The organism is Pseudomonas sp. C 49-2 (assembly GCF_003970195.1).
In the GTDB taxonomy this organism is placed as follows: Bacteria; Pseudomonadota; Gammaproteobacteria; order Pseudomonadales; family Pseudomonadaceae; genus Aquipseudomonas; species Aquipseudomonas canadensis.
This window is the reverse complement of sequence record NZ_RXYG01000026.1, coordinates 1-50,422: the sequence shown is the minus strand read 5'-3', so window position 1 is coordinate 50,422 and position 50,422 is coordinate 1. Positions and strand designations below refer to the sequence as shown.

General features: G+C 61.1%; 46 protein-coding genes. 15 read left to right on the top strand and 31 right to left on the bottom strand.

Translation table 11 applies throughout. The features are described from left to right. Positions 1-1,890: RHS repeat domain-containing protein (locus tag EJ576_RS28945; protein ID WP_148106699.1), on the top strand; the 1,890-nt coding region annotated here is incomplete at its 5' end. After that, entirely contained in the window at positions 1,887-2,219 is a 333-nt protein-coding gene (locus EJ576_RS28940) for a hypothetical protein (RefSeq protein ID WP_123476741.1), read from the top strand. The genes EJ576_RS28945 and EJ576_RS28940, both read left to right, overlap by 4 nt. Before the next feature lie 28 nt (positions 2,220-2,247). Here EJ576_RS28940 and EJ576_RS28935 read toward each other — a convergent pair whose 3' ends face one another. After that, positions 2,248-2,685 carry a DUF3995 domain-containing protein gene (locus EJ576_RS28935; protein ID WP_126571704.1) on the bottom strand — a complete coding sequence of 146 codons (438 nt, stop codon included), beginning with the start codon at positions 2,683-2,685 and terminating at the stop codon, positions 2,248-2,250. Positions 2,686-2,778: 93 nt separating this feature from the next. On the opposite strand from EJ576_RS28935, the gene EJ576_RS28930 reads away from it, so the two are divergent. Both EJ576_RS28930 and EJ576_RS28925 read left to right on the top strand, forming a co-directional pair. Then, positions 2,779-3,168, top strand: a complete 390-nt coding sequence (locus EJ576_RS28930) for a DUF2946 domain-containing protein (protein WP_123476737.1) — start codon at positions 2,779-2,781, stop codon at positions 3,166-3,168. Positions 3,169-3,263: 95 nt separating this feature from the next. Further along, complete coding sequence (locus tag EJ576_RS28925) at positions 3,264-5,390, top strand: TonB-dependent siderophore receptor (protein ID WP_126571703.1); 2,127 nt, start codon at positions 3,264-3,266, stop codon at positions 5,388-5,390. A 92-nt stretch (positions 5,391-5,482) separates the two neighbouring features. Here EJ576_RS28925 and EJ576_RS28920 read toward each other — a convergent pair whose 3' ends face one another. After that, a complete protein-coding gene (locus EJ576_RS28920; RefSeq protein WP_122727622.1) occupies positions 5,483-6,499 on the bottom strand; it encodes an ABC transporter substrate-binding protein in 1,017 nt (338 codons plus the stop codon). Positions 6,500-6,632: 133 nt separating this feature from the next. After that, positions 6,633-7,082: a hypothetical protein gene (locus tag EJ576_RS28915; RefSeq protein WP_174890956.1), complete on the bottom strand. Its 450-nt coding sequence runs from the start codon at positions 7,080-7,082 to the stop codon at positions 6,633-6,635. Positions 7,083-7,499: 417 nt separating this feature from the next. Between EJ576_RS28915 and EJ576_RS28910 the strand changes: the two genes are divergently transcribed. The 3 genes from EJ576_RS28910 (at position 7,500) to EJ576_RS28900 (ending at position 8,421) form a co-directional block, all read left to right on the top strand. Next, positions 7,500-7,775: a hypothetical protein gene (locus tag EJ576_RS28910; protein ID WP_028615871.1), complete on the top strand. Its 276-nt coding sequence runs from the start codon at positions 7,500-7,502 to the stop codon at positions 7,773-7,775. 110 nt (positions 7,776-7,885) lie between these two features. After that, positions 7,886-8,116: a hypothetical protein gene (locus tag EJ576_RS28905; RefSeq protein ID WP_122727619.1), complete on the top strand. Its 231-nt coding sequence runs from the start codon at positions 7,886-7,888 to the stop codon at positions 8,114-8,116. 68 nt (positions 8,117-8,184) lie between these two features. Further along, the gene (locus tag EJ576_RS28900; RefSeq protein WP_122727617.1) at positions 8,185-8,421 is read left to right on the top strand and encodes a DUF2789 domain-containing protein; all 237 of its coding nucleotides are present in this window, start codon (positions 8,185-8,187) and stop codon (positions 8,419-8,421) included. A 7-nt stretch (positions 8,422-8,428) separates the two neighbouring features. Here EJ576_RS28900 and EJ576_RS28895 read toward each other — a convergent pair whose 3' ends face one another. From EJ576_RS28895 to iolC, 14 genes are all read right to left on the bottom strand, one after another. Next, complete coding sequence (locus EJ576_RS28895; protein WP_010211013.1) at positions 8,429-8,632, bottom strand: hypothetical protein; 204 nt, start codon at positions 8,630-8,632, stop codon at positions 8,429-8,431. A gap of 115 nt (positions 8,633-8,747) precedes the next feature. Next, positions 8,748-9,980 (bottom strand): methyl-accepting chemotaxis protein, encoded by a 1,233-nt coding sequence (locus EJ576_RS28890; RefSeq protein ID WP_371923963.1) that lies wholly within the window; start codon positions 9,978-9,980, stop codon positions 8,748-8,750. 543 nt (positions 9,981-10,523) lie between these two features. Continuing rightward, the gene (locus EJ576_RS28885; RefSeq protein WP_010564800.1) at positions 10,524-10,928 is read right to left on the bottom strand and encodes a TraR/DksA C4-type zinc finger protein; all 405 of its coding nucleotides are present in this window, start codon (positions 10,926-10,928) and stop codon (positions 10,524-10,526) included. 381 nt (positions 10,929-11,309) lie between these two features. Next, positions 11,310-12,332, bottom strand: coding sequence for an ABC transporter permease (locus tag EJ576_RS28880; RefSeq protein ID WP_016975559.1), 1,023 nt, complete (start codon positions 12,330-12,332; stop codon positions 11,310-11,312). Between the two features lie 26 nt (positions 12,333-12,358). Next, on the bottom strand, positions 12,359-13,912 hold the full coding sequence (locus tag EJ576_RS28875) for a sugar ABC transporter ATP-binding protein (protein ID WP_028615866.1): 1,554 nt from the start codon (positions 13,910-13,912) through the stop codon (positions 12,359-12,361). 64 nt (positions 13,913-13,976) lie between these two features. Beyond that, complete coding sequence (locus tag EJ576_RS28870) at positions 13,977-14,906, bottom strand: sugar ABC transporter substrate-binding protein (protein ID WP_122727614.1); 930 nt, start codon at positions 14,904-14,906, stop codon at positions 13,977-13,979. Between the two features lie 48 nt (positions 14,907-14,954). Further along, a complete protein-coding gene (locus tag EJ576_RS29855; protein ID WP_164393756.1) occupies positions 14,955-15,131 on the bottom strand; it encodes a hypothetical protein in 177 nt (58 codons plus the stop codon). A 127-nt stretch (positions 15,132-15,258) separates the two neighbouring features. Continuing rightward, complete coding sequence (locus tag EJ576_RS28865) at positions 15,259-16,287, bottom strand: Gfo/Idh/MocA family oxidoreductase (RefSeq protein ID WP_126571702.1); 1,029 nt, start codon at positions 16,285-16,287, stop codon at positions 15,259-15,261. A 151-nt stretch (positions 16,288-16,438) separates the two neighbouring features. Continuing rightward, positions 16,439-17,449 carry a Gfo/Idh/MocA family protein gene (locus EJ576_RS28860; RefSeq protein WP_126571701.1) on the bottom strand — a complete coding sequence of 337 codons (1,011 nt, stop codon included), beginning with the start codon at positions 17,447-17,449 and terminating at the stop codon, positions 16,439-16,441. 18 nt (positions 17,450-17,467) lie between these two features. Then, positions 17,468-19,399 carry a 3D-(3,5/4)-trihydroxycyclohexane-1,2-dione acylhydrolase (decyclizing) gene (gene iolD, locus EJ576_RS28855; RefSeq protein ID WP_126571700.1) on the bottom strand — a complete coding sequence of 644 codons (1,932 nt, stop codon included), beginning with the start codon at positions 19,397-19,399 and terminating at the stop codon, positions 17,468-17,470. A 10-nt stretch (positions 19,400-19,409) separates the two neighbouring features. Further along, complete coding sequence (locus tag EJ576_RS28850) at positions 19,410-20,225, bottom strand: TIM barrel protein (protein ID WP_028615861.1); 816 nt, start codon at positions 20,223-20,225, stop codon at positions 19,410-19,412. Positions 20,226-20,253: 28 nt separating this feature from the next. Continuing rightward, on the bottom strand, positions 20,254-21,042 hold the full coding sequence (gene iolB / locus EJ576_RS28845; RefSeq protein WP_068934195.1) for a 5-deoxy-glucuronate isomerase: 789 nt from the start codon (positions 21,040-21,042) through the stop codon (positions 20,254-20,256). A gap of 3 nt (positions 21,043-21,045) precedes the next feature. Further along, a complete protein-coding gene (iolE, locus tag EJ576_RS28840; protein WP_122727608.1) occupies positions 21,046-21,933 on the bottom strand; it encodes a myo-inosose-2 dehydratase in 888 nt (295 codons plus the stop codon). A 163-nt stretch (positions 21,934-22,096) separates the two neighbouring features. Further along, the gene (gene iolC, locus EJ576_RS28835) at positions 22,097-24,034 is read right to left on the bottom strand and encodes a 5-dehydro-2-deoxygluconokinase (RefSeq protein WP_126571699.1); all 1,938 of its coding nucleotides are present in this window, start codon (positions 24,032-24,034) and stop codon (positions 22,097-22,099) included. A gap of 284 nt (positions 24,035-24,318) precedes the next feature. On the opposite strand from iolC, the gene EJ576_RS28830 reads away from it, so the two are divergent. Then, positions 24,319-25,227 carry a MurR/RpiR family transcriptional regulator gene (locus EJ576_RS28830; RefSeq protein WP_010211026.1) on the top strand — a complete coding sequence of 303 codons (909 nt, stop codon included), beginning with the start codon at positions 24,319-24,321 and terminating at the stop codon, positions 25,225-25,227. Here EJ576_RS28830 and EJ576_RS28825 read toward each other — a convergent pair. The 5 genes from EJ576_RS28825 to EJ576_RS28805 all read right to left on the bottom strand — a co-directional run bounded on the left by EJ576_RS28825 (position 25,157) and on the right by EJ576_RS28805 (position 32,592). After that, a complete protein-coding gene (locus EJ576_RS28825; RefSeq protein ID WP_126571698.1) occupies positions 25,157-28,315 on the bottom strand; it encodes an efflux RND transporter permease subunit in 3,159 nt (1,052 codons plus the stop codon). The two genes, EJ576_RS28830 and EJ576_RS28825, sit on opposite strands and share 71 nt — an antisense overlap. Next, complete coding sequence (locus EJ576_RS28820; protein WP_126571697.1) at positions 28,312-29,487, bottom strand: efflux RND transporter periplasmic adaptor subunit; 1,176 nt, start codon at positions 29,485-29,487, stop codon at positions 28,312-28,314. Before EJ576_RS28820 ends, EJ576_RS28825 begins: the two co-directional genes overlap by 4 nt. Continuing rightward, positions 29,480-30,709 carry a TolC family protein gene (locus tag EJ576_RS28815; protein WP_126571696.1) on the bottom strand — a complete coding sequence of 410 codons (1,230 nt, stop codon included), beginning with the start codon at positions 30,707-30,709 and terminating at the stop codon, positions 29,480-29,482. The genes EJ576_RS28820 and EJ576_RS28815 overlap by 8 nt, the downstream gene beginning before the upstream one ends. A 96-nt stretch (positions 30,710-30,805) precedes the next feature. Further along, entirely contained in the window at positions 30,806-31,144 is a 339-nt protein-coding gene (locus tag EJ576_RS28810; protein ID WP_126571695.1) for a hypothetical protein, read from the bottom strand. Between the two features lie 26 nt (positions 31,145-31,170). Continuing rightward, positions 31,171-32,592, bottom strand: a complete 1,422-nt coding sequence (locus tag EJ576_RS28805; protein ID WP_126571694.1) for a PLP-dependent aminotransferase family protein — start codon at positions 32,590-32,592, stop codon at positions 31,171-31,173. A 92-nt stretch (positions 32,593-32,684) separates the two neighbouring features. Between EJ576_RS28805 and EJ576_RS28800 the strand changes: the two genes are divergently transcribed. Next, entirely contained in the window at positions 32,685-33,896 is a 1,212-nt protein-coding gene (locus EJ576_RS28800; protein WP_126571693.1) for a multidrug effflux MFS transporter, read from the top strand. Positions 33,897-33,994: 98 nt separating this feature from the next. On the opposite strand, the gene EJ576_RS28795 is transcribed toward EJ576_RS28800, so the two are convergent. Then, on the bottom strand, positions 33,995-34,900 hold the full coding sequence (locus tag EJ576_RS28795; RefSeq protein ID WP_126571692.1) for a hypothetical protein: 906 nt from the start codon (positions 34,898-34,900) through the stop codon (positions 33,995-33,997). 315 nt (positions 34,901-35,215) lie between these two features. Between EJ576_RS28795 and EJ576_RS28790 the strand changes: the two genes are divergently transcribed. Together EJ576_RS28790 and EJ576_RS28785 are read left to right on the top strand one after the other, a co-directional pair. Then, positions 35,216-35,899, top strand: a complete 684-nt coding sequence (locus EJ576_RS28790) for a response regulator transcription factor (protein WP_010211030.1) — start codon at positions 35,216-35,218, stop codon at positions 35,897-35,899. After that, complete coding sequence (locus tag EJ576_RS28785) at positions 35,877-37,268, top strand: HAMP domain-containing sensor histidine kinase (RefSeq protein WP_028615849.1); 1,392 nt, start codon at positions 35,877-35,879, stop codon at positions 37,266-37,268. The genes EJ576_RS28790 and EJ576_RS28785 overlap by 23 nt, the downstream gene beginning before the upstream one ends. Before the next feature lie 161 nt (positions 37,269-37,429). On the opposite strand, the gene EJ576_RS28780 is transcribed toward EJ576_RS28785, so the two are convergent. The 3 genes from EJ576_RS28780 to EJ576_RS28770 are packed head-to-tail and all read right to left on the bottom strand — an operon-like array spanning position 37,430 to position 39,695. After that, positions 37,430-37,846, bottom strand: a complete 417-nt coding sequence (locus EJ576_RS28780; protein ID WP_126571691.1) for an SRPBCC family protein — start codon at positions 37,844-37,846, stop codon at positions 37,430-37,432. 29 nt (positions 37,847-37,875) lie between these two features. Continuing rightward, complete coding sequence (locus tag EJ576_RS28775; protein ID WP_016975578.1) at positions 37,876-38,673, bottom strand: SDR family NAD(P)-dependent oxidoreductase; 798 nt, start codon at positions 38,671-38,673, stop codon at positions 37,876-37,878. A 17-nt stretch (positions 38,674-38,690) separates the two neighbouring features. Next, on the bottom strand, positions 38,691-39,695 hold the full coding sequence (locus tag EJ576_RS28770; protein ID WP_122727584.1) for an aldo/keto reductase: 1,005 nt from the start codon (positions 39,693-39,695) through the stop codon (positions 38,691-38,693). 113 nt (positions 39,696-39,808) lie between these two features. Here EJ576_RS28770 and EJ576_RS28765 point away from each other — a divergent pair, with 113 nt between their 5' ends. Beyond that, complete coding sequence (locus EJ576_RS28765; RefSeq protein ID WP_126571690.1) at positions 39,809-40,702, top strand: LysR substrate-binding domain-containing protein; 894 nt, start codon at positions 39,809-39,811, stop codon at positions 40,700-40,702. A 24-nt stretch (positions 40,703-40,726) separates the two neighbouring features. Here the strand turns inward: EJ576_RS28765 and EJ576_RS28760 are convergent, their stop codons facing one another. From EJ576_RS28760 to EJ576_RS28750, 3 genes are read right to left on the bottom strand one after another with little or no spacing between them, the layout of a single operon-like run. Further along, positions 40,727-42,019: an FAD-binding oxidoreductase gene (locus tag EJ576_RS28760; RefSeq protein ID WP_126571689.1), complete on the bottom strand. Its 1,293-nt coding sequence runs from the start codon at positions 42,017-42,019 to the stop codon at positions 40,727-40,729. Next, entirely contained in the window at positions 42,016-43,104 is a 1,089-nt protein-coding gene (locus EJ576_RS28755; protein WP_028615843.1) for a polyamine ABC transporter substrate-binding protein, read from the bottom strand. Before EJ576_RS28755 ends, EJ576_RS28760 begins: the two co-directional genes overlap by 4 nt. A 24-nt stretch (positions 43,105-43,128) precedes the next feature. Further along, positions 43,129-44,487: a glutamine synthetase family protein gene (locus tag EJ576_RS28750; protein WP_126571688.1), complete on the bottom strand. Its 1,359-nt coding sequence runs from the start codon at positions 44,485-44,487 to the stop codon at positions 43,129-43,131. A gap of 139 nt (positions 44,488-44,626) precedes the next feature. On the opposite strand from EJ576_RS28750, the gene EJ576_RS28745 reads away from it, so the two are divergent. Together EJ576_RS28745 and EJ576_RS28740 are read left to right on the top strand one after the other, a co-directional pair. Continuing rightward, on the top strand, positions 44,627-45,529 hold the full coding sequence (locus EJ576_RS28745) for a helix-turn-helix domain-containing protein (RefSeq protein ID WP_122727574.1): 903 nt from the start codon (positions 44,627-44,629) through the stop codon (positions 45,527-45,529). A 72-nt stretch (positions 45,530-45,601) separates the two neighbouring features. Next, a complete protein-coding gene (locus EJ576_RS28740) occupies positions 45,602-47,752 on the top strand; it encodes a TonB-dependent siderophore receptor (protein WP_126571687.1) in 2,151 nt (716 codons plus the stop codon). On the opposite strand, the gene EJ576_RS28735 is transcribed toward EJ576_RS28740, so the two are convergent. Further along, complete coding sequence (locus EJ576_RS28735) at positions 47,742-48,872, bottom strand: MFS transporter (RefSeq protein WP_126571686.1); 1,131 nt, start codon at positions 48,870-48,872, stop codon at positions 47,742-47,744. The genes EJ576_RS28740 and EJ576_RS28735 overlap by 11 nt on opposite strands. Before the next feature lie 100 nt (positions 48,873-48,972). Here EJ576_RS28735 and EJ576_RS28730 point away from each other — a divergent pair, with 100 nt between their 5' ends. Beyond that, positions 48,973-49,743, top strand: a complete 771-nt coding sequence (locus EJ576_RS28730; protein ID WP_126571685.1) for a helix-turn-helix domain-containing protein — start codon at positions 48,973-48,975, stop codon at positions 49,741-49,743. Positions 49,744-49,746: 3 nt separating this feature from the next. On the opposite strand, the gene EJ576_RS28725 is transcribed toward EJ576_RS28730, so the two are convergent. Then, entirely contained in the window at positions 49,747-50,184 is a 438-nt protein-coding gene (locus EJ576_RS28725; RefSeq protein WP_028615837.1) for a carboxymuconolactone decarboxylase family protein, read from the bottom strand. Positions 50,185-50,422: the final 238 nt, after the last annotated feature.

The following is a 50,422-nucleotide window of genomic DNA, read 5'->3' as shown; positions in this document are numbered from 1 at the left end:
GTGGGCGAAACCTACCGACTCCAGTATCACGCCAATGGATTGATCCAGCAGGAAACCGGCTTTGACGGCCAGCGCACGGCTTACCTCTACGACCTCAACGGAAACCTGCAGGAAAAGACCGAACACGGAGACGATGGCAGCCAACTGGTTACCGGCTACGAGCGCGACCACGCCGGACGCCTCGTAAGAAAAACCCTGCCCGATGGCAACCTGGTCGATTACGCCTACGACCGTCAGGGCAATCTCCTAAGCGTCGAGGATGACCACTGGGCGTTGGCCTACGAGTACGACAGCCAAAACCGTCTTACGGCCGAACACCAAGGCTGGGGCACGCTGCGCTACGACTACGACGCCTGCGGTCAACTGCAAAACATGCGCCTGCCCGACAACAACCGCGTGGTGTTCAACCACACCAAAGGTGACCACCTCGCCACCGTCGAACTGAACGGCGCGGTACTGACCTCTCACCTGTTCAAGGCCGGCCAAGAATACCAACGCCAACAAGGCCAACTGATCAGCCACTACCACTACGACGATCAACAACGCCTGCACGCCCACGCCGTCACCCAAGAGCAACATACGCTTTACCAACGCCACTACGACTACGACAAATCCGGCAACCTCACCCGCCTGCTCGACACTCGTAAAGGCGAACACCACTACCACTACGACCCGCTAAACCGCCTCACCCGCGCCGACCACTCCCAAGGCGAGCAAGAACGCTTCGGCCATGACCCCGCCGGCAACCTGCTCATGCAAAACCGCCCCGGCCCGGACATCGTGGCGGGCAATCGGCTGATGATCCAAGGCGACCATCACTACGACTACGACGCCTTCGGCAACCTCATCCGCGAACGACGCGGCAAAGGTCATCAACTCGTTACTGAATACAGCTACGACTGCCAGCATCGCCTGATCGGCATTAAAAAATCCAACGGCCAGACCGCCAGCTATCGCTACGATCCGTTTGGTCGGCGGATCAGCAAAACCGTGGACGGGATAACCACCGAGTTCTTCTGGCAAGGCGACAAACTGATCGCCGAGCACCACGCGGAGCGCCATCGCAGTTACCTTTATGAACCCGACAGCTTCCGGCCATTGGCGCTTCTGGAAGGCTTTGGTCCAAAGGAGACCAAGCCCTATCACTACCAACTCGACCACCTCGGTACGCCGCAGGAACTTACCGATACCAAAGGCGAAATCGTCTGGTCCGCCCATTACCGCGCCTACGGCGAAATCACCCGTCTCGACATAGGAAAAGTCGACAATCCACTGCGCTTCCAGGGCCAATACTTCGACCTGGAAAGCGGGCTGCACTACAACCGTCATCGCTACTACAATCCGGATATTGGTCGCTACCTGACCCCGGACCCGGTGAAGTTGGCCGGTGGGATCAATGCGTACCAGTACGTACCGAACCCAACAGGATGGATTGATCCGTCGGGGTTGAATAACTGCCCTGGAGAAAACGGGTGCAGGGCAGATGTAAGTGCTAAGGATCCGGCTAAGTCGGCACAAGTTCACCCAGGAGAAGCTGAACTACCTAAAACTGGGGGAGCTGAACGAGCAGCCAAGTATTCCTCAAAGTGGGAGGTAGCAAGCTTAGATGAGAACATCGTCAAGTTTACCGGCACTCACCCAATCGTGACGACGACAGACAAAGGGAAGAAGATCTACAAGAACCCTGCAAATGGGATTGAAATTGTAGAGGACCTCAACGGCGACTACTTCAGAATCTATGACCCATCACAGCCGGGTAAAAGGCGCTATTTGAGCCTTGAAGGAGTGGTTCCTAACAACAAGATTTCTCCTTCAGGAAAGCAAATCGGTAGAACGCAAAGCGAATACAATGAAGCGACGCACTTTAATAAAAAGGCACACAAAAAATGAAAGTAATCTGTACCCCACTCACCTTAGAGGCCATGCGTTTATTAGACGTAGACGACTGCCCAGAATCTTTACTCGAAAGTGTTACCCTCAACCCTGAAGAGTACAAAAAACTTCTTCAATCAGGCGCGCTAGAAGCGATAAACACCACGCTTGGAAAAATAATCGACGATTACGAAGACGAAGCCATTTACAACCTTGTGGAGCTCACAAAAACCGTAGAGATCCTCAACAACCATTTGACGCCCGAAAACTCATCTACCATGAGAAAAATAATCGATCTAAACACCCTTGCGATCAAAAACCGAACAGGCCTGTTTTTCTTCTTCTAGCTTTTGACAAACCCGGTATTAGTCCCCCTCACCCCCACGCCACCACCAACAACCCCACCCCCAACACCAGACACAACGGCGAATAAAAATACGTATCCAACCTCGCAAACCGCGAACCACCGACCTTCTTGAAAAACCCCACCAACTCCGAATCCCCAATCGCCCTGGCAAACATCACCAACGCAATCGCGCTGATCCCCCATTGCAAGGCCCCGTGGGACACCGCCGAGAAATACAGCCCGGCCCGCAAACACACCATCAGCGCAATGCCCACCAACCCCAGGGCAACCAGAAACGTAGCCAGAGCCGAGGGTTTGAACGCAGGTTTCGGCCCACGCGCGAATTCGCCGGGCAGTTGGGGGATAGCGGCCTGGAAGCCGAGTTTTCCGCCGGCAGCCCAGTACAAATGCACCATGCTGATGAAGGTGAAAATGCCGACAATCCATCGTGCGACAACAAAGCTCATGGCTGGCTCTCCCGTAAAAGGTGCGAAAGAGGATAGTCGCCTGGTGATTTTTTGCAGGCATTTCGTCGGCGGCTGATGGTAAAGTGCCGCCCCATGAAAATCGCCCGTGCCGACCGCTCGCTCATTGCCTGGATGCTCTATTGCTGCGTCCTGTTCAATGTGTTCGCCTGCAGTATCGGTCATGGGCAGATGGTCGGGATGCAGCTCAATGGCATCGGCGGTCAGTTTTGTACAGTGGACCCGCGCACCCAGGCGCCCAAGCCGTCCAACTCCACTGAAGAGAACCTGCCAACGCTGTCCAAGGCGTTTGGTTGCCCGCTGTGTTCCACAGGCGGCATGGGCCCAGCGCTGAGTTCCAGCCTGAATGTGGCGGTGTTGCCACAGCCCCATGCGCCACCGCCGGCTATTGTCCTGGCTGCTGACATCCCTGCCCGCTTCACCTGGCCTGCGGCTAATCCGCGCGCACCGCCTGTTTTCGCCTGATCCCTTCGCTTTCCAATCTGCACTGACCACCGTTTCCGCAAGGAAGTACGGGCGGCTGTGCGTTGTTTTCAAGCCAAGTTTTTCAGGATTCAACCATGAAACATCTACCCCTGTTGGCGGGCCTGTTCGGCTGCCTGCCCGTCTGCGCCTGGGCCCTTGAGTTGGCTCCGACCACCATTGATGGCGAACAAATCGCCGAGCCTGGCATGGCCCTGGATCAATCCAGCGGCATAGCCTCGCGCTTGGGCTTGAGTGTGCGCGAAACCCCGGCGTCGGTGGCTATCGCCAACCGCAATGACATCGAGCGCCACGGCGCCAAGACCTTCCGCGACGCCGCCAACACCTTGCCTGGCGTCAATGCCAGCCCCCCGCCAGGATTTGGCGGGTTTGTCTCCTACCGTGGCTTTACCAGCAGCCAGATCACCCAGATGTTCAACGGGATCAATGTGGCGACCGGCCTGGCCCGGCCGGTAGATGCATGGATCTATGACCGGGTGGAGCTGGTAGGCGGCCCCTCCTCCTTGATCAACGGCGCCGGCTCCGTGGGCGGTTCGCTCAACTACGTGACCAAACTGGCTACCCGCGAGGAACAGGCCGCCGAAGGCCAGCTCACCTATGGCAGCTATGACACCGCCGGCATGGCGTTTGGTGTCAATCACGCCCTGACCGAACCCGGCGCCGATGTGCAGCACTACGCGCGCCTGGATGTAAGCCGCAACACCAATCACAGCTACATCGACCGCGACCAGCGCGAGGCCTGGAGCCTGGCGTTTTCCCTGCTCAGCGACCTCACGCCCAACCTGTCTCACACCCTGGCGCTGGAATACCAGGATGAGCATGAAGACAGCCCCTACTGGGGCACGCCGGTGCTCAACCCCAAGGTGGGCGAGCTGAAGATCGACAAGCACAACCGCTTCAACAACTACAACGTTGCTGACGGTCGCTACGAACAGCGCACGATCTGGGCGCGCTCGATCATCGACTACCGCCTCAACGACAGCACCAGCCTGAAAAACACCCTCTACCACCTGGACAGCCAACGCGATTACCGCAACCTGGAAACCTATCAGTACAACGCCGACAACAGCGCGGTGAACCGCTCGACGGCCTATCAGGTACGCCATCAAGGCGAACAGAACGGCAACCAGTTCGAACTGCGCCACGATGACAGTATGTTCGGATTGTCGACCACGTGGTCTGGCGGTTTCGAATACAAGGTCAACAGCACCACCAATACCCCATGGAATGTGCCAGGCAACAGTACAGTGAATCCAGACAACTTCGATCCCGGGCACTTCTACGACATCCCGCGAACCCGTGAGAAGTTCGGCAAGGACAAGACCAACGAGGTCACCACCAAAGCTGTGTTCGTGGAGAACCGCCTGGGGCTCACCGACAAACTTTCGCTGCTTACCGGCCTGCGTTACGACGCTATCGACCTGGACGTCACCAACCACCGTGCGATCACCGCCACCAACCCCCGCCACTTCAAGCGCAGCTGGGAGCCGGTAACCGGCCGCGTCGGCCTGACTTACCAGTTCATCCCGTCGGCCAATGTGTATGTGCAATACAGCACCGCCGCCGAGCAGCCGAACACCACCACGCAAGTGTTTGATGTTTCGACGGGCAAACAGTGGGAAGTGGGCAGCAAGTTCGATTACCTGGACGGCCGTGGCTCGGCCACCGTGGCCGCGTACAAGATCGAGCGTAAGGATTTTGCCGTGACCGATCCGCAGGACCCGACCAACAGTATTCCGGTCGGCGCACAGTCATCCAAAGGCATCGAGTTGGCCAGTTCGTTACGCATCACGCCAAGGTTGCTGGCGGAGGGTAACTTCGCCTGGGTCGACGCCGAGTACGACGACTTCAACGAGAAAATCGCCAGTGGCGCGGTGGTCTCACGCAAAGGCAATACGCCAACCAACGTGCCCAAGCGCGTGGGGAACCTGTGGCTGACCTATGATTTTGCCGAGGATTGGCAAGGGGGCGTGGATGCGCGTTATGTGGCCGAGGTGTACGCAGATAACGCCAACACCCAGACGGTGCCGGCCTACACGCTATTCGGCACTTTCCTGCGCTATAAAGTGGACTCGCACACCTCGGTGACGGGCCGGGTACGCAACTTGACGAATGAGGTGTATGCCGAGTTTGCGCATGTGTCGCCTGCTTACTACCTGGGTGCGCCAAGGACATTCGAGCTGGCAGTACAAACCAGGTTCTAAACACCTGAACGCAGGAGCCCGGCTTACCGGGCGATGGCGTCCGATAGAACGCCATCGCCGGCAAGCCGGGCTCCTACAGTACATGCGCACTGTTATTTCAGGCTGGCTTCAACCTTCTGCGCCACATCCTCGGTCAACCAAGCCTTCCACACCTGCGGATGTTCCTTCAGAAACACCTGGGCCACCTCCCGTGGCGCCGTGTGATTTTCACTCATGGTCGCCAAGGCTTTGTTCAGCGGCTCAATCGGAAACTCGACCTTCTCAAAGAACTGTGCAATCTGCGGATGCTCCTTCTGGAACGGCGTCGACACCCCGATGCTCAACTTGGACGCCAACGAGCGTGTTGGTTTTGGATCAGGATTATCCGCATCCGTTAGCGTCTTCCACGCCTCGGCATCAAACGGTGGCTCTTCCAGCTGGATCAACTTGTAGCGCCCCATCAACGGCGTCGGCGACCAGTAGTAGAACAGCACCGGTTTGCCCCGGCGGATCGACGAAGCGATCTCGGCATCCAGTGCCGCGCCCGAGCCACTGCGGAAGTTCACATAGCTGTCGTCCAACCCATAGGCCTTGAGCTTCTGCTTGTTGACCACTTCCGAGGTCCAGCCGATAGGGCTGTTGAGAAAGCGCCCCTTGCCCGGGGATTCCGGGTCCTTGAACACGTCCTTGTAGCGCGCCAGGTCCTTCACGCTCTTGAGTTCCGGCGCGAGAGGCTTGATGCCTTTGGCAGGGTCGCCCTTGACCACGTATTCCGGCACCCACCAACCTTCGGTTGCGCCTTTGACCGTATCGCCCAGGCCGACCACTTTACCTTCGGCTTCAGCCTTGACCCACACCGGGCTGCGGCCGGCCCACTCTTCGCCGATCACTTGGATGTCGTTCTTCGCCAGGGCGGTTTCCAGGGTGATGGTGGTGCCCGGTAAGGTATCGGTCGGTAAGTCGTAGCCCTTTTCGACAATCACCCGAAGTACCTCGGTGATCAGGCTGCCGCTTTCCCAATTCAAATCGGCAAAGTGTATCGGCGTCTCGGCGGCCGAAACCGGCAATGCGGCCACGGACAGACTCAAGGCCGTCACGGATGCAGCCAACAGCGTTCTCAATCCTTTCATGCCCTTGCACCTCGCGATATCGCAGCAGACAGCGGACGGCTTTGCTGCGTAAGCGCGAAGCCTCTGAATAGTTAAGTCAACTCAACTGTAGTAGAGGTTCCGGGAGATAACGGGTGTTCGTGGAATTTGCTGGTTATTCGCTGGCCTTGAAAGTCACCAGTTCACCCTTGCGCCATTTGGCGGCCTTGCCGGTCACGGCTTTCAGGGTCTTGGTCAGGCCTTCCTGCAGTTGCTCGTTGGCGGCAAACACCAGCATCACGCTGTGGCCTTCCTTGAACACGATGCCCTGGCCTTCGGCCGAGGAGACAAAGGCGTAGTCACCCAGGCCATAGACGGTCAACTTGATATCGCGGAACTTCAGTTCGAATTTGCCACCTTCACGGCTGGGCAATACCGCTGCGCGGAAGTGATCGCCAACTTTGAGTTCCAGGCGGGGCTTGTCGTCCACGACCAACGCCGCCTCGGTGTCGATCTCGGCGATGTAGATACCTTCCGGCGTCTGCTCAGTGATGTAAACGAAACGGGATTGAAACTGTTTGACCAACTTTGCGCGCAAATCACCCAGCACGAACAACGCGTGCATATCCAGATTACTGACTGCCAAGGAAACGCCCCCACATCAAAAAGAGCGCTGTCCGCCAGAGCGGGCAGCACAAAAAAACGGCCATTACGGCACGATCACATCACTCATTCTTTGAAAAAAACTGAAGAAGAACCCACTGCCGCGCCATAAGACCAGTACAGACGTACGCGATGGACCTTGTGCAAGGTCATCAAGCACCACAGGAGATCACAGGTTCAACGGCCAGAGAATACGGACCGACCCACTTCAGAGAATAACCCAGTTAAAAATGCAGTTTTCCGACACGCAAGCGCAAATAAACACGCTGTCATGGAACCAGGCGCAGATCGCCGACGACAATACTAAAACAGCAGCACCAATCAAAACCACCCAAAACGTTGCAATCAAGTCAACCGGATCGATCGAAAGGAGCAGGCCATGCAACGATCAACCTACAATGCAATGTCTTCGCACACCCGTTCATCATGCCAGGGCGAGGCTCAATACTACCGCTTGGGCGGCTTCGAGGGGTACTCGGATCCGGTTCTTTACCAGGTTGTACCTGCCGGTAAAAACTTCTTCCACATCCGTGAAGTGCTCAGCGGCCAAATAAAAGGCTTTCGCAGCGGCCATGTCAAGGCTTGTGAACTGGCCAAGAAACTAGAAGCCCAGTTGCAAGCACACCATGGAGCGGTCGTTTCGTCCGCCCGATAACTTAACTGCGCCGCCGACCCGCAACAACTGCCATACTGGCCCGTCCACTGAAGTTTGTGCCCTGCGGGCCAGGTTTCTCCAGTGCAGTTATCTCCAAGGGAAGGCTCTACGTGACGGAATTTGATATCGGCGAATTTTTCATCCATGGCGACGCAAGGGAAGTAGACGGTGAGTTCCAAGCAGTGATCATTATGCGGGCCAAGCCTCCGCTGACCACTGTCACCACCCACCAGGTGGAAAAAGACCGCTGGTTCAAAACCGTCGACGCGGCGGCCATCGCCGCAAAAGAGTCGGCCAAGGCCTTGAAGGCCGCCGTGGATTCCGGGGCGCTGAAGTCCTGACAATCCGATAGAACTCTGCTGCGCCACAACCCTCCCATGCATAACGACCACCCTGCATGGAGAACGATATGAACGCGCCAATCCCTACCCTTGAAACCTTGTTTGAACAATTGGGCCTGGACTCGACCCCGGACGCCATCGACGCCTTTATCGTCGCGCATCCTTTACCTGAGGACGTGAAGCTGATCGATGCGCCATTCTGGTCTGCTCAGCAAGCGGCCTTTCTCAAGGAAGAGTTACGCGAGGACGCTGAATGGGCAATTCCCGTGGATGAGCTGAATCAACGCCTGCATCAATCGCAATAAGCCCTTATCAATGCAGGCTGTCCGACTGCTCCAGGCGCAACAGCGCCTGCCAGGCGGCCCTGCATTCCTCGGCTTCATCACGACTGGCAAAGGCGGTGCCGCGCTGCTCACCGTTGAGCAACACCACCCAACAGGCTTTTTGGCCCAGCGCACGCAGGGTTTGAGGTACGCCACTGCCAATCATCACGGCGACATCGACTTTGTTTTGCATGGAGCTTCTCCGCAGCATTAGTTAGCTGGCTAACAATGTTGGCCATGCTACGGTTTTCTTCCAGTTGGAAAAAGCTATCCCAGGAATAGCTCCATTGCATAAACAACAATAATCCTTAGCGCCCGCCCTTTACTGCCTCAGGTTTATAGCCCAGGCGCAAGCCGCCCCAATGCCGGCCCTTGACCATGATCGGCACTGACAGGTCATGCATAAGTTCTCCGGTGTCGCGGGTATAGGTTTGCAACAAAACGGCCTGCTGGTGGCTGCCGCAACGGATCCCGGTGCGGTCTTCGAACTTGCGCTTGGTGCGGTTCTGCACCGCATCCACCTGCGCATCACCCGTTAGAGCATGGGAAAATGCCTTGTTGTGTGTCGGCACATAGCCCTGCGGAGTGCAGGCAATGGCGAAGACCAACCCCTCATGCCGTGGCAGCAGCGCCTCCTGAATCGGCGGCAACACCTGGTCGGTGTAGCTATCGAACCGGGTGTGGTACTTGCTCGGGCTGGTGTTGGCGATCGGCGTGTAGCTGCGGTCGAACAGGTCATCCAGGCTGATCCGGTTCTGCTGCACATCGGCTTCGAATTGCCCAGCAATCCGGCTCGCCCCCTCGCGCGCCAGGTCGTAGATACGCTGGTGGTAGTCATCCAGCCCAACTTCCGCCAGGCGCTCGCTGATGGTTTCGGCTTGCCCTTCCATCTGCACGGCAGCGTCGGCCAACTGGCGGGTTTGCTGATCGCTGACAGCCAGGTCGCTGCGCATCTGTTCCACGGCATGGAACAAGCTGTCGAGCTGGGTGCGGTTAGTGTCGGTGCCCTGGGCGATTTCATTCACCTGGCCTTCCACATCGGCCGCCAGGCTGGCGATACTTTGCAACTGCTCGCCGGCGTGCTCCACCTGCTCGACACCGGTATGCAAGTCCGCCGATAACTGGCGAATCTGCTCCACCACCTGGGCGGTGCGCTGCTGGATGTCCGCCACCATCACCCCGACTTCATCGGTGGCCGTGGCCGTTCGCCCCGCCAACCCACGCACCTCATCCGCCACCACCGCAAACCCGCGTCCATGCTCACCGGCCCGAGCAGCTTCAATCGCGGCGTTAAGCGCCAAGAGGTTGGTCTGGCTGGCGATGGACTGAATCACCAAGGTCACTCGCTGGATTTCCTCGCTGCGCAGGCTCAAGGCTTCAATCAGCTCACGGCTGGCGTTGGCGCGTTGGCTGAGTTGGTGCATGCGGGTAATCGACTGGGCCAGCACTTCGCGGCCTTCAGTGCTGCGTTGATGCGCCTGGCTGGCGGCGCCAAGCGCTTCGCGGCTGAGCTGGGAGGTGATCTTTTCAGTGCCGATCATCACCTCGGCGCTGCTGACAATCTGCTTGGCCGCGCCCAACTGCGACTGCACACGGGCCGCCAGTTGCTTGACCGAAAAGGCCACGCCGGCCGCAGACAACGCGTTATGACTGGTGGTGTAGGACAGGTCGCGAGTCAATTCGCCGATGGCATCGACGGCATCGGAAGATGCAATAACAGGTGTGCGACTTTTCAATCGAGGCAGCCAGATCACCAGCAGGGCCAGTGGCAGGCAAAGGTAGAGCGGCAGGCTGGCGAGCGCCAAGCCCAGCAGGACCAACACCAGGGCGGTACTCTGCAACAGGGGCGTCAGCCAGCCGGGCAGCCCGCGCGCCACCGCTTGCGGTGGCACTGCTGCGCCCATCAGAGATCCGTCTCCAGCCATCTTCGTTACCCCACTGCTTGTCATTATTGTCGCTGCATTAAACGCCACTATCGGGCCATTATCCATGGGCCTTTAGTGGGGTGGCTTGCAGCAGATCAATAGACGGGGTGTAACGGGTCTTTCCCGGGGAACCGCTGGACGGTCCCCCGCTTCACCGCATCAGGCTTGGCGCTGATGCTTGTCGATCTGCTCGTGACGCTCTTGCGCTTCGATGCAGTACTTGGTGGTCGGGCTGATCAGAAGGCGCTTGAGGCCGATAGGCTCGCCGCTGTCATCGCACCAGCCAAAGGAATCTTCCTTGATACGCTCCAGTGCGCGCTCAAGCTGCGGCAGCATGCGCTGGTCGCGGTCAATGGCGTTGACCAGCCAGGTGCGCTCTTCTTCGACAGAAGCGGCGTCGGCCGGGTCGGCCGGGGTGTCCAGGCTTTCAATGGCGATACGGTTCTGTTCAATGCGCTCGTGGTGTTCCACTTTCATGTCTTGCAGCAACTGCTCGAAAAAAGCGTGCTGTTCGGCATTCATGTAGTCATCCGCCGGCATGGCCAGCAACTTTTCCTTTGTCATTGATTTCTCTATAAAAAATACGTGCATTAAGGCGAATAAGGGAGCGTTCCGGAAGGCCTCTGCAGGTCTCGGAAGGGCGCCATTCATTTCAAGCGCCACCCGGCACTCAATTTACGAGGGGCGGCAGTCTAAGGCCGACTTGAGGGCGCAGCAACTGAAAAGACAGGCAATTTTTCCGAGATAACCCCCAAAAGCACCAGGACGGGCTCGGCGAATGGTCATCGGAGTGCGTTTATAGCAAGAAATTCAGTGTTGTGGAGCTATATAGAAGACAAACGGTTAAATGTAGGAGCCGGCTTGCTGGCGATGCAGTCAACCGGGCTCTTCAGCGAGACCGTGTCGATGCTATCGCCGGCAAGCCGGCTCCTACAAGAAAGCGCTTCAGCGCTTGAGCTTGCGCTTGTTGCGGTACTGGTCGATCACCACCGCCACCACAATGATCAGGCCCTTGATGATGTCCTGGATGTACGCATCCACACCGACAAAGGTAAACCCGCTGGCCATCACCCCAAGGATCAGCGCGCCGATCACGGTGCCGGTGATGCGCCCTACCCCGCCCGCCAGGCTGGTACCGCCGATCACTGCCGCAGCAATCGCATCCAGCTCATAAGACATGCCCATGCCGGCCTGGCCGGTGGCGGCACGTGCAGAGGCCACTACACCCGCCAGGCCAGCCAAGAGTCCGGCGATGCTGTACACGATGATCAAGTGGCGCTTGACGTTGATCCCCGAGGTACGCGCTGCCTGCATGTTGCCGCCAATCGCGTAGGTGTACTTGCCGTACTTGGTGTAGCGCAGGGCGATATGGAAGATCACCGCCACCACCAGGAAGATGATCACGGGCATCGCGCCATGGCCGATGGCCGTGTACGAGTCCGAGAGCATGCTCACCGGCTGGCCTTCGGTGTAGTAACGCGCCAGGCCACGGGCCGAGACCATCATGCCCAGCGTCGCAATGAACGGCGGGATGCCAGTGACGGCGATGATGCTGCCGTTGATCGCTCCCGCCAGCAGCCCGACCCCCAGCCCCATCGCCACCGGGATCCACACCGGCAAGTCGGTCAGGCTCGGGAACACCGCACGGGAAAAGTCGGAAGTCTGGGCCAAACTCGCGGCGATCATCGCCGACAGCGCCAGCACCGAACCGGAGGACAGATCGATCCCCGTGGTGATGATGACCTGGGTCACGCCAATCGCCAGCAGGCCGATGATCGACACTTGCAGGATCATCAGTACCAGGCGCTGGGAGTTCATCAGGAAACTCTGGTCCCGCACGATCCAGCCAAACAGCTCGAAGACCAGGCCGATGCCGATCAGCACCAAAAAGATGCTCAGCTCGGTGGGCATGCGTCGGCGACTTTTGGTGGGTACCGTCGCGGGTTTGTTATCCGTTATTGCGTTCATAGCCCATCACCTTCTTATTCTGTACGTCAGTGGACTGCCGTCATCCCGGAGGCCAACTGCATGACTTTTTCCTGGGTCGCTTCGCTGCGGTCCAGGGTGCCCATCAATTCGCCTTCGTGCATCACCATGACCCGATCACTCATGCCCAGCACTTCGGGCAATTCGGAGGAAATCATGATCACGGCCATGCCTTCGCTGGCGAGGAATGAGATCAATCGGTAGATCTCGGCCTTGGCGCCCACGTCGATGCCACGGGTGGGTTCATCGAGGATCAGCAGCCGCGGGTTAGTCATCAGCCAGCGCGCCAACAAGGCCTTCTGCTGATTACCACCGGACAAGGTGTCGATACACTGCTCCAGCGACGGGGTTTTCACCCGCAGCTTCTTGCACATGTCTTCGCACAGCGCACGCAGGGCCTTCTGCTGGATAAAGCCGTTGCCGGAGTAATGCGGCAGCACGGCCATTTCCATGTTTTCCAGGACCGACAGGCACGGGAACAGGCCACTGAGCTTGCGATCCTCAGTCAACAGCGCGAAGCCCTTTTCGATGGCCATGTGCGGGTCGGTGATGCGCACCGCCTTGCCATCCAGGGTGATCTCGCCGCTGCTGCTGGGCGTGATGCCAAAAATAGTTTCTGCCACGTTGGTACGACCCGAGCCCATCAGCCCGGCGATACCGAGGATTTCACCGGCGTGCAGATCGAACGATACGTCCTTGAACACGCCGTCCAGTGTCAGGTCGCGCACCGTCAGCAACAGGTCGCCGATGGGCGTCTCGCGCACCGGGAACAACTGGCTCAGCTCACGGCCGACCATCATCGAGATCAGGCTGTCGCTGTTCATGCTGTCGGCACGTTGCAGGCCGATGTAGTGGCCGTCGCGGAACACCGCCACTTCATCGGCGATGGCAAACACTTCGTTCATTTTGTGGGTGATGTAGACAATGCCTTTGCCCTGGGACTTGAGGTCGGCAATGATCGAAAACAGGTGGGCCACTTCCTTCTCGGTAATGGCCGAGGTCGGCTCATCCATGATCAGGATGTCGGAGTCATAGGACACCGCCTTGGCAATCTCGACCATCTGCCGCTCGGCGATGCTCAGGTTGCCCACATGTTCCTCAGGGTCCAGGTTGATGCGCAGGCGCGCCAGCAACTCGGCGGTGCAGCGGTGCATTTCGCGGTGATTGACCATGTGCAGGCTGTTGAGCTGCTCACGACCGATCCAGATGTTCTCGGCGATGCTCATGTGCGGCATCAGGTTGAGTTCCTGGTGGATCATCGCGATCCCGGCCTTCTGGGCCGCCAGGGGTGTTTCAAACACGATCGGCTTGCCACGCAGGCGGATTTCCCCGGCGTCGGGCTGGTAGATGCCGGCGATGATTTTCATCAACGTCGACTTGCCCGCACCGTTCTCGCCCATCAGCGCCAGCACGGTGCCGGGGCGCACCCGCAGTTGCACGTCGGCCAGGGCCACGACGCCGGGAAAGCCTTTGCTGATGTTGACGATTTCCAGCAGGTAAGGTTCTTCCAGCGGCTGGGGCTGAAGACCGGGAGGCTGCGAGACAGTCGCTTGAGCGAGCATAGGGAGGTACTCCATCTGCAGGGCGGCCAAGACCGCCCTGCCGGCTTATTGTTGTTATGCAGGGCTATTTGAAGTCTTTGACGTTGTCCGGGGTGATCAGCTGGAACGGGATCACCACGTTCTGCTCGAAAGGCTCGTTCTTGGCCATCTTGCGCGCCGTTTCCACCGACTTGTCGGCCTGGCCCTTGGCATCCTGGAAGGCCGACACCGTCATGTCACCCTTGGTGATCGCGTTCAGGCCATCCGGCGTACCATCGACACCGGCGATCAACACGCCCTTCTTGCCCGCCGATTTGAGGGCCATGGACGCGCCGATGGCCATTTCATCGTTGTTGGCCAACACCGCGTTGAACTCGCGGCCCTGAGTCAGCCAGTCGTTGACCAGGGTCATGCCCTTGTCACGCAGCCAGATACCGGTCTGTTCCTGCTCGATTTTGATGCCTGGGTACTTAGTCAGGACTTCCTTCACACCCTTGGTACGGTTGGTGGTGGAGTTGTTTGCCAAGTCACCCAGCAGGATCACGATGTTGCCTTTGCCGCCAAGCTTTTCGGCGATGTACTGCATCTGCAGCTTGCCGGCCTCGACGTCGTCGGACGTCACCGCCGCGACGCCTGGGGCCAATGTCGCGCTGTCTGGACGACGGTTGACGAACACCAGCGGGATTTTCGCTGCGGTGGCGGCCTTGATGATGTTGGCCGTCGACGCGGTATCCACCGGGTTGACGATGATCGCGTCGACTTTCTGGCTGATAAAGTTCTCGACCTGGCTCAGTTGCTTGACCACGTCGGCACGGGCGTCTTCGAACTGCAATTGCACGCCATCCCCCTTGGGATAGGACTTGGCTTGCTTGTCCATGTCTTCGCGCAGGTAGGTGAGGAAGGTGTCATCGAAGGCGGACATGCTCACGCCTATCTTGAGGTCAGCAGCCGAGGCAACACCGCTGGCGAGCAGCATGGACAGGGCCAGCGCGGTAAAACGGATCGGGGTCTTCATGAACGGTCTGTCTCCACTTTCTTGTTGGTTTTTTGGACGTTGCGTTTATCAGATCTCGGCAGGCAGCCGGACGACCGGTGCGCCTGGAATGCAGCACACCAGCGCGCCTTTGTTTTCGACGCACAGCACATTAAGGAAGGAGAAGTAGAACGGCCGGGCGCGGGGCAGACCGCGTGGCGCAAGAGTGGGGCGTAAAACTCGCAGTACAGCGTTGAAGATTTTCATCTGACGGTACCTGGTTGTTTTTGATCTTGTTTTTGTTGAGTCGCGCGGGTCGAGCCCGAACGTACTTTATGCAACCTGGAAAAGACTTTATTGGAAAATAATTTCCATATCAACATGTTTTAGAATTTTATTCTATTTTTGTTGAAACCACCTGCTGACGCTCGGCGCTGAGGCGTGCGGCGTCCAATATACGGGTGGTTTCCAAGGCGTCATAGGCGTCCACTGGCAACGGTCCCTGCCCTTGCACGGCCAGTTGCAACTGCCGATAGAACTGCGTCCAGCAGCCCTTCTCCGAGGGTACTCGCTCACGCTCCGATCCTTGTTCAAACCAGCCCCAGCGTCGATGCTCTTCGGCGCCCCAGTGCTCGCCTTCGGTTTTCGGCGACTTGCCGGCCATTAACGCCTCTTCCTGACCGTCCAGGCCTTCGACGGTGTAGCAACCTGCGCTGCCACTGACGCGAAAACGCGGTGCCTGGCTGTTTTGCAAGGCGTTGCCCCACAGATGGGAGATCACGCCGTTGGCATGGGTCAGGGAGACAAAGAAGCCGTGATCCACCGTGGGGTGTTCGGCGGTGTAGTGCAGTTGGGCGAACACTCGATCTACCGGGCCGAACAGTTGCAACGCCTGGTCGACCAAATGGCTGCCCAGGTCGCGCAGCCAGCCACCACCGCTGGCGTTGCCCACGGCGTGCGGGCTATAGCGTTCCACGCGAGACTCAAAGCGGGTGATCTTGCCCAGGGCGCCAGCGTCGATGAGCTTGCGCAGGGTCAGGTAGTCCGAATCCCAACGCCGGTTCTGGTACACGCTGAGCAGCGTGCCCTGGCGCTCGGCGGCGGTGATCAGCGCCTGGGCCTGTTCGGCGTTAGCGGCAAAGGGCTTGTCACTGACCACGGTGACACCGTGTTCGATGGCTTCCAGCACCAGGGCCGGGCGGCCTTTGAGGGTGGTGGAGATGACCAGCGCGTCGACACCGGCCTCGACGATCTGGCCGATGGAGTCAAAGGCTTTTACGCCGGGATGGTCCGTGTTCAATTGCCGTCGTCGCTCCGGGGAGCGTGTCACCACGCCAACAAACGTAGCGCCGGGCAGTGTTGCAATCAGCGGCGCATGAAAGAAGCGCCCTCCATGGCCGTAGCCGACCAGTCCGATTCGCATACATACACTCCTGATTTGAAGTGGAAACCCAATCCAACTGTGGGAGCTGGCTTGCCTGCGATAGCGATTTGTCAGTTGCAAATGTATTGCCTGACACACTGCAATCGCAGGCAAGCCAGCTCCCACAGTTGGATTGGGTTTCTTCAGTGGTTTAGCCGTAGAAGTGCGGGCGATCCGGCAGGCTCACCTTCACAATCTGCTCACTGTTCTGCGCCTCGATGCACGCATCCGCCGCCACTGCCGCCGCAAAGCCATCCCACGCCGAAGGCCCGCCGACCTGGCCGGCGCGCACGCTGTCGATGAACGCCTGCAACTCCACGTCATAGGCGCCGATAAACCGGTCCTTCCAATCCATCAGAATCGCGTTGGACAGCTTCGCTTCACTGCGCAGTTGCACCTGGGACGGCTCCGGCAGCTTGGCGATGCCGGTCTCCCCCACCACTTCGCACTGGATGTCATAGCCGTACTGGCAGTTCACAAACACTTCCACATCGATGCGCGTGCCCTTGGCGGTTTCCAGCAGCACGATCTGCGGGTCGCGCAGGTGGGCCAACGCCTTGCTGGATTTGCGCGGGAACACCACTTGCACCGACACATAGTCGTCGTTGAGCAGCCAGCGCAACACATCCAGCTCGTGGATCAGGGTGTCGGTGATCGCCATGTCGGTCTTGTAGTTCTCGCCCACCGTCGGGTTGCGGTGCGCGCAGTGCAGCATCAGCGGCTCGCCGATCTGGCCGCTGTCGATCACGGCTTTGAGGGCGCGATAGCCTTCGTCGTAGGGGCGCATGAAACCGACCTGCACCAGGCGCTTGCCGTAGGCCACCTCGGCATCGACGATCTTGCGGCAGCCCTCGGCAGTGACCGCCAGGGGTTTCTCGCAGAACACCGGTTTGCCGGCGGCGATGGCGGCGAGCACGAACTCTTCGTGGCTCGGGCCCCAGGAGGTGACCAGGATCGCTTGCACCTGCGGCGAGTTGATCAACGCATGGCCGTCGGGGTACACCTCGGCGTCCAGCTTCAAGTCCGCCACCACCTTGGCGGCCTGTTCAAGGTTGATGTCGGTCACGGCGACGACCTGGCTGTTGAGCAGGGTCTGGCTGCAACGACGAATATGGTCCCGGCCAATGGCGCCCGTACCAATCACTCCAAGCTTCAAAGACATACAACACTCCTCTTGTTATTAGTACTGCCGGGCCTTCGCCAGGTGTTCGTTGAGTTTTTTCGCGGCGGCATTCGTGCGTTCGCTGGTGGAGACCTGCGCCACGCCCACTCGCCACCACGACAGGTAGCCGTGGATCATGGTCTTGGGCAGCACCTTGATATCGATCAGCGTGGACACCGTCTGCGTACGCGCATCGGCCAGCGCGGCTTGCAGCTGTTCCACGCTGCTGACCTTGTAGGTCTTGCAGCCATAGGCCGCTGCGCTCATGGCAAAGTCCACCGGCACCAGGCCACCGTCGAGCTTGCCGCTCTCGGGGTTGCGGTAGCGGAATTCGGTGCCGAAGCTGTCCATGCCGTTGCCGATCTGCAGGTTGTTGATGCAGCCGAAGGCCATGTTATCGAGCAGCACCACGTTGATCTTGCGGCGCTCCTGGATCGAGGTAGCCAGCTCCGAGTGCAGCATCATGTAGGAGCCGTCACCCACCAGGGCGTAGACCTCTTTGCTCGGTTCGGCGAGTTTCACGCCGAGGGCGGCGTTGATCTCGTAGCCCATGCACGAATAGCCGTACTCGACGTGGTAGGTGTTCACGCCCTTGCTGCGCCAGGCTCGCTGCAGGTCACCGGGCAGGCTGCCGGCGGCGGCGACGATGATGGCGTCGTCGGCCAGGGTTTCATTCAATACACCCAGCACGCGGCTTTGGGTCAGGCACGAGCCGGTCAGCTCGATAAATTCACGCAGCACCGCGCGGTCCAGGTGGTCGTCGACCTCAGGCACAAAACCGTCGCCGGCATATTCGACCTGATGCACACGGTCCACTTCGGCCTCCAACTGCGCCTTGGCCTCGCTGATCTGCTCGCCCCAACCGGAACGGTAATCGCCGAGGGCATCCGCCAGTGTCTCCAAGGCGATCTGCGCGTCGGCCAACACCTGCACGCCATCCAGTTTCAGGGCGTCACAGGGGCTGATATTGAGGTTGAGAAACTTCACGTCTGCGTGCTTGAACAGCGATTTGGACGAGGTGGTGAAGTCGGTGTAGCGCGTGCCGATACCAATGATCAGGTCCGCGTCGGGCGCCAGCAGATTCGCCGCCAGGCAGCCGGTTTCACCGATCCCGCCGACGTTCAGCGGATGGCTGGAAACCACGGCGCTCTTGCCCGCCTGGGTTTCCGCGAAGGGAATATCAAACCGTTCGGCAAAGGCTTGCAGCGCGGCGTTGGCGCCGGAGTACTTCACCCCACCACCGCAGATGATCAGCGGCTTGCGCTTGCCGCGGAACGCCGCCAATGCATCACTGATCATCGCGGCGGTCGCCGGGCGACGGTCGATGCGGTGCACGCGTTTCTGCAGGAAATAATCCGGATAATCCCAGGCCTCGGCCTGCACGTCCTGGGGCAATGCCAGGGTCACCGCACCGGTCTCGGCCGGGTCGGTAAGCACGCGCATGGCGTGGATGGCGGCGGTCATCAACTGCTCGGGGCGGTTGATGCGGTCCCAGTATTTGCTGACCGAGCGGAAGGCATCGTTGGTGCTGATGCTCAAGTCGTGGAACTGCTCGATCTGTTGCAGCACTGGGTCAGGCTGGCGGCTGGCGTACACATCGCCGGGCAACAGCAACAACGGGATACGGTTGGCCGTGGCGGTCGCGGCGGCGGTCAGCATATTGGCGGCGCCAGGGCCGACGGAGGCCGTACACGCGTAGATCTTGCGGCGCAGGTGCTGCTTGGCGAAACCGATGGCGGCGTGGGCCATGCCCTGCTCGTTGCGGCCCTGGTGCACCACCAGGTCGCCGGCATCCTGTTCCAGGGCCTGGCCCAGGCCCAGCACATTGCCGTGGCCGAAAATCGTGAACACCCCGGCGACGAACTTGCTCTGTACGCCGTCGACTTCAATGTATTGGTTGTCCAGGAACTTCACCAGGGCCTGGGCCATGGTCAGTCTTGTTGTGGTCATCTCGCGCCCCTTATCGTTTCTGCAGATGGGCGATGCTTGCCCCCAACGCCTGCTGGATATCCGCCAATGCATGCACGCTCTCGGCAAACGGTTCGAATGACAGGTAGCCGCTGTAGCCGGTGCTGAGCAAGGTGTCGATCTGTGCGGCGTTACCCAGGATGTCGCCCTCGCCCACCAGCACGCGATGGCCGTCACGAATCGAACTGAGCGGCGCCTCGCTATCTTCCACGCCGGAGATATGCACCAGCCCGGTCAACTCCGGGAAGAACTCATGTTCGCTGGCCAGGTGATGATGGAAGGTGTCGTGCACCAGGCGGAACACATCCAGGCCGCCGATGGACTTGATCGCCTCCACCGCCACGCGCTTGCGCCGCAGGGCACACTCTTCAAAACCCAGGGGCTCGATAAAGCCGAGAATCCCGTAGTCGCGCAGGATCGGCGCCAACTCGCTCAAGGCCGTGCGCAAACCGGCGGCACGCTGGGCTTCATTGCGCGTGTCGCCCGGCTCATTGAGCGGGCACATCACCAGGCCCTGGGCGCCGCATTCACGGGCGTAGGTCGCCAGTGTGATCGCCTGGGCCCGACGCTCGTCGTTCCACACATCAAAAGGGTACAGCGCGTTGATCGACAGCACGGTAATGCCCTGCACCGCGCACAGTTCACGCACGCGGCTGGCCGGGGTGCCGAATTCGATCTGCTTGTCGGCCAGGTCGTTGCGAATCTCGATCGCATCGCACTTGAGCGTTGCGGCCAGTTGGATGAAATCCGGCAGGGAAAGATTGGGGGCAACCATGCGGTTAAGGGCGAAACGTAGAGGCGACTTCATTGTTGTTGTTCTCCGTCCAAACCGCTGATTAAAGGTCCAGCAGCCAGCTGTGCTGCGGGTCGTTGTGGAAATGCCAGGCACGCTTGGGGCCGGCCATCACGTTCAGGTAATAGGATTCGTAGCCATAGGGCACGCTGACTGGGTGATAACCCTTGGGCACCACCACCAGGTCGCTGTTTTCCACGGCCATGGCCTGGTCGATGCTGCGGTCGTCGGTATAGACGCGCTGGAACACGAAGCCCTGGGGCGGGTTGATCTGGTGGTAATAGGTCTCTTCCAGGAAGCTCTGGTGCGGCAGGTCGTCGGTATCGTGCTTGTGCGGCGGGTAGCTCGACGAATGCCCGGACGGCGTACGCACTTCCACCACCAGCAGCGAATGGGCCGGCTCGCTGTCGGGCAGGATGTCGCACACGTAGCGAGTGTTGGCGCCCTTGCCCCGTACGCTGCGCTTGCAGTTTTCGGGGCGGATCAGGCGTGGTTCGTAGCCCTCGGTGCCAGGCGCCGCGCACACGGCAATCTGCACGTCGCTCAACGCCGTGACCTGGGCATCGGTGCCCGGCGGCAAGTAAGCGGCGAACGGCGATTTGTCTTCAAACACCGATTGGCGATCACCCAGGTTCTGCCAGTTGAAGCCTTCACCTTCGATGTTCACCCGGCCGCTGAGCAGCACCAGGCACAGCTCTTTATCACCGGCGCTGACCGGCAGGGTTTCCCCCAGGCTCAGGCGGTAGGCGGAAAAACCCACGTACTCCAGGCGCCCGGCTTCCAGGGCGACCATGGTCTGGCCGCGTTTGCTGCTTTTGACCAACAAGCTCATCACTCAAGTCCTCTCGTTGAGAAGCGCGCGCAAGGTGTCATAGCCTTTCTTCGCGTAGATATAGCTGGGGGCTACTGCCGGATCCTGCTCGGCTTCCACCACCAGCCAACCCTCGTAGTGGGCAGCCAGCAGCACGTCTAGCAATTCGGCGAAGTCGATATCGCCATCGCCGGGCACGGTGAAGGTGCCGTTGACGATGCAGTCGGGGAAGCTCCACATCTGGTTACGCGCCAGTTGCACCACCGGTTTGCGCACGTCCTTGAAGTGCACGTGGCAAATGCGGTCGATGTGTTTGCGCAGCACCTCGATAGGTTCGCCGCCGCCCATGTAGCAGTGACCCGAATCAAACAGCAGGCCGACTTCAGGACCGGTGCGGCGCATCAGTTGGTCGATGTCTTCCGGGGATTCAACATAAGCGCCCATGTGGTGGTGATACGCCAGGCGCACGCCCTGGGACAGGGTAAAGCGCGCCAGTTCAGTGAGCTTGTCGGCGTAGTCCTGCCAGGCCTGTTCACTGTGGAAACGTGGACGTTCGATCAGGCGAATGCGCGAGCCCTGGATCGAATCGGCCACCTCGCCGTAGACCAGTACCGTGGCGCCATTCTGCTTGAGCAACTCGACATGCCCGGCGATGGCCTCGATCTCCTCAGCCACCGAGCGCCGGGCCAGGCGGCTGGAGTACCAGCCGGAAACCAGCGCCAAATCATAAGGGCGCAAAACATCGCCGACGCCCTTGGCGTCCTTGGGGAACTTGCCGTTGAGTTCAAAACCTTCGTAGCCGATTTCCTTGCCTTCGCTCAGGGCGGTGCTCAAGGGGGTTTCACCGCCCAGGGCCGGTAGGTCGTCGTTGCTCCAGGAGATCGGGTTGATGCCAATTCGGATTGCGGGCATGGCTGCACCTTTTATTGTTTTTCAAAGTTGCATGAGATCTGCTTTATGTGGGAGCTGGCTTGCCTGCGATGGCATCAACTCGGTGTACCTGATAGACCGAGTTGCCAGCATCGCAGGCAAGCCAGCTCCCACATTTGATTGCACTTCAAGTTGGAAAACGGGTTCAGGTTCGGGCACTTCGCCAGGCATTGATCAGCTGTTCGAAGGTGGCCTGGACTTGTTGGATCAGGGTTTCGTCATCGATCTCCCCCGCCATCCACGCGCGGCTCGGTTCCTGGAAAATCGTGCGGCCCACGGCAAAGCCACGGCAGGTGGTGCTCTGGCTGGCCTGCTGGAAGCCGTCGGCGAGAAGTTCCGCCGACGCATTCAGGCCCAACAACACCACGCCACGGCAGTACGGATCGCGCTCCTGGATCAGTTCGTCGAGCTTTTTCCAGTCTTCGGCCGATTGCGCCTCGATCTTCCACCACGCCGGGTAGATACCCAGGTTGTACAGGCGCTTGAGGCTGCGGTAGAGCACATCCGGGTAGGTGGACGGATGATCCTTGGGCGGGATGACTTCCAGCAGCAGTTCATGGCCGCTGACAATCGACGCCTCATATACCGCCTTGAGTTGTGCCTCTTGCTCCAGGCGCAGCATCGGCTCGTCATCCGGGTGGAATTGCACCAGGCACTTGATGATCTGTTCCTGGGGCCAGGCGATCAGGTTGCTGCCCACTGAACGGCCATGTTCGAACGCCAGGGGCCGTGAGTTCTGCACTTCTACCGGGCGCGCGATCCACCAGCCACGACCACTGGCGGCGTTGAGCGCGTCCTGGCCGAAGCGTTGGTCGGCGAGCAGGCCGACGTCGGCTTCCACCCCTTGCTCGGCGAGTTTTTTCTCGACGCGTTCGATGGCCTGGATAAACAGTTGCTTGGCATCACTGATGCGCGACGGGTCCTGGCCGCCTTTTTGCGCCAGATCCACCAGTTGCCAGCGGTGATCGAAGGCAAACACGAACAATTGCTTCCAGGCCTTGCGCGGCACCGTCACGCGGTGCAGGCGTTGCAGGGTCACGTCCTGGTCCGGGCGGGTAATCGGCACCGGGCTGTTGAACAGGTATTCCAGCTCCGCCGGCGTCGGCATGGCCGGTGCGCAGGCGTGGCGTGAGACGACCAGGCCGCCACAGGCGTTGGCCAACTGGCTGCAACGCTCGTCACTCGCGTCGTTGATCCAGCCGCTGAGGAAACCCGACATGAACGCATCGCCGGCGCCCAATACGTTGAGCACTTCAACCCGCACACCGGGGTAGATGGCGCCGTCTTCCAGACGTGGGGGAATGGCACCGTGGATGACTGTGCAACCCTGCGGACCGAGCTTGACCACCAGGGTCGCCGGGGTCAGTTCGCGCACCTTACGCAGGGCGGCGAGCAAGTCTTCACTGCCGCCCGCGATGAGGAATTCTTCTTCGGTGCCGACGATCAGGTCGAAGCGCGGCAGGATGTTCTGCACATGCTGGCTGACATTCTGGTCAGCGACAAAGCGGGTTTCGCCATCGGCCTTGCCCGCCAGGCCCCACAGCACCGGGCGGTAGTCGATATCCAGCACGCGCTTGACGTTGTGCTTGGCCGCGTAGTCCAGGGCCTGGATGCTGGCCTTGTACACGCCGTCGGTGGAGAAATGCGTGCCGGTGATCAGCAGCGCCTTGCTGGAGGCAATAAAGGCTTCGCTGATGTCTTCGGCGCGCAGGGCCATGTCGGCGCAGTTTTCGCGGTAGAACACCAGGGGGAAGGTTTCGCGGTCCTTGAGGCCGAGCAACACCAGGGCGGTGAGGCGTTCCGGGTCGACCTTGATGCCGCTGACGTCACAGCCCTCTCGGGCCAGGGACTCCACCAGAAAGCGCCCCATGTGGTCGTCGCCGACCCGGCTCAACATCGCCGACCTGAGCCCCAGCCTGGCGGTGCCGAAGGCGATGTTGGCGGAGGACCCGCCGAGGTACTTGGCGAAGCTGGACACGTCCTCAAGCCGCGCACCCACTTGCTGTGCATAAAGGTCGACGCCCAGGCGCCCGAGGCAAATCAGATCCAATTGACGCCCACTGGCAAAACGAGTCTGGCCCATGCTGGCTCCTGTTATTTTTATCAGCCTGCGTTGTACCGACGTGGCGACGGCAAACGCTCTTGGTGGGAGCAGACTAGAACGTCCGGCGACGCCAATCAATATTTATTCCAGATATTTTTTCATTGGAATATTTTTTCCATTAAGCTTGTACAGAGCCAGTCCCACTACAGTGCATCGTTTCAGCAGGCCACGCCGGCCGTGATGCCGGGGTATTTTTTTGCGCCTACCCTGTAGACTTGCGCCACCCATCAGCGCAACAGACAAAAACGCCAGAAGGATTTCCCATGTCCCGCACCGATCCCGAGACCACCCTGGAAGACACTATCGCCAGCCCTCCGATCAATGCCGAGCGCCTGTTGCAGCTGATCACCGACGAATACGAGAGCCTGCCGCGCCAGCTCAAGCGCATCGCCAGCTACATGAGCCAACAGAGCGACCGGATCATGGTCGACCGCATCAGCGACATCGCCCGCGAGTGCGAGGTGCACCCGTCGGCCATCGTGCGCTTCTCGCAACGCTTCGGGTTCAGTGGCTTCAGTGAGATGCAGGCGTTGTTCCGCGAGGCCTACACCCACAAGACCACGCCGGTGCAGAACTACCAGCAACGCATCCGCAGCATGATCGCCAACAAGTCGCAGAAGGCCAGCGGCGGCGACCTGGCGCGCGAATGCGTCAACGCGACCTTGTCCGGTATCGAGCGCCTGGGGCTGGAGCTGGATGATGTCGCGTTCGACAAAGCCGTGGACCTGGTAGTGAATGCCGACAATATCTACGTAGTCGGCGTGCGCCGCTCTTTTGCAGTGGCCGATTACCTGGTCTACAACCTGCAGCACACCAACAAGCGCATCCACCTGATCTCAGGCCTGGGCGGCAGCTACCGCGAGCAGATGCGCAGCGTGCGCGCCAATGACCTGGTGATCGCCATCAGCTTTACGCCCTACGGCAAAGAGACCCAGCACTGCCTGCGCATCGCCCAGCACCACCAGGCCAAGACCCTGATCATCACCGACAGCAACCTGTCGCCCCTGGCCAAGCGGGCGAACGCGGTGCTGTTGGTGAATGAAGGCTCGTCGTTTGCCTTCCGCTCGTTGAGCGCCACCCTGTGCCTGTGCCAGGCGTTGTTTATTGCGGTGGCGTACCGGTTGGAGTTGAAGGTGGATGAGATTCATGAGCAGGTCGGCTTCGACGACTGAGCATCAACCGATAGGCCGCCGGAATCACAAACAGCGACAACAACGGCGCCGTGAGCATCCCGCCGATCATCGGCGCGGCGATGCGGCTCATCACTTCGCTGCCAGTGCCGTCGTCCAGCAGGATCGGCAGCAGGCCGGCGATGATCACCGCCACCGTCATCGCCTTGGGCCGTACCCGTAGCACCGCGCCTTCGGTGATGGCGGCCAGCAGATCCCCATCCTTGCGATCAACCCAGGCGTTTTTCAGGTACAGCAGCATGATCACGCCGAACTCCGCCGACACACCGGCCAGCGCGATAAACCCCACGCCCGTGGCCACCGACAAGTTGAAGCCCAGCCAGTAAAGCAACCACACCCCGCCCGTCAGTGCGAACGGCAAAGTCGCCAGGATCAGCAGCGCTTCGTCCGCCCGGCGGAAGGTCAGGTACAGCAGCACGAAGATGATCAGCAAAGTCGCCGGCACCACCAGTTTCAGGCGCTGATTGGCCCGTTCCAGGAATTCGAACTGCCCCGAATAGCTGAGGCTCATGCCCGGTTGCAGATGCACCTGCTGGTTGATTGCCGCGCGCAGATCCTTCACCACCGATGCCAGGTCGCGGTCGCGCACATCGATGTAGACCCAGCCGGAAGGCCGGGCGTTTTCGCTCTTGAGCATCGGCGGACCGTCGCTCACCTTGACCTTGGCCACCGTGCCCAGGGTGATTTGACTGCCTGACGGCGTGTAGATTGGCAAGTTTGCCAAGGCCGTCACCGAGTCGCGCCATTCCTTTGGATAGCGCAGGCTGATCGGGAAGCGCGCCAAGCCTTCCACGGTTTCGCCAATGGTTTCCCCGCCGATGGCACCCGACACAATCGACTGCACATCGGCGATGTTCAGTCCGTATTGCGCGGCCGCTGCCCGGTCGATATCCACGTCGATGTAACGCCCGCCGGTCAAGCGTTCGGCCAAGGCCGAACTGACGCCCGGCACGCCCTTGGCGACCTTTTCCACCGCCTGGGTCACCGCGTCGATCTGCATCAGGCTGGTACCGGCCACCTTCACGCCGACCGGGCTTTTCACGCCGGTGGCAAGCATGTCGATGCGGTTGCGAATCGGCGGAATCCAGATATTGGTCAGCCCCGGCACCTGCACCACGCGGTCGAGCTCCTTCACCAGTTTGTCCGGGGTCATGCCGGGGCGCCATTGGTCACGGGGCTTGAACTCGATAGTGGTCTCGAACATTTCCAGCGGAGCCGGGTCAGTGGCGGTTTCAGCGCGACCGGCCTTGCCGAACACGTGTGCGACTTCGGGTACGGTCTTGATCAGCCGGTCGGTGCGTTGCAGCAACTCACCCGCCGTTTGCGTCGACAGCCCCGGCAGTGCCGAAGGCATGTACAGCAAGTCCCCTTCGTCCAGCGGCGGCAAAAATTCACCGCCCAGTTTCGAGATCGGCCACACCGCGCTGGCGACCACCAGCAACGCTACCACCAGGGTCAGGCGCGGCCGACGCAGCACCGCCTCCAGCGCAGGCTGGTAGAGCTTGATCAGGCCGCGATTGAGCGGGTTACGCTGCTCATCCGGAATGCGTCCACGAATCCAGTAGCCCATCAGCACCGGGATCAAGGTCACCGACAAACCGGCGGCGGCCGCCATGGCGTAGGTCTTGGTGTAGGCCAGCGGGCCGAACAAGCGACCTTCCTGGGCCTGCAAGGTGAACACCGGAATGAACGACAAGGTGATGATCAACAGACAGAAAAACAGCGCCGGGCCGACCTCGACCGCCGCGTCGGTCATGACCTGCCAGTGGTCTTCGCCCTTGAGTTCACGACCCGGATTGGCGTGGTGCCAGGCTTCGATTTTCTTGTGGGCGTTTTCGATCATCACCACCGCCGCATCGACCATCGCGCCGATGGCAATCGCGATGCCGCCCAGGGACATGATGTTGGCGTTGATGCCCTGGAAGCGCATGACGATAAACGCGATCAACACCCCCACCGGTAGCGAGATGATCGCCACCAGGGATGAACGCAGGTGCCATAGGAAAATCCCGCAGACCAGCGCCACCACCACGAACTCTTCCAGCAGCTTGTGGCTGAGGTTGTCCACGGCGCGGTCGATGAGTTTGCTGCGGTCGTAGGTGGTGACGATCTCCACGCCGGTCGGCAGGCTGCTTTTCAGTTGTTCCAGCTTGGTCTTGACCGCAGCGATGGCTTCACGGGCATTCTTGCCACTGCGCAGGATCACTACACCGCCCACCGCCTCGCCTTCGCCGTCCAGCTCGCTGACGCCCCGACGCAGGTCCGGGCCCAACTGAATGGTTGCCACGTCGCCAAGCGTAACGGGCACATTATTCGCGTCCAGCCGCAAGGGAATCCCGCGAAAATCCTGCAGCGACTTGAGGTAGCCGGACGCCCGCACCATGTACTCGGACTCGCCCATGTTCAGCACCGAGCCGCCGGTTTCCTGGTTGGCTTTGCCGATGGCCTCCACCACCTGCGCCTGGGTAATGCCGCGATTGGCCAGGGCCAGCGGATCGAGCTGCACCTGGTACTGCTTGACCTGGCCACCGATGGTCGCGACTTCGGCCACATTGGGCAGGGTCTTGAGTTCGAACTTGAGGAACCAATCCTGCAAGGCGCGCAACTGCGCCAGGTCATGCTGGCCGCTGCGGTCCACCAGTGCGTACTGGTAGATCCAGCCGACGCCAGTGGCGTCCGGACCCAGCGCTGGCTTGGCCGATGCGGGCAAGCGCGCCTGCAACTGGCTGAGGTATTCCAGCACCCGCGAACGCGCCCAATAGAGGTCGGTGCCTTCGTCGAACAGCACATAGACGTAACTGTCGCCGAAAAAGGAAAACCCGCGCACGGTCTTGGCGCCCGGCACCGAAAGCATGGTGGTGGTCATCGGGTAGGTGACCTGGTTTTCCACGATCTGCGGCGCCTGGCCGGGATACGGCGTGCGGATGATCACCTGCACATCGGAGAGGTCCGGCAGTGCATCGACCGGCGTGTTTTGCACCGCCCAGACGCCCCAAGCCGTGACAAACAACGTCGCGAGCAATACCAGAAAACGGTTGGCGACTGACCAACGAATCAATAAGGCGATCATGGTTGGATAATCCCGCGCAAACTGGCTTCAGAATCCAGCAGGAATTGACCGGACGCGACCACCTGCTGGCCTTCCTGCAAACCGCTGCGGATCAGCGTCATCTCCTGGCTTTCAGCGCCGACCTCGACGTCCACCGGGCGGTAATGCCCGCCCTCCTCGGCCAGCATCACCAACGTGCGTTTACCGGTACGGATCAACGCTTCGCTGGGCACCTGCAACACGGATAGCGCGGAGGATTGCGCCAGACGCACTTGGGCCGTCATGCCGGGGCGCAAGGTGCCATCGGCATTGGGCAGTTCAACGCGAACCTGCACGGTACGGCTGTCGCCGGCAATCGCCGGCAGAATGGCACTGACGGCGCCCTTGACGACTTGCCCCGGCAGCCCGACAAAGCGGCTTTCCACCGCCTGCCCCACAGCCAGGGCCGCACCTTGAGATTGCGGCACAGCAACCTGCAACCACAGGCGATCCAGGCCATTGATGCGCGCCAGGGTCTGCCCCACCGCCATCGTCATGCCTTCGCGCACGTCGAGGGTTTGCACCACGCCGCCGATGGGGCTGGCGACGGTCAATACCGATTGCACACGGCCGCTTCGCTCCATCTGCGCGATCAACCCGGCGGGCATACCGCTAAGGCGCAAACGCTGGCGCGCAGCCGCCAACAGACGCGCATCCGCGCTACGGCGCAAGGCCAGGAACTCTTCCTGGGCCGCCACCCATTCGGGTACCAACAGGTCAGCCAGAGGCGCGCCAGCCTTGAGTACATCCCCTGGCGCGCGGTCATACACGCGCTCGACAAAGCCGCCCGCCCGCGCCTGTACCACGGCGACGTCGCGCTCGTTGAAGGCGAGGATGCCAGACAGCTCCAGCGTGGACGCCAACACGCCACGGGTGACCGTTGCCAGGCGCACACCGAGGTTCTGCGCCACACGGGGGTCGATCTGCACAGCGGCGCTGTCTGCAGCGCCTTCGGCATAACGCGGCACCAATTGCATGTCCATGAAAGGCGACTTGCCGGGTTTGTCGAATTTCTGCTGCGGGTACATGGGGTCATACCAGTACAGCGCCGATTTGTCGGCCATGGCCGCGACGGGCGCTGGTGCCTGCGCCAGCCAGTAACCGGCGCCCAGGCCACCGCCCAACAGCGCCACCGCGAGGAGTCGATTAATCATGGGAGGCTTCTCCGTAGGCGAAATACAGCTGCGCGCCAACCAGGGCACGTTGCTCGAGGGCATCGATCTGTTTGAAACGGGCTTCGACCAGCTCACGTCGGGCGCCGACCAGGTTGAGCAAGTCACCCTTGCCAGCGCGATAACCGGCCAAGCTCAGCGCGACCTTCTCTTCGGCCAGGGGCACCAGGCTGTCCTGGCTGCGCTGCACGGCGCGGTCCAGACGCTGGTATTGCGCGAGGTCATCATCCAGTTGCTGGGTGTGTTCGCGGGTGACCGCGTCGCGCTCGGCATCCAGCTGATCCAGCTCGGCTTGCTTAGCGGCGATCCCGGGGTTTTGCCGGCGACCGGGGAAGATCGGCAGGTCGAAACTCAATTGCAGGCTGACCATATCGCCGTATTCACGGCCACGGTGCTGGTAGTCCACTTCCCAACTCCAGTCCGAAGTCTTTTGCGCCTTGGCTTCGCGCAACCGCGCTTCGGCCTCGCGGGTGCGCGGCACAAAAGCTTGCAGTTCAGGGTGTTGATGCAAGTTGTAACGCCCGTCGATGGCCCAGTTGGGCAACTGGCCGCTGGGTGCTTCATTGGCGGCTGGGCCGATCCAGCGCTTGAGCGCCGCGCGGGCCTGGGCGCGTTGCTGGACCAGTTCATCTTCGCGTCCGGCCAGTTCGGCGGCTTCCTGTCGTGGTAACACCGCATCCGAGGGCTGGCCGCGACCACCGGCCAATTGCGCACGCACGCTGTCTTGCAGCAGGCGGTTCTGCTGATAGAAGTCCTTGAACAAGGCCTCCTTGCGTTCCACCGCATAGGCACGGATCCAGGCTTGGGCCGTGGCCTGGCGCACGTTCAGGCGCTCGATCCGACCTTCGGCCGCGGTGCGCTCCACCGTGGCATCGGCCAGCTCGATACGCGCCTTGCGCTTGTCGCGGCTGGGCACCTGCTGTTGGATACCGATCATTTGTTCAGTCATGTCATCGCCATACAACGTGCCGCGATTGGGCCCACCGATGGGGAAGTTCTGCAGGCCAACCACCAGCTTCGGATCTGGCAGTTCGCCAGCCGGGATCGCCGCCTGGGTCGCGGCTTGCAACTTGGCCGACTCAGCAGCGAGCGACGGTGCGTTGTTCTGCGCCAGGCGCAGGGCGTCGTCCAGGGTCAGCGCACTCGCCCACGCCGGCCACGCCAGCACGCCCACCACCAGGGCGCGCATGTAGAAGGGATTCATGTTGAAAATTCCTGTTCCGTTGCGCTGCGCGCCGCATTACGCGGCCCACAGCAAAGCCATCCCGGTCAGGGGATGCGTCTTGAGGTGCAACAGGAATCAGGAACGGGGTGGGCGCCAGACGCCGGACGGCGTGCGGTCTGGGATGAAATCCGAAGAGGTGCTGACGAGCAGCGGATGCGCCAGGCTCAACGGCGCCTTGAGCACCGGCAAGGAGAGTTGCAGCAAGCCGCCAGTCTTGCACTCCTGGCCGGGTTTGCAGGCCTTGCCGTGATCGACGCCGTCCTGGCAGCAGTCAGGGTTCATGTCGGTCATCACCTGCATGTCCGACATCTTCATCGGGCAGGGTTCGGTGCTCGACGGCACACCCGCCATCCCGGTCAGGGGAAGCGTGAGGCTCAACAGCAAGACCAGGGCTAAACGCAAAAGGCGGCTCATGGGGCGCGAGTCTAGCCAAGCGCGGGTTAAGCCGCTATTAACAATTGCGTGAGAACTCGGCCGTGATAGCGGATCTGGGCCAGGGTCAACGCGGTGTAGCCGATGATCACCGCCGGCGGCAAGCTCACGCCGTGACAGAACTTGCCCAGAGGCTGCAGCGTCAACCCGGCTTCGGCGGCATGGTTGCAGAAATCGCCCTCTTCGACACCGGCCGGCAACCACAACACAAAATGCAACCCTGCCTGCTGGCCACTGACCGCGCAGCGCCCGCCCAGGCATTCCAGCAACGCATCGCGACGGGCCTGGTACGCCTGGCGCGAGGCACGCAAGTGACGCACGAAGGCGCCACTGCGCAAGAACTCGACCAACCCCAATTGATCAGTGGCCCCCACCGAATGCCCGGTGAGTTGCAAGGTGCGCAACAGCCCGCGACGCAACGCCTTGGGCACCACCATGAAGCCCACGCGCAAACCGGGGAACAGGTTCTTGTTGAAGCTGCCGCAGTAGATCACGCGGTCTGCCGAATCCAGGGACTTGAGCGCCGCCAGTGGCGCGGTGTTGTAGTTGTACTCGCTGTCGTAATCGTCTTCGACCACCCAGGCGTTGGCGCGGGCTGCCCAGTCCAGCAGCGCCAGGCGACGGGACACCGACAGCGTCATGCCCAGCGGCGCCTGGTGCGCCGGGGTGACGTAGGCCAAGCGGGCTGTCTCGGGAAGTTGCGCAGTATCGAGGCCCTCGGCGGTGACGGGGATGCCCTGCACATTGGCGCCAGCCAGCGTGAATAGGCGCCGTGCCGGCAGGTAGCCTGGATCCTCGACACAGGCCCTATCGCCGGCCTTGAGCACGCTGCGCGCGATCAGGTCCAGGGCGTGGCGGATGCCGGTGGTGACAATCACCTCATCGGCTTCGCAATGCAGACCGCGATAGCTGCGCAGGTAGTCGGCGATCTGTGCGCGCAACTCGGGCAGGCCGGCCGGGTGTGACGCCTCCAACACGCCCGGCCCGACTGACAACAGCCCACGGGTGATACAGCGGGCCCAGCTCTTCAGATCGAACAGGCTGGCATCCGGGCGCCGTGCGACAAAGGGCACATGGCTCTGCACACCACTGTCCGGCAGATCAGACTCCACAGGCCGACGGGGTATGTCCTTGGCCAACGGCGCGGCGATGAACTGCTCGGGGATCACCGCGCACACCCGCGTGCCGGACCCGGCGACCCGCTGCACGTAGCCTTCGCTGTGCAGACGGTCGAACACGGCTTCCAGCGTGCCACGGGAGACCCGCCAGCGTTCGGCCAGGCTCCGCGTGGAGGGCAAGCGGCTGCCCGCCGGCAGTTGGCGGTTCAGGATCGCACCGCGCAAGGCTTCGTAGGCGCCCTGCTGCTTGCCCGCGTCCAGCGTGTCGGGACGCGGCAGGTCGAGGGCGGATGCGGTTTTTCCTCGGCTCATAGTGGTCCTATCGAACAAGGCACAAGTGGTCCTAATGATTAAACCACAACGCAGCTAGAGTCAGGACTCTACTCTTTGCATCGAGACGCCCCATGACTCAACGCGCCCTCTCCACCGGGTTCTGGCTGGTGCTGCTGACCGTGCTCATCGCCTTGCCACGCGTGACCTTGGACATGCACCTGCCGGCCCTGCCCGCCATGGCCGATTACTTCCAGACCAGCGACAGCCAGCTGCAACTGACCCTGACGCTGTACGCCCTCGGCTCGGCGATTTCGCTGCTGGTCAGTGGGCCGCTCACCGACCGCTTTGGTCGTCGTCCGGTGTTGCTGGCCGGGTTGTTTTTGTATGTCCTCGCCACGGCAGCTTGTGCCCTGGCGGACAACATCGCCGTGTTGATCATCGCCCGACTGTTCCAGGCCTTGGGTGGCTGTTGCACCACCGTGATCGGCCGTGTGATCGTGCGCGATTACTTCGACCGCAACGAGCAAGCACGCCTGCTTGGGCTGATCTCCATGGCCATGGCAATTTCGCCCATGGCCGCGCCGGTACTGGGTAGCCTGATGCTGCCGTTCATCCACTGGCGCGGGCTGTTCGTGCTGCTGGGCGTAATCGGAGCTGTGCTGTGCCTGGTCGTGTATCGCCGTTTACCTGAAACCCGCCCGCCGGAAGTCGCCGCCGCCCCGCCGCGTGGGCTGTTGCGCGTCTACGGCCAACTGCTGCGTGACCGCTACTTCCTGCGTTACTCCGTGGCGATCGGTTGCGTGTACAGCACCTATTTTCCGTTTATCAGCGAGTCATCGGCGTTGCTACAACGGGGGTTTCATCTGTCCGCGACTGCTTACGCACTGGTATTCGCAGCAACCATCAGCGGCTACATGCTGGGCGCGAACCTGTTTCGTCGGCTGGTGCGGCGCTTCGAGGCAGACCGTTTGATCGTCGCCGGCATAGCCGTGAACGTGCTGGGCAGTGGGATTCTCGCGCTGGCGACTGTCGCGCTGCCGGGGGAATGGCTGGCGATCGTGCTGCCGATGGTGCTGATCATGGTGTCGGTGGGGATGGTGATTCCGGCCTGTCAGCTGTCGGTGCTGCAGCCTTATGGTGCAATCGCGGGAACGGCATCCGGGCTGTTCTTTTTCACCCAGATGTTCCTGACGGCTGTGAGCAGTTGGGCGACCGGGCTGTTATCCGATGGCACGTCGGCACCGTTGGTGATGATGACGGCACTGGCAAGTGTGTTGCTGGTGACAAGCTGGCTGGCCTTGCAGCAAAAAGCCGCGCCTGTTGCTCAGGCGCGGCTTGGGTAACGCAACAATCAGTGCATGAAGATCGCGATCAGGATGATCACCGGAATAGGCACACCGAGGAACCAAAGCAGTAATGAGCGCATGATGTTCTCCTTGAATTAACGTACGAAGTGTTCGGTTTCGACATACACCACGGCATCGCGACGGCGACCGCCAAAGGTGGCTGCGAAGCTGGCGAGGAACGCGCCGATCAACAGGGCAACAAAGGTCCACAGCGACGTGTAGGCAGCGACCTTGGCGGCGGTATCAGCAGCTTGTTTGGCTTTGAGCTTGGCGTCTTCCAACGCTTTGCGGGCGTCGCCGTAGACTTTGTCGATACGCGCTTCGGCATCCGCCTGGCTGAGGTTGGTGCGCTGGCTGATCAACTGGGCCAGGTAGGCACGGTCTTCAGGGGCCAGTTGACCGTCGTTGCTCAGGGTGCGGGTGAAGATGCGGGCAACCACACCGTGGGCGGCGTCATCGCTGACGGCGGCCGGGCGATCGTCGCGAAACAGGCTGTCGACGTAGTAGTCGAAGTCGCCACCGTTGACGCCCTTGGCAGCACTGCCAGCGGCTTGGGTGATGCCGCTGGCCGCGCCGGCGGCAACGCTGGCACCGGCTTTCACGCCGCCGCTGACGACACTGCTCACCGAACCGACCACCAGTACCGCAGTAATCAGCGTGGCCACAGCCCAGGCCAGGAAACCATGGGCGGTGTCGCGGAAGTACACCTCGTCGCCGTGCATATTCGCCCACTTCACCCGCAACCGGCCGGCGATATAACCGCCCAGCCCGGACGCGACGATCTGGGTAAACGCCAGCCAGACAATCGTGGAAATGCCAAGCCCTTTGGCACTGATGCCACTGTCGGCCCACGGCGATACCGCCGAAAAGCCCAGGCCGAAGCCCAGCAGCACCAGGATCAGGGACAATGCGGCCGCAGCGGCCGCCCCAGCAAAAATCGCCCCCCAGGAAACCCCGGAGAGCGCGCTCGACTCTTGCAGCGTGGATGAAGATGTGATCATTGTTGTTGTGCTCCAAGGCAGAAAAATAGTGTTACAAGTCTCAAAAGGGACAGTGCAGGCACCATGCCAGTCGCCACAAAAATAAATATCTATATATTTCAACAGGTTAAATAACTTGAACTTCCCAGGACCATGCAAGTTGCAAGAAACGGCAGTGGCAGGCGGGCTTTATGCATTCCCGGAGGTCAATGTGGCGGTTTTGCCAACATGAAGTTTTATTTAGGAAGCGTTCAGCCATTTCTTGGCAAAATGCCCGCACATCTGTAGGAGCCGGCTTGCCGGCGATTGCGGTCTTCCAGTGTGAAAGGTAATCCCATGACCCGAATTTTGACCATCGAGGATGACGCCGTAACGGCCCGCGAGATCGTCGCCGAGCTGAGTAGCCATGGACTGGATGTAGATTGGGTAGACAACGGCCGTGAAGGCCTGGTCCGCGCTGTAAGTGGCGATTACGACCTGATCACCCTCGACCGCATGCTGCCGGAACTCGATGGCCTGGCCATCGTCACCACGCTGCGCACGATTGGTGTGTCGACGCCGATCCTGATGATCAGCGCCCTCTCCGACGTGGATGAGCGTGTGCGCGGCCTGCGTGCCGGCGGGGATGACTACCTCACCAAGCCGTTCGCCTCGGATGAAATGGCCGCCCGCGTCGAAGTGCTGCTGCGACGCAAAAGCACGGTCCAGGAGTTCGAAACCGCCCTGCGCGTGGCCGACCTGGAACTGAACCTGATCAGCCGCGAAGCCAGTCGCGCCGATCAGCCCCTGAGCCTGCTGCCCACCGAATACAAGTTGCTGGAATTCCTGATGCGCAACACCGGGCAGATCCTGTCGCGGATGATGATCTTCGAAGAAGTCTGGGGCTATCACTTCGACCCCGGCACTAACCTGATCGACGTGCACATCGGCCGTCTGCGCAAGAAGATCGACCCACCGGGCCTCACGCCGCTGATCCGCACGGTACGAGGTTCCGGTTATGTCATTGCTGAACCCCTCTAAAGGCTGGCGCTCTTCCAGCAGCCGCTTGCTGGCGCTGTACAGTTCGTTGTTCGTGGCCTGGAGCTGCATCCTCATGGGGGTGCTGTATTACGAGGTGTCGGGTTACCTGGGCGACCTGTCGCGCCATTCGCTGATGCAGCGCCAGCACCTGTTCCAGCGCTTCGACGGCGAGGAACTGGTGGAAGCCCTGACCACCAGCATGACCTTCGACATGAAGGGCGTGGACGCCTACGGCCTGTTCGATGAGCAGTTCCGCCCGCTCAGTGGGCCGATCCGCGCGGTGCCGCCGGACCTGCCGCTGGACGGCAAGATCCACGCCCTGGTCAACTGCGTCGACTCCGACGACCCCAAGTTGCCCAAGGACAGCTGCGACGCTGTCGCCACCCACACCGAAGACGGCCGCTGGCTGGTGCTGGTGCGCGCCAACGGTTCGCTGTTTGGCGTGACCCGGATCATCTGGCATGCCCTGCTGTGGGCGCTTTCGTTGACGATTATCCCCGGTGTTGCCGGCTGGCACTTATTGCGTCGACGCCCGTTGCGGCGGATTCGCGGGATCCAGGCCAGCGCCGAAGCCATCGTCGCCGGCGACTTGACCCACCGCCTGCCGCTGTCGAACCGACGCGACGAACTGGACATGCTCGCGGCCATCGTCAACGCCATGCTGGATCGCATCGAGAAGCTGATGAACGAGGTCAAGGGCGTGTGCGACAACATCGCCCACGACCTGCGCACCCCGCTGACACGCTTGCGCGCGCAGTTGTACCGGATCAAGCAGGAGGCCGAGGCGGAGTCGGACTACGCGGTGAAGCTGGATGACGCGATTGCCGAAACCGATACGCTGATGGCGCGCTTTCGCGGGCTGTTGCGTATCTCCGAACTGGAAGACCACCAGCGTCGCTCCGGCTTTTTGGTCATGGACCCGCTGCCGCTGTTGCGCGAGTTGCACGACTTCTACCTGCCGCTGGCCGAAGAAGGCGAGTTGCAACTGCGCCTCGAAACCCCGGAATCCCTGCCGTGGATCACCGGCGACCGCGCCCTGCTGTTCGAAGCCCTGGCCAACCTGTTGAGCAACTCGATCAAGTTCTCCCCACCGGGCGGCGAAGTGATCTTGCGCGGGGTCAATGATGCAGGCAGCACGCGCATTGAAGTGCACGACTCCGGCCCCGGCATACCCGCGGCGGAACGTGACGCAGTGTTCCAGCGCTTCTATCGCGTGGATGAAAGCGACCAGCAAGGCGGGTTCGGGTTGGGCTTGTCGATTGTGGCGGCGATCATCAACTTGCATGGGTTCAAGTTGGAAGTGGGTACCAGTGAACAAGGCGGTGCCAGATTAGTCCTGGAATGCCGCCAGCAGCTCATGCCCGAATAGCTTGCGCTGTCGAGATTTACTTCGGTGAGCGGGCTTGCTGTGGTGAGCGGGCTTGCTCGCGCTGGAGTGCGTAGCGCTCCCAAGATTTTTGAGGGCGCGGGGCAAGCCCGCTCACCACAAACGCCCAATCACCACAAAACCCAGTCACCACAGGTTCAGTTTCAGGCCGGGAAATTGGCGCGCAACGCCTCAAGCCCACCGCTGTAGACACCGGCAAACAATTCCTCCACCGCCGCATCCGTAGTCCCCGTCGCCGGCGTGAACACACCCGACCAGGTGACTTTCGCCGACGTTTCGGTCAAGGCCTCAACCTGCAATGTCGCCAGGTACGCACTCACCGGAAACGGTGACTGCTCGATGGTGTAGCTGTAGGTGCGCCCAACGTTATCAAAGCTCTGCAACCGCTCCACCACCACGCCACCGTCGGCGGTTTGCAGGTGACGCACGCGGCCGCCATCGCTTGGCTCGCTTTTGACAATGAACGGCAGCCAGTCCGGCAGGCTGTTGAAGCCGCCGACCAATTGCCAGACCTGATCGGCCGAGACCGGGATTTCAATCACAGAAGACGCTGTTGCCACGTTAATTACTCCAGAAAATAGAAAACAATTCAGATGGCCATGCTGTCGACCACACCACCGTCGACCCGCAGCGCGGCACCGGTGGTGGCAGATGACAGGGGTGAAGCAATGTACGCCACCAGGTTGGCGACTTCATCCACATTTGCCGCGCGCTGGATGATCGAGGTCGGCCGTGCGTTACGCACAAACACATCCGCCTCGTCCCGCGCACTGCGCCCCGATTGTGCGGTGGCGTCCTTGAGCATCTGCTCCAGGCCGTCGGTAAAGGTCGGACCAGGCAACACCGCGTTTACCGTCACACCGGTGCCCGCCAGGCGCTTGGCCAAACCATGGGACACCGCCAGGTTGGCGCTCTTGGTCACGCCGTAGTTGATCATGTCCGCCGGGGTCGCCACGCCGGACTCCGACGACAGGAAAATCACCCGCCCCCAGCCCTGCTCGACCATACCCGGCGTGTAATGCCGCGCCAGGCGTACACCGGAGATCACATTGACCTCATAGAAGCGTGTCCACTCGCTGTCCGGGGCCTCAAAGAAATCCACGTCGTTGAAGATGCCCAGGTTGTTGACCAGGATGTCGGCACGCGGTTCGGCGGCGAAGAGTTTTTCTGCACCTTCGGCCGTACCGAGATCCGCCACCAAACCACGCAGGTCAGCGCCGGGAACGGCCTGGCGGATGCTCGCCAAGGCGTCATCCACCTTGCCCGCGTCACGCCCGATCACCACCACCGTGGCGCCGGACTGCGCCAGCGCCTGGCTGATGCCCAGGCCAATACCGGCGGTGCTGCCGCTGACAATCGCTACTTTGCCGCTTACATCAATTTTCATGGTTGAAACTCCTGAAGTTAAAGCGGCAGTGGTGCGCGATCCGAAATCAATCGGGCATCGCGCAGGGCCTGCCAGAAGGCTGCCGGAATCTTTTCTGACAACGCCGCGACGTCTTCGGCAATCCTGCCCGGACGGCTGGCACCGGGAATTACCGCCGCCACGGCCGGATGGGCCAGGGAGAATTGCAGCGCGGCGGCTTTCACACTGACGCCGAACGCCTGGGCAATCGCCTTGATCTGCTCGACCTTGCTGATGATCGCCTGGCTGGCTTTCTGGTATTCGAAGTGTTCGCCACCGGCAAGGATGCCCGAGCTGTAGGGGCCACCGACGACGATCTCGACGTTCTGGGCCGAAGCCGCGTCCATCAGGCGTTGCAGGGCGCGATCGTGGTCCAGCAGAGTGTAGCGGCCGGCCAGCAAAAAGCCGTCGGGTTGCGCTTCCGTCAGGTCCAGGGTCAATTCGCACGGCTCGACGCGGTTCACGCCCAGGCCCCAGGCCTTGATCACGCCCTCTTCGCGCAAGCGAGTCAGCACTTTGAACGCACCGGTACGGGCCTGGTTGAAGTACTCCAGCCACTGGTCGCCGTAGAAGTCCTGGGCGATGTCGTGAATCCACACGATATCCAGGCGATCGGTGTTCAGGCGGGTCAGGCTGTCTTCGATGGAGCGCAAGGTGGCATCGGCGCTGTAGTCGTTGAGCATCTTGTTCGGGCGGCCGTGTTCGAACACGCCGCTTTTCTCGCCGAGGTCACGGGCGCTGTCCTCGACTTCGTCGAGGATCACCCGGCCGACCTTGGTGCTGAGCACGAAGTCGTCACGGTTGTACTGCGACAGGGCTTGGCCCAGGCGGATTTCCGAGAGGCCCGAGCCGTAGAACGGCGCCGTGTCGAAATAGCGCACGCCTGCGTTCCAGGCCGCCTCCACAGTGGCCTGTGCCTCGTTTTCAGGAATGGCGCGGAACATGTTGCCCAGCGGTGCAGTGCCGAAGCCGAGTTGGCCGGGAAGTTTATCTTTCAAGCTCATGGTGGATCCTCAATGGGTTCAGGGGTCGCTGTGACCGTTGAGCAGATCCTAGATTGCAGAGATCGGACCGTCCAAGACATACTGCGACCAACTTGAGTCCTCGTAGGTCTAACATGATCGATCTCCGCCAACTGCGCTACTTCGAAGTGGTCGCCGAAGAAGAACACGTCGGCCGTGCAGCCGAACGCCTGCACATCTCGCAGTCGCCGCTGAGCCGGCAGATAGCCCAGCTTGAAGAGCGTTTGGGCCTGACCTTGTTCGAACGCAGCCAGCAACGCATCCGCCTGACCCGTGACGGCCAGACCTTCCTGGCTGAAACCAAAGCGCTGCTGACCCACGCCAATCGCCTGGAATCCCTGGGCAAGCGCCTGGGCCGTGGCGAAGAAGGTGGGCTGTGCATCGGCTACATCGAAAACGCCATGCATGCCGGTGTGTTACCCAATGCCCTGCGCGTGCTGCGCGACGACCGCCCCACCGTGCATATCAAGCTGTATAACCTGCCGTCTCTCGAACAGCTGGAAGGTCTGCGCCAACGCAGCCTGGATATCGCGCTGGTGAACGAACCACCGGCCGCCGATGACCCGGACCTGATCGCGCGGCAAGTGCTGGATGACCCGATGCTGCTGGCCCTGCCCGAGCATCATCCCTTGGTACACATGAGTGAGCTGTTGCCCGAACACCTGGCCGACCAGGAGTGGATCGGCGTGCAGCGCAAACCCGGCGCGCATCCAGCTGACGACTTTGTTGCTGCCTGCATCCGCGCCGGCTTCACCCCGCAGATCCCCATGGAAGCCGGTGAACCGTTTACCGCGTTGGGCTTGGTGGCTTCGGGGTTGGGCGTGGCGATGGTACAAAAAGGCCTGAGCCGCAATGCCCCGCCCGGCGTGGTGTTGCGGGAGTTGCCATGGCTGAGCTACACCACACCATTGTGGGCAGCGTGGCATCGGATCAACCTGCGCCCGCTGGTAGAAACCTTCCGCAAGGTACTCACCGAACCCGAGGCCTGACGCCGTTTAAAATGGTGGTGTCGGTTAGATCAGCTCTCGCAGCCGGTACCACAACATCCCCAACGCCAGCAGCGGCGAGCGTAGCGCTTTCCCGCCAGGGAAGGTCATGTGTGGCACTTGGCTGAAAATATCCAGGCCCGTGCTGTGGCCGGCGTGGATACCTTCGGCCAGCAACTTTGCACACCAGTGCGTCACGTTCAACCCATGCCCGGAATAGCCCTGGGCATAAAACACATTCGGGTACTGCTTCAGGCGCCCCACCTGCGGGAAGCGGTTGGCGGTAATGCCGATCTTGCCGCCCCACTGAAACTCAATGGCGGTATGGGCCAGTTGCGGGAACACCTTGAGCATTTTCGGTTGCATATAGGCGGCGATGTCCACCGGATCGCGGCCGGAGTAATGGCAGGCGCCGCCGAATAGCAGGCGGCGGTCAGCGGACAATCGGTAATAATCCAGGCCGACTTTCTGGTCGCACAACGCCAGGTTCTGCGGGATCAACTGGCGGGCCATTTCTTCCGATAAAGGCTCGGTGGCGATGATGTAGCTGCCCGCCGGGAGCACTTGGCCGCTCAAGCGCGGTTCCAGTTCCTCCAGATGGGCATTGCAGGCCAGCACCAGGTGGTCGGCGCGTACCGTGCCGCCTGAGCAGCGCACTTGCACCGTGTCGCCGTGGATCAGTTCAAGCACCTCAGTGTGCTCGAAGATCCGCACTCCGAGAGACTCGGCCAACTGCGCTTCACCCAGCACCAGATTCAACGGGTGAAGGTGCCCGGAACCCATGTCCACCAGGCCGCCGGCATACACCAATGAGCCCACCACTTGCTGCATATCCTGCGGCCCCACCAGGCGCGTTTCATGGGCATACCCCATCGCCGCCAAGTGCGCCTGCTCACCTTTGAACGCCGCGAACTGCGTCGGCGTATTGGCCAACTCGCAAAAGCCCCAGCGCAAGTCGCAGTCGATGTTGTGCTCGCGAATACGCTCGCCCACCAACGCCACCGAATCGATACCGGCGCGCTCCAGGTAACGCACGCCCTCCTCGCCAACGTACTTGGCGAAGCCCGACACGTCATGGCCGATACCGCGAATCAACTGCCCGCCGTTGCGCCCGCTGGCGCCCCAGCCGATGCGCCGGGCTTCCAGCAGGATCACCGAAAGCCCGCGCTGGGCCAGTTCGATGGCGGTATTCACGCCAGTGAACCCGCCGCCGATCACGCACGCATCGGCGGTCAGGTCGCTGCCCAATGCGGGGCGCTCCGTCAGGGCGTTGGCCGTGGCCCGGTAGTAGGACCGGGCGTGGTCAGTCGACTGCATCATTTGTTGGTCTTCACTTTGCTCCAGGCCCGGGTCATCAGGCGCATGGTCGCCGGGGTCGGCGTGGTGGAAATGTAGAGTTTGTCGAGCACTTCCTGCGGCGGGTACACCTCGGGGTTGTTCACCAGTTCCGGGTCCATGAAAGCCTTGGCGGCCGGGTTGGCGTTGGCATACCCCACCGAGGCGCTGACCTTGGCGATCACTTCAGGGTCGAGCAGATAGTTAATGAAGGCGTGGGCTTCTTTCGGGTTGCTCGCGTCGGCGGGAATCGCCAGCAGGTCGAACCACAAGTTGGAGCCTTCCTTGGGAATCGAATAAGCAATGTTCACCCCATTCTTGGCTTCCTTGGCGCGATTGGCAGCCTGGAACACGTCGCCGGAATAACCGAAGGCCACGCAGATATCACCGTTGGCCAAATCCGAGATGTACTTGGAGGAATGGAAGTACGTGATATACGGCCGCAGCGTCAGCAGCTTGGCCTCGGCCTGTTTGTAGTCCTCGGGGTTCTCGCTGCGCGGGTCCTTGCCCATGTAGTTGAGGATCGCCGGGAACAGCTCGTCCGCCGAATCGAGGAAGGCCACGCCGCATTGGTTGAGTTTCTTGATGTTCTCGGGCTCGAACAGCACCGCCCATGAATCGATATGGTCGATGCCCAGCACCTGCTTGACCTTGTCGACGTTATAGCCGATGCCATTGGTGCCCCACAGGTACGGCACCGAGTGTGCGTTGCCTGGGTCATTCTTTTCCAACAGCTTGAGCAACTTGGGGTCGAGGTTCTTGAAGTTGGGCAGTTGCGCGCGGTCGAGCTTGAGGAACGCACCGGCCTTTACCTGGCGCGCCAGGAAGTGGTTGGACGGCACCACCACGTCGTAGCCGGTGCGCCCGGCGAGCAACTTGCCCTCCAGGGTTTCATTGGAGTCGAACACGTCGTAGATCGGCTTGATCCCGGTCTTGGCCTGGAAGTCGGCCAAGGTCGTCTCCCCGATATAGTCGGTCCAGTTATAGACGCTGACCGTCGGCGCCGCCTGGCTGGCACTGCTGAACGCGGCCACCAGGGCCAGCGGGAGAAGCTGTTTCACAAGACGCATATCGACACCCCTTTTTTGGTTTTTTTAGACGCTCAACAGCAGGAACTCACGCTCCCAGGAACTGATCACCCGCTTGAAATTCTCGTGTTCGGCACGTTTGACCGCCACGTAGCCCCGCACGAACTTGTCCCCCAGGTACTGCTTGACCGTGTCGCAATCCTCCATGCGCGCGAGCGCATCTTCGAGGGTGAACGGCAGGCGCAGGTTGCGGCGTTCATAGGCGCGACCTTCCACCGGCACACTGGGTTCGATCTGCTCGATCATCCCGAGGTAGCCACACAGCAGACTAGCGGCAATCGCCAGGTAGGGATTGGCATCGGCGCCGGGCAAGCGGTTTTCCACACGCATGGCGTCGGGGCTGGAGGTGGGCACGCGCAGGCCGACGGTGCGGTTTTCTTCGCCCCACTCGACGTTGACCGGCGCCGAAGTGTCCGGCAGGAAGCGGCGGAACGAGTTCACGTTGGGCGCGAACATCGGCAGCAGCTTGGGGATGTACTTCTGCAAGCCGCCGATGTGGTGAAGGAACAGTTGGCTCTTGTTGCCATCAGCGTCGACGAACACTGGTTTGCCGGTGGCGATGTCGACCACGCTCTGATGCAGATGCATGGCGCTGCCCGGCTCGTCAGCCACCGGCTTGGCCATAAAGGTCGCGGCTACGTTGTGCTTGAGCGCGGCCTCGCGCAGGGTGCGCTTGAACACGGTGATCTGGTCGGCCAGGTCGAGGGCATCGCCGTGGCGGAAGTTGATTTCCATCTGCGCCGGGCCGTCTTCGTGGATCAGCGTGTCGAGGTCCAGGCCCTGGGCTTCGCACCAGTCGTAGACATCTTCGAACAGCGGGTCGAATTCGTTGGCGGCATCGATGGAAAACGACTGACGCCCGGTTTCGGCGCGGCCGGAGCGGCCTATCGGGGTTTTCAGCGGCAGGTCCGGGTCTTCGCAACGCTGGGTCAGGTAGAACTCCATTTCCGGCGCGACGATCGGCTGCCAACCCTGATCGGTGTAGAGCTGCAGGACCTTCTTCAGCACGTTGCGCGGCGACAGTTCGACGGGGTTGCCCTGCTTGTCGAAGGTGTCATGGATCACAATCGCAGTGGGCTCAATCGCCCACGGCACCACATACGTGGCATTGGACACCGGGCGGCAGACCATGTCGATATCGGCCGGGTCGAGCAGGTCGTAGTAGATCTCGTCGTCGACAAAGTCCCCGGTTACCGTTTGCAGCAGCACACTTTCCGGCAGGCGCATGCCTCGCTCATGCAGGAACTTGTTGGTGGGCGCAATCTTGCCGCGTGCGATGCCAGTCAAATCACTGATCACGCATTCGACTTCGGTAATCTTGTGTTCTTTCAGCCAGGCGGACAGCTGATCGAAGGGGGCGTTCATAAGGACCTCGTCATGGGTTGGGTGCATGCGCCGGCTTGTACTCCTGGCGCATTGAGGTCTATCTTGATGCGCCGCCCCTGCGGCATCTATCCACTTTGCACGAACCACAACGCACCAATAGAGTGCGCCCAGGTTACCCATGACACAGGCAACAGCTTTGCGCGTACAGGCCTTCACCACCGGTGATGTGGCCGCTCAATGCAATGCGACACCCGGTTGGGTGCAGCAGTACCAGCAGATGTCCCCAGGGCATTTTGCCGGGCGAATCCGCTATCTGGATTTGCAGGGTGTGGAGGTGTACGAAGAGTGCATGAACACCCGCGTGGAGCAGCATTTCAACGCGCCGCCGGGCTCGTTGGCGTTCTGTTTCGACGGCAGTGATAACGCGCTGTATATGCTCAACGGCGAAAGCCACAACACCTGGATCACCCCGGAAAACTACCGTGAAGTGGCGGTGGTGTTCGGGCCGCAATTCGTGCAGCGCCATGGGCTGGATGTGGCGAAGCTCGAAGGCCTGTTCATGGCACCGTTGACCTGCCAGCAGAATGGGCTGTTCAGCCGCTGGCTGAGTGGCACCCTCACCCGCTTGTCCGCCGAAATCGACCCCGCCAGCCGTGACGCCCTCACCCAACAGCTACTGGACGATTGCCTGTTCATCCTCGACAACGCCTGCGTGTGCCTGGACCGCCACTCGTTGCAGCGACGCAGCGAAGAACGCCGGTTGATGGCGCGCATCGGCGAATGGGCGGCGGATGCACCGGATGAGACCGTCAACCTGCTGGAACTGGCGCACATTGCCGGCGTGCCGTTGCGTCAGTTGCAACAGGGCTTCAAGACCTACACCGGAATGAGCCCGGCGCAATGGCTGAGGTTGCGCCGCTTGAACGGGGCGCGGCGTGAGTTGCTGGGTTCACCGGACTCTACTGTGGCCGAGGTGGCGATGAATTGGTCGTTCTGGCACCTGGGGCGGTTTTCCAACAGTTACCGGGCGTTGTTCAAGGAACTGCCGAGCGAAACCCTGAAGCGCACTACGCCCTCGTAGCAGCAGACTTGTAAAAGACCACGCTTATGCCTAGCTTATGCGCCCCCCGCCCGCGCTTTAAGGCCCTGCCCCATGGTTTTGCGTTCTCGTCCCGTCGTTTCCTCACGTTTCGCCCTCGGCCTGCTGCTCAGCGGCGGCATCGGCAGCAGCCTGGCGGCTGAAATCGAACTGCCAGCGGTGAACGTCCAGGGCCAGGAAGAGTCCGGCTATCGCAGTGAAACCGCCTCGGTGGCCGGCTTCGATGACGCGCCGCTGCTGGACACTCCGGCGTCGATCACGGTGATCAACGCTGCGCTGATCAAGGACCAGCAGGCGCGCTTGCTCAGCGAAGTGCTGCGCAACGACGCCTCGGTGGGCGACAGCTATGCGCCCATCGGCTATTACGAAAACTTCGTGGTGCGCGGCTTCTCGCTGAACGCGGCGAGCAGCTACAAGATCAACGGGCGTACCATCACGGGCGAGCAGAACGTCGCCCTGGAAAACAAGCAGCAGGTCGAAGTGCTCAAGGGCCTGGCGGGCCTGCAAAGCGGGATTTCCGAGCCGAGCGGCGTGATCAACTACGTGACCAAGCGCCCGGAAGACGTGCGCTCGGTGACCGTCTCCACCGACGATCGCGGCAGCGGCTACATCGCCACCGACGTGGGCGGCTGGTTTGGCAGCGAGCAGCAATTCGGCCTGCGCGCCAACGTGGCCCATGAAGACCTCAACTCCTATGTGGAACACGCCAATGGCCAGCGCGACTTTGTGTCCCTGGCGTTCGACTGGAACATCAGCCCTGACGCCGTTCTACAACTGGATGCGGAATACCAGAACAAACAACAACGTTCGGTGCCGGGCTACCAACTGCTCGGCGGCACGCAAGTACCCCACGATGCTTCGCCGAAAAAACTGCTGGGCCACCAGAGCGGGTCGAAGCAAGTGGGCATTGATTCGCTGAACCTCAACGGTAAGTTTGAGTACCGCTTCAGCGATCAGTGGAAAGGCAGTGTCAGCGCCGCGCGCAGCAAGGTGGTGATCGATGATTACAGCTCGTTTGCCTATGGCTGTTTCTATGTGACCGATTGCGGCACTGCTTTCTTCAGCCCCACCGGCGACTACGACATCTACGACTACCGCAGCCCCGACGACACCCGCCGTGACGACGAAGTGCAGGCGGCCATGACTGGGCTGTTCGACACCGGTAGCCTGGGCCATGAACTGACCGTTGGCACCAGCGCATTTCGCCGAGTGGTCGACAAGCGCAAGTCGGTCAACGAATACATCGGCAGCGCCAACATCAACGTCGACACCCCGACCTTCGCCCCCACCGACGTGCCGTTGAACGACAAGCACCGGCGTCTCGACAGCCGCCAATATGGCCTGTTCGTAACGGACCGCATCCGCTTCAACGAGCAATGGCAAACCATCCTCGGCGGCCGTGAAGTGCGCCTGGATGAAAAAGCCTTCGACCAAAACGGCAATCAGCAACGCCATACCCAACAATACGAATTTCTGCCCCAGGCGTCGTTGATCTACAAACCGGTGGAAAATGTGTCGCTGTACACCAGCTACAGCAAAGGGCTGTCCCTGGGCGGTGAGGCACCTTGGACGACCCGCAACGACGGCGAAACCCTGGCCCCCACCACCTCACGTCAAATCGAAGCCGGGGTGAAATACGACTGGCGCCGCATGAGCTTCACCGCCGCTGTATTCCAGACCCGCCAGGCCTACCAATACGCCAAGCCGGACGGCACTGGCCAATTCGACTATGTGCAACAGGGCGAGCAAAAGAACACCGGCCTGGAACTGTCGGCCAATGGCTGGGCCACTGAGCGCCTGCAGATCGCAACCAGCGTGGCGGCGATTCGTGCACGGGTGACCGGCAGCGGGACTGCGGACTATGAGGGCCACCAAGCGATCAACGTGCCCAAGCTGCGCGCCAGTGTGTATGCCGATTATGCATTGCCTTGGGTGAACGGCCTGGCGGTACTCGGCGGCGTGCAATACAGCGCCAAGAAGTACGCCAACCGTAGCGGCAATGTGGAGGTGGGGGATTACGCAGTGGTGAACGTCGGCAGCCGCTACACCACCAAAGTGAGCGGCTATGAGACGGTGTTCCGCCTGAGCGTCGACAACCTGTTCGACAAGCGCTACTGGCGCGACGCGGGCGAATACATGGGCGATGACTACCTGTTCCAGGGCGCGCCCTTGACGGCGCGACTGAGTGCTTCGGTCAACTTCTGAACATACGCGGCGCTGCCAGCCACAGCGCCGCCAGGCCGCACGTCAACAGGCTCCAGCCAAGGTCCTGAGCCCAGGTAACCAAGGTCAACCCGGCGCCAATCGCCAGGTAATAGAGCAAGCCAAAAACGGCCGCAGCGGTGCCAAGGCGGTCTTGATAATCCACCAATGCCGCCCCCAGCACGTTGGGAATCGCCATGCCGAACGCCAGCACCACCAGCAGCATCGGCCCCACGAATAGCCAGCTGTCCTGCAACATCAGGACAGACAGACCGCCTGACAGCGCCACCCCTGCAGCGACCAGCACCAACTGCTCGCCATTCAGGCCACGCTTGAGCAAGGCTTTGTTCAGCCATGCCCCAAGCCCCGATCCAAGCGCGAGCAACACACCGCTGTAGCCGAACTCGGCAGCAGACAAGCCCACCCGCGCGAAGATAAACGGCCCCACGCTGTAGTAACCAAACAGCGCAATATTGAACGCCGCCACCAGGCCAACGGAACGCCATACCCCGGGGTCCCGGAGCATCAGGCCCACGGTTTGGCCCAGGGGCGAGGTCGGCAGGGACGCCGGACGCGTCTCGGGCAAGGCCCACAGGCAGGCGAACCACAATCCCGCCGCGGTCAGCAGCAAACCCGTGAGCATGCCGCGATAGCCGAAATACTGCACCAGGGTCGCGCCGCTGAACAGGCCGACTGCCGGACTGGCGGCCAGGGCAATCCCCATCACGGAAAACACCTGGGCCAACTGCGCGCCGTGAAAACGGTCGCGCAACAGCGTCTGCGTGGCCACTGAGCCAACCGCTGCGCCGAAGGCCGCGATGGTCTGGGCCAACAGCAGACCGTTGAACGTGCTCACACTCAAGGCCAACAGCGTGGCGGCGACATACAGTCCCAGCCCGGCCATCATCACTGGGCGCCGGCCCCAGCGATCACACAACCGGCCCCACACCACCACGCCAAACGCAAACGCCAGGAAGTACACCGATAATGTCTGCCCGGCCCGTTCAGGTCCGACGGCGAAGGCTTGGCCGATATCACCCAGGGCCGGGCTATAGAGGGTTTGGGCCAGTTGCGGGAACATCAGCAACGCCACGGCCAGCACCAACACGTTTTTAGATGTCATGGATCGCACCTTCACGGGAAAACAAGCGGAAGGATTCTAAGCGGCGGGGACTGGAGTATTATCCAGACTTCGACAATCTATCCATGAAATCGGACAGACCATGGCATGGCTCGCCGCCGACGCATCCTTCGACCCTGACAGCCACCTGGCTCCCGTCATCGGCATAGCCGCCCTTCTCGGCGACCACGACTCCGGCCTGCATCACCACCGGCGTGGTCAACTGTTGTTTACCCAACAAGGCTGCACCCGCATTACCCTGGACAATCAACTGTGCCTGCTGCCACCGACCCGCGCAGCGTGGATACCTTGCGGTGTGCGTCACCGTGCGGTGATGAGCAAGGCTGTAGATTACCGCTCGGTGTACGTAAGCCCGGCCGTTGCAACCCTGTTGCCGACAGAGGTTCGGGTGATCGAAGTGAGCGCCTTGTTGCGCGCGGTGCTGGAACCGATGGCCATGGCCCCCTTCGAGACTAATTGGCACACCGGCCGATATGCCCATTTGCTGGCGTTGTGCCTGGAGGAAATCCAGGGTGCGGCCGAGCAACGCATGCTCCTGCCCTTGCCGCAGGACAAGCGCCTGGCACCATTGCTGGCCCATCTCGAACGCTTGCCGCCCACGCTGCAAGCACTGGAAAAGCAGGTCGGCGCCAGCACCAAGACCATCGGCCGGATCTTCCTGCGGGAAACCGGCCTGGGGTATCAGCAATGGCGCCAGCAGTGGCGCTTGATGCGCGTCATCGAGTTGCTCGCTACCGGGCGCAGTATCGGCTACTGCGCCTTTGAGCTGGGCTTTGCCAGCGACAGCGCATTGATTGCCTTCTTCAAGGGAATGACCGGCACCACGCCACGGGGCTATTTCAAATCAGGTTGAGCCTTACTTTGGCATTTTGCGAAAGCCCACTGCCAGCCGGTTCCAGCTGTTGATGGTGGTGATGGCCACGCTCAGGTCGATCTGCTCCTGCGGGCTGAACTCAGTGGCTAGTGTGTTGAAGTCTTCGTCCGGGGCGTGGGTGTGGCTGATCAGGGTCAGGCTCTCGGCCCAGGCCAGGGCGGCGCGTTCACGCGGGGTGAAGAACGGCGTTTCGCGCCAGGCGGAGACGGTGTACAGGCGGCGTTCGGTTTCACCGCCTTTGCGGGCGTCGGCGGTGTGCATGTCGAGGCAGAAGGCGCAGCCGTTAATCTGCGAGACGCGCAGGCGTATCAGTTCCAGCAGGGGCAGTTCGATGGACAGCTTGCCGACGGCGGCTTCCAGGGCGAGCATGGCTTTCATGGCGTCTGGGGAGGCGGTGTAGAAATCGGTACGGGTTTGCATGGGGGTGCTCCAGGGCAGTGGGGATTGATGGCTAGGTTAGTCATCGGGCCTTGGAGGGGGAATATCCAATTTGGGGTAAGAATGGGTGACCAATTGGGTTGGGTTCGGTTGGGTACATATCCGTTATTTGGGTAACGGCCGCTTATGGTTCCGCCCTTACGGCGGGTCACTTTCGAAAAGCCGGAATGCCGGCCCAGTCGAAAGTAACCAAAGCGCTCTTGCCCCAACACTCGGCACC

What these genes read in the sequence shown, in the direction of transcription:
- EJ576_RS28940 (WP_123476741.1), top strand. Translation starts at nt 1,887, where the DNA reads ATGAAAGTAATCTGTACCCCACTCACCTTAGAGGCCATGCGTTTATTA.
- EJ576_RS28935 (WP_126571704.1), bottom strand. Translation starts at nt 2,685, where the DNA reads ATGAGCTTTGTTGTCGCACGATGGATTGTCGGCATTTTCACCTTCATC.
- EJ576_RS28930 (WP_123476737.1), top strand. Translation starts at nt 2,779, where the DNA reads ATGAAAATCGCCCGTGCCGACCGCTCGCTCATTGCCTGGATGCTCTAT.
- EJ576_RS28925 (WP_126571703.1), top strand. Translation starts at nt 3,264, where the DNA reads ATGAAACATCTACCCCTGTTGGCGGGCCTGTTCGGCTGCCTGCCCGTC.
- EJ576_RS28920 (WP_122727622.1), bottom strand. Translation starts at nt 6,499, where the DNA reads ATGAAAGGATTGAGAACGCTGTTGGCTGCATCCGTGACGGCCTTGAGT.
- EJ576_RS28915 (WP_174890956.1), bottom strand. Translation starts at nt 7,082, where the DNA reads ATGCACGCGTTGTTCGTGCTGGGTGATTTGCGCGCAAAGTTGGTCAAA.
- EJ576_RS28910 (WP_028615871.1), top strand. Translation starts at nt 7,500, where the DNA reads ATGCAACGATCAACCTACAATGCAATGTCTTCGCACACCCGTTCATCA.
- EJ576_RS28900 (WP_122727617.1), top strand. Translation starts at nt 8,185, where the DNA reads ATGAACGCGCCAATCCCTACCCTTGAAACCTTGTTTGAACAATTGGGC.
- EJ576_RS28895 (WP_010211013.1), bottom strand. Translation starts at nt 8,632, where the DNA reads ATGCAAAACAAAGTCGATGTCGCCGTGATGATTGGCAGTGGCGTACCT.
- EJ576_RS28890 (WP_371923963.1), bottom strand. Translation starts at nt 9,980, where the DNA reads ATGATCGGCACTGAAAAGATCACCTCCCAGCTCAGCCGCGAAGCGCTT.
- EJ576_RS28885 (WP_010564800.1), bottom strand. Translation starts at nt 10,928, where the DNA reads ATGACAAAGGAAAAGTTGCTGGCCATGCCGGCGGATGACTACATGAAT.
- EJ576_RS28880 (WP_016975559.1), bottom strand. Translation starts at nt 12,332, where the DNA reads ATGAACGCAATAACGGATAACAAACCCGCGACGGTACCCACCAAAAGT.
- EJ576_RS28875 (WP_028615866.1), bottom strand. Translation starts at nt 13,912, where the DNA reads ATGCTCGCTCAAGCGACTGTCTCGCAGCCTCCCGGTCTTCAGCCCCAG.
- EJ576_RS28870 (WP_122727614.1), bottom strand. Translation starts at nt 14,906, where the DNA reads ATGAAGACCCCGATCCGTTTTACCGCGCTGGCCCTGTCCATGCTGCTC.
- EJ576_RS29855 (WP_164393756.1), bottom strand. Translation starts at nt 15,131, where the DNA reads ATGAAAATCTTCAACGCTGTACTGCGAGTTTTACGCCCCACTCTTGCG.
- EJ576_RS28865 (WP_126571702.1), bottom strand. Translation starts at nt 16,287, where the DNA reads ATGCGAATCGGACTGGTCGGCTACGGCCATGGAGGGCGCTTCTTTCAT.
- EJ576_RS28860 (WP_126571701.1), bottom strand. Translation starts at nt 17,449, where the DNA reads ATGTCTTTGAAGCTTGGAGTGATTGGTACGGGCGCCATTGGCCGGGAC.
- iolD (WP_126571700.1), bottom strand. Translation starts at nt 19,399, where the DNA reads ATGACCACAACAAGACTGACCATGGCCCAGGCCCTGGTGAAGTTCCTG.
- EJ576_RS28850 (WP_028615861.1), bottom strand. Translation starts at nt 20,225, where the DNA reads ATGAAGTCGCCTCTACGTTTCGCCCTTAACCGCATGGTTGCCCCCAAT.
- iolB (WP_068934195.1), bottom strand. Translation starts at nt 21,042, where the DNA reads ATGAGCTTGTTGGTCAAAAGCAGCAAACGCGGCCAGACCATGGTCGCC.
- iolE (WP_122727608.1), bottom strand. Translation starts at nt 21,933, where the DNA reads ATGCCCGCAATCCGAATTGGCATCAACCCGATCTCCTGGAGCAACGAC.
- iolC (WP_126571699.1), bottom strand. Translation starts at nt 24,034, where the DNA reads ATGGGCCAGACTCGTTTTGCCAGTGGGCGTCAATTGGATCTGATTTGC.
- EJ576_RS28830 (WP_010211026.1), top strand. Translation starts at nt 24,319, where the DNA reads ATGTCCCGCACCGATCCCGAGACCACCCTGGAAGACACTATCGCCAGC.
- EJ576_RS28825 (WP_126571698.1), bottom strand. Translation starts at nt 28,315, where the DNA reads ATGATCGCCTTATTGATTCGTTGGTCAGTCGCCAACCGTTTTCTGGTA.
- EJ576_RS28820 (WP_126571697.1), bottom strand. Translation starts at nt 29,487, where the DNA reads ATGATTAATCGACTCCTCGCGGTGGCGCTGTTGGGCGGTGGCCTGGGC.
- EJ576_RS28815 (WP_126571696.1), bottom strand. Translation starts at nt 30,709, where the DNA reads ATGAATCCCTTCTACATGCGCGCCCTGGTGGTGGGCGTGCTGGCGTGG.
- EJ576_RS28810 (WP_126571695.1), bottom strand. Translation starts at nt 31,144, where the DNA reads ATGAGCCGCCTTTTGCGTTTAGCCCTGGTCTTGCTGTTGAGCCTCACG.
- EJ576_RS28805 (WP_126571694.1), bottom strand. Translation starts at nt 32,592, where the DNA reads ATGAGCCGAGGAAAAACCGCATCCGCCCTCGACCTGCCGCGTCCCGAC.
- EJ576_RS28800 (WP_126571693.1), top strand. Translation starts at nt 32,685, where the DNA reads ATGACTCAACGCGCCCTCTCCACCGGGTTCTGGCTGGTGCTGCTGACC.
- EJ576_RS28795 (WP_126571692.1), bottom strand. Translation starts at nt 34,900, where the DNA reads ATGATCACATCTTCATCCACGCTGCAAGAGTCGAGCGCGCTCTCCGGG.
- EJ576_RS28790 (WP_010211030.1), top strand. Translation starts at nt 35,216, where the DNA reads ATGACCCGAATTTTGACCATCGAGGATGACGCCGTAACGGCCCGCGAG.
- EJ576_RS28785 (WP_028615849.1), top strand. Translation starts at nt 35,877, where the DNA reads ATGTCATTGCTGAACCCCTCTAAAGGCTGGCGCTCTTCCAGCAGCCGC.
- EJ576_RS28775 (WP_016975578.1), bottom strand. Translation starts at nt 38,673, where the DNA reads ATGAAAATTGATGTAAGCGGCAAAGTAGCGATTGTCAGCGGCAGCACC.
- EJ576_RS28770 (WP_122727584.1), bottom strand. Translation starts at nt 39,695, where the DNA reads ATGAGCTTGAAAGATAAACTTCCCGGCCAACTCGGCTTCGGCACTGCA.
- EJ576_RS28765 (WP_126571690.1), top strand. Translation starts at nt 39,809, where the DNA reads ATGATCGATCTCCGCCAACTGCGCTACTTCGAAGTGGTCGCCGAAGAA.
- EJ576_RS28760 (WP_126571689.1), bottom strand. Translation starts at nt 42,019, where the DNA reads ATGATGCAGTCGACTGACCACGCCCGGTCCTACTACCGGGCCACGGCC.
- EJ576_RS28755 (WP_028615843.1), bottom strand. Translation starts at nt 43,104, where the DNA reads ATGCGTCTTGTGAAACAGCTTCTCCCGCTGGCCCTGGTGGCCGCGTTC.
- EJ576_RS28750 (WP_126571688.1), bottom strand. Translation starts at nt 44,487, where the DNA reads ATGAACGCCCCCTTCGATCAGCTGTCCGCCTGGCTGAAAGAACACAAG.
- EJ576_RS28745 (WP_122727574.1), top strand. Translation starts at nt 44,627, where the DNA reads ATGACACAGGCAACAGCTTTGCGCGTACAGGCCTTCACCACCGGTGAT.
- EJ576_RS28740 (WP_126571687.1), top strand. Translation starts at nt 45,602, where the DNA reads ATGGTTTTGCGTTCTCGTCCCGTCGTTTCCTCACGTTTCGCCCTCGGC.
- EJ576_RS28735 (WP_126571686.1), bottom strand. Translation starts at nt 48,872, where the DNA reads ATGACATCTAAAAACGTGTTGGTGCTGGCCGTGGCGTTGCTGATGTTC.
- EJ576_RS28730 (WP_126571685.1), top strand. Translation starts at nt 48,973, where the DNA reads ATGGCATGGCTCGCCGCCGACGCATCCTTCGACCCTGACAGCCACCTG.
- EJ576_RS28725 (WP_028615837.1), bottom strand. Translation starts at nt 50,184, where the DNA reads ATGCAAACCCGTACCGATTTCTACACCGCCTCCCCAGACGCCATGAAA.